At 59.0% G+C, this 57,671-nt stretch carries 51 protein-coding genes and 5 tRNA genes (1 of these 56 only partly in view); 19 read left to right on the top strand and 37 right to left on the bottom strand.

Features of this window, described 5'->3' with window-relative positions:
* Positions 1-242, bottom strand: partial view of a DUF349 domain-containing protein gene (locus tag HMPREF2736_RS05180; protein ID WP_070816260.1) — the 5' end (the start) only. It extends 1,123 nt beyond the left edge of the window; the window shows 242 of its 1,365 coding nt (coding positions 1-242); the start codon lies at positions 240-242; its stop codon lies off the left edge, out of view.
* 130 nt (positions 243-372) lie between these two features.
* Between HMPREF2736_RS05180 and HMPREF2736_RS05175 the strand changes: the two genes are divergently transcribed.
* From HMPREF2736_RS05175 to dapF, 3 genes are read left to right on the top strand one after another with little or no spacing between them, the layout of a single operon-like run.
* Positions 373-939, top strand: coding sequence for a hypothetical protein (locus HMPREF2736_RS05175; protein WP_070829029.1), 567 nt, complete (start codon positions 373-375; stop codon positions 937-939).
* Positions 936-1,835 (top strand): tRNA (adenosine(37)-N6)-dimethylallyltransferase MiaA, encoded by a 900-nt coding sequence (gene miaA, locus HMPREF2736_RS05170; RefSeq protein WP_070829028.1) that lies wholly within the window; start codon positions 936-938, stop codon positions 1,833-1,835. The genes HMPREF2736_RS05175 and miaA overlap by 4 nt, the downstream gene beginning before the upstream one ends.
* Positions 1,778-2,632, top strand: coding sequence for a diaminopimelate epimerase (gene dapF / locus HMPREF2736_RS05165; protein WP_070829027.1), 855 nt, complete (start codon positions 1,778-1,780; stop codon positions 2,630-2,632). The genes miaA and dapF overlap by 58 nt, the downstream gene beginning before the upstream one ends.
* Positions 2,633-2,746: 114 nt before the next feature.
* Here the strand turns inward: dapF and HMPREF2736_RS05160 are convergent, their stop codons facing one another.
* Both HMPREF2736_RS05160 and HMPREF2736_RS05155 read right to left on the bottom strand, forming a co-directional pair.
* Entirely contained in the window at positions 2,747-3,262 is a 516-nt protein-coding gene (locus tag HMPREF2736_RS05160) for a hypothetical protein (protein WP_070614518.1), read from the bottom strand.
* Between the two features lie 17 nt (positions 3,263-3,279).
* A complete protein-coding gene (locus HMPREF2736_RS05155) occupies positions 3,280-4,032 on the bottom strand; it encodes a hypothetical protein (RefSeq protein ID WP_246822056.1) in 753 nt (250 codons plus the stop codon).
* A gap of 106 nt (positions 4,033-4,138) precedes the next feature.
* On the opposite strand from HMPREF2736_RS05155, the gene hflX reads away from it, so the two are divergent.
* Positions 4,139-5,683 (top strand): GTPase HflX, encoded by a 1,545-nt coding sequence (gene hflX, locus HMPREF2736_RS05150; protein ID WP_083308901.1) that lies wholly within the window; start codon positions 4,139-4,141, stop codon positions 5,681-5,683.
* 33 nt (positions 5,684-5,716) lie between these two features.
* Here hflX and nagB read toward each other — a convergent pair whose 3' ends face one another.
* Positions 5,717-6,478 carry a glucosamine-6-phosphate deaminase gene (gene nagB, locus HMPREF2736_RS05145; RefSeq protein WP_070422335.1) on the bottom strand — a complete coding sequence of 254 codons (762 nt, stop codon included), beginning with the start codon at positions 6,476-6,478 and terminating at the stop codon, positions 5,717-5,719.
* 77 nt (positions 6,479-6,555) lie between these two features.
* Between nagB and HMPREF2736_RS05140 the strand changes: the two genes are divergently transcribed.
* Positions 6,556-7,833 (top strand): uracil-xanthine permease family protein, encoded by a 1,278-nt coding sequence (locus tag HMPREF2736_RS05140; RefSeq protein WP_070820304.1) that lies wholly within the window; start codon positions 6,556-6,558, stop codon positions 7,831-7,833.
* Between the two features lie 76 nt (positions 7,834-7,909).
* Here HMPREF2736_RS05140 and HMPREF2736_RS05135 read toward each other — a convergent pair whose 3' ends face one another.
* The 5 genes from HMPREF2736_RS05135 to lexA all read right to left on the bottom strand — a co-directional run bounded on the left by HMPREF2736_RS05135 (position 7,910) and on the right by lexA (position 12,908).
* Positions 7,910-8,179 (bottom strand): HPr family phosphocarrier protein, encoded by a 270-nt coding sequence (locus HMPREF2736_RS05135; protein ID WP_070422337.1) that lies wholly within the window; start codon positions 8,177-8,179, stop codon positions 7,910-7,912.
* A gap of 66 nt (positions 8,180-8,245) precedes the next feature.
* Complete coding sequence (locus HMPREF2736_RS05130; RefSeq protein WP_210399443.1) at positions 8,246-10,297, bottom strand: PTS fructose transporter subunit IIABC; 2,052 nt, start codon at positions 10,295-10,297, stop codon at positions 8,246-8,248.
* 19 nt (positions 10,298-10,316) lie between these two features.
* A complete protein-coding gene (locus HMPREF2736_RS05125; RefSeq protein WP_224212638.1) occupies positions 10,317-11,300 on the bottom strand; it encodes a 1-phosphofructokinase family hexose kinase in 984 nt (327 codons plus the stop codon).
* Between the two features lie 55 nt (positions 11,301-11,355).
* Complete coding sequence (locus HMPREF2736_RS05120; RefSeq protein ID WP_070829025.1) at positions 11,356-12,156, bottom strand: DeoR/GlpR family DNA-binding transcription regulator; 801 nt, start codon at positions 12,154-12,156, stop codon at positions 11,356-11,358.
* Between the two features lie 104 nt (positions 12,157-12,260).
* Positions 12,261-12,908 carry a transcriptional repressor LexA gene (lexA, locus tag HMPREF2736_RS05115; protein WP_070422402.1) on the bottom strand — a complete coding sequence of 216 codons (648 nt, stop codon included), beginning with the start codon at positions 12,906-12,908 and terminating at the stop codon, positions 12,261-12,263.
* A gap of 657 nt (positions 12,909-13,565) precedes the next feature.
* On the opposite strand from lexA, the gene nrdR reads away from it, so the two are divergent.
* Positions 13,566-14,027 carry a transcriptional regulator NrdR gene (nrdR, locus tag HMPREF2736_RS05110; RefSeq protein ID WP_070422341.1) on the top strand — a complete coding sequence of 154 codons (462 nt, stop codon included), beginning with the start codon at positions 13,566-13,568 and terminating at the stop codon, positions 14,025-14,027.
* Here the strand turns inward: nrdR and hrpA are convergent.
* Together hrpA and HMPREF2736_RS05100 are read right to left on the bottom strand one after the other, a co-directional pair.
* Positions 14,024-17,962 carry an ATP-dependent RNA helicase HrpA gene (hrpA, locus tag HMPREF2736_RS05105; protein ID WP_070829024.1) on the bottom strand — a complete coding sequence of 1,313 codons (3,939 nt, stop codon included), beginning with the start codon at positions 17,960-17,962 and terminating at the stop codon, positions 14,024-14,026. The genes nrdR and hrpA overlap by 4 nt on opposite strands.
* A gap of 15 nt (positions 17,963-17,977) precedes the next feature.
* Positions 17,978-18,934, bottom strand: coding sequence for a hydrogen peroxide-inducible genes activator (locus HMPREF2736_RS05100; protein ID WP_070483803.1), 957 nt, complete (start codon positions 18,932-18,934; stop codon positions 17,978-17,980).
* A 115-nt stretch (positions 18,935-19,049) separates the two neighbouring features.
* Here HMPREF2736_RS05100 and HMPREF2736_RS05095 point away from each other — a divergent pair, with 115 nt between their 5' ends.
* Both HMPREF2736_RS05095 and HMPREF2736_RS05090 read left to right on the top strand, forming a co-directional pair.
* On the top strand, positions 19,050-19,646 hold the full coding sequence (locus HMPREF2736_RS05095; protein WP_070422344.1) for a peroxiredoxin: 597 nt from the start codon (positions 19,050-19,052) through the stop codon (positions 19,644-19,646).
* Between the two features lie 86 nt (positions 19,647-19,732).
* The gene (locus tag HMPREF2736_RS05090) at positions 19,733-20,257 is read left to right on the top strand and encodes an alkylhydroperoxidase, AhpD family (RefSeq protein WP_070483800.1); all 525 of its coding nucleotides are present in this window, start codon (positions 19,733-19,735) and stop codon (positions 20,255-20,257) included.
* 88 nt (positions 20,258-20,345) lie between these two features.
* On the opposite strand, the gene HMPREF2736_RS05085 is transcribed toward HMPREF2736_RS05090, so the two are convergent.
* The 6 genes from HMPREF2736_RS05085 to HMPREF2736_RS05060 all read right to left on the bottom strand — a co-directional run bounded on the left by HMPREF2736_RS05085 (position 20,346) and on the right by HMPREF2736_RS05060 (position 31,576).
* Positions 20,346-21,374 carry an ornithine cyclodeaminase gene (locus HMPREF2736_RS05085; protein ID WP_070422346.1) on the bottom strand — a complete coding sequence of 343 codons (1,029 nt, stop codon included), beginning with the start codon at positions 21,372-21,374 and terminating at the stop codon, positions 20,346-20,348.
* Between the two features lie 30 nt (positions 21,375-21,404).
* Positions 21,405-22,916 (bottom strand): amino acid permease, encoded by a 1,512-nt coding sequence (locus HMPREF2736_RS05080; RefSeq protein WP_083279407.1) that lies wholly within the window; start codon positions 22,914-22,916, stop codon positions 21,405-21,407.
* Between the two features lie 35 nt (positions 22,917-22,951).
* Positions 22,952-26,383 carry a bifunctional proline dehydrogenase/L-glutamate gamma-semialdehyde dehydrogenase gene (locus HMPREF2736_RS05075; RefSeq protein ID WP_070829023.1) on the bottom strand — a complete coding sequence of 1,144 codons (3,432 nt, stop codon included), beginning with the start codon at positions 26,381-26,383 and terminating at the stop codon, positions 22,952-22,954.
* Between the two features lie 203 nt (positions 26,384-26,586).
* On the bottom strand, positions 26,587-27,834 hold the full coding sequence (locus HMPREF2736_RS05070; RefSeq protein WP_083279408.1) for an NAD(P)/FAD-dependent oxidoreductase: 1,248 nt from the start codon (positions 27,832-27,834) through the stop codon (positions 26,587-26,589).
* Positions 27,835-27,938: 104 nt separating this feature from the next.
* Entirely contained in the window at positions 27,939-30,467 is a 2,529-nt protein-coding gene (locus HMPREF2736_RS05065; RefSeq protein WP_070829180.1) for a DEAD/DEAH box helicase, read from the bottom strand.
* 56 nt (positions 30,468-30,523) lie between these two features.
* The gene (locus tag HMPREF2736_RS05060) at positions 30,524-31,576 is read right to left on the bottom strand and encodes a PAC2 family protein (protein WP_070422405.1); all 1,053 of its coding nucleotides are present in this window, start codon (positions 31,574-31,576) and stop codon (positions 30,524-30,526) included.
* A 36-nt stretch (positions 31,577-31,612) separates the two neighbouring features.
* On the opposite strand from HMPREF2736_RS05060, the gene HMPREF2736_RS05055 reads away from it, so the two are divergent.
* Entirely contained in the window at positions 31,613-32,860 is a 1,248-nt protein-coding gene (locus HMPREF2736_RS05055; protein ID WP_083323006.1) for a DUF4192 domain-containing protein, read from the top strand.
* Here HMPREF2736_RS05055 and galE read toward each other — a convergent pair.
* The 6 genes from galE to HMPREF2736_RS05025 all read right to left on the bottom strand — a co-directional run bounded on the left by galE (position 32,857) and on the right by HMPREF2736_RS05025 (position 38,325).
* Positions 32,857-33,837 (bottom strand): UDP-glucose 4-epimerase GalE, encoded by a 981-nt coding sequence (gene galE, locus HMPREF2736_RS05050; RefSeq protein WP_070816249.1) that lies wholly within the window; start codon positions 33,835-33,837, stop codon positions 32,857-32,859. The genes HMPREF2736_RS05055 and galE overlap by 4 nt on opposite strands.
* Before the next feature lie 19 nt (positions 33,838-33,856).
* Positions 33,857-34,546: a metal-dependent transcriptional regulator gene (locus HMPREF2736_RS05045; RefSeq protein WP_070422350.1), complete on the bottom strand. Its 690-nt coding sequence runs from the start codon at positions 34,544-34,546 to the stop codon at positions 33,857-33,859.
* A 129-nt stretch (positions 34,547-34,675) separates the two neighbouring features.
* Positions 34,676-35,665, bottom strand: a complete 990-nt coding sequence (locus HMPREF2736_RS05040) for a sigma-70 family RNA polymerase sigma factor (RefSeq protein WP_070422351.1) — start codon at positions 35,663-35,665, stop codon at positions 34,676-34,678.
* A 118-nt stretch (positions 35,666-35,783) separates the two neighbouring features.
* Positions 35,784-36,218 carry a D-aminoacyl-tRNA deacylase gene (dtd, locus tag HMPREF2736_RS05035; protein WP_070422352.1) on the bottom strand — a complete coding sequence of 145 codons (435 nt, stop codon included), beginning with the start codon at positions 36,216-36,218 and terminating at the stop codon, positions 35,784-35,786.
* 21 nt (positions 36,219-36,239) lie between these two features.
* Positions 36,240-37,781, bottom strand: a complete 1,542-nt coding sequence (locus HMPREF2736_RS05030) for a DUF7782 domain-containing protein (RefSeq protein WP_070829021.1) — start codon at positions 37,779-37,781, stop codon at positions 36,240-36,242.
* Complete coding sequence (locus HMPREF2736_RS05025) at positions 37,774-38,325, bottom strand: DUF3099 domain-containing protein (protein WP_083279411.1); 552 nt, start codon at positions 38,323-38,325, stop codon at positions 37,774-37,776. Before HMPREF2736_RS05025 ends, HMPREF2736_RS05030 begins: the two co-directional genes overlap by 8 nt.
* 48 nt (positions 38,326-38,373) lie before the next feature.
* Between HMPREF2736_RS05025 and HMPREF2736_RS05020 the strand changes: the two genes are divergently transcribed.
* Genes HMPREF2736_RS05020 through HMPREF2736_RS05010 form a run of 3 tightly spaced genes read left to right on the top strand, consistent with a single transcriptional unit; the run spans position 38,374 to position 41,001 of the window.
* Entirely contained in the window at positions 38,374-38,631 is a 258-nt protein-coding gene (locus tag HMPREF2736_RS05020; protein ID WP_070422354.1) for a DUF3039 domain-containing protein, read from the top strand.
* A complete protein-coding gene (locus HMPREF2736_RS05015) occupies positions 38,628-40,385 on the top strand; it encodes a DEAD/DEAH box helicase (RefSeq protein WP_070451288.1) in 1,758 nt (585 codons plus the stop codon). The genes HMPREF2736_RS05020 and HMPREF2736_RS05015 overlap by 4 nt, the downstream gene beginning before the upstream one ends.
* 52 nt (positions 40,386-40,437) lie before the next feature.
* Positions 40,438-41,001, top strand: a complete 564-nt coding sequence (locus tag HMPREF2736_RS05010; RefSeq protein ID WP_070451290.1) for a DUF4190 domain-containing protein — start codon at positions 40,438-40,440, stop codon at positions 40,999-41,001.
* A gap of 109 nt (positions 41,002-41,110) precedes the next feature.
* Here HMPREF2736_RS05010 and HMPREF2736_RS05005 read toward each other — a convergent pair whose 3' ends face one another.
* Positions 41,111-42,553, bottom strand: a complete 1,443-nt coding sequence (locus tag HMPREF2736_RS05005; protein WP_070816247.1) for an RNA polymerase sigma factor — start codon at positions 42,551-42,553, stop codon at positions 41,111-41,113.
* A gap of 309 nt (positions 42,554-42,862) precedes the next feature.
* Positions 42,863-43,681, bottom strand: coding sequence for a polyphosphate--glucose phosphotransferase (gene ppgK, locus HMPREF2736_RS05000; RefSeq protein WP_070829179.1), 819 nt, complete (start codon positions 43,679-43,681; stop codon positions 42,863-42,865).
* A 160-nt stretch (positions 43,682-43,841) separates the two neighbouring features.
* Here ppgK and HMPREF2736_RS04995 point away from each other — a divergent pair, with 160 nt between their 5' ends.
* Complete coding sequence (locus HMPREF2736_RS04995; protein ID WP_070422359.1) at positions 43,842-44,135, top strand: DUF4193 domain-containing protein; 294 nt, start codon at positions 43,842-43,844, stop codon at positions 44,133-44,135.
* A 43-nt stretch (positions 44,136-44,178) separates the two neighbouring features.
* Here the strand turns inward: HMPREF2736_RS04995 and HMPREF2736_RS04990 are convergent, their stop codons facing one another.
* Positions 44,179-44,700, bottom strand: coding sequence for a DUF3093 domain-containing protein (locus HMPREF2736_RS04990; RefSeq protein ID WP_070829020.1), 522 nt, complete (start codon positions 44,698-44,700; stop codon positions 44,179-44,181).
* A gap of 56 nt (positions 44,701-44,756) precedes the next feature.
* On the opposite strand from HMPREF2736_RS04990, the gene dut reads away from it, so the two are divergent.
* From dut to dxs, 4 genes are all read left to right on the top strand, one after another.
* Positions 44,757-45,233 (top strand): dUTP diphosphatase, encoded by a 477-nt coding sequence (gene dut / locus HMPREF2736_RS04985; protein ID WP_224212648.1) that lies wholly within the window; start codon positions 44,757-44,759, stop codon positions 45,231-45,233.
* A 71-nt stretch (positions 45,234-45,304) separates the two neighbouring features.
* On the top strand, positions 45,305-46,243 hold the full coding sequence (locus HMPREF2736_RS11935; protein WP_083322981.1) for a DUF3710 domain-containing protein: 939 nt from the start codon (positions 45,305-45,307) through the stop codon (positions 46,241-46,243).
* Positions 46,244-46,245: 2 nt separating this feature from the next.
* Positions 46,246-47,505 carry a class I SAM-dependent RNA methyltransferase gene (locus HMPREF2736_RS04975; protein WP_246822055.1) on the top strand — a complete coding sequence of 420 codons (1,260 nt, stop codon included), beginning with the start codon at positions 46,246-46,248 and terminating at the stop codon, positions 47,503-47,505.
* Between the two features lie 129 nt (positions 47,506-47,634).
* Positions 47,635-49,554: a 1-deoxy-D-xylulose-5-phosphate synthase gene (gene dxs / locus HMPREF2736_RS04970; RefSeq protein ID WP_070829019.1), complete on the top strand. Its 1,920-nt coding sequence runs from the start codon at positions 47,635-47,637 to the stop codon at positions 49,552-49,554.
* Between the two features lie 4 nt (positions 49,555-49,558).
* On the opposite strand, the gene HMPREF2736_RS04965 is transcribed toward dxs, so the two are convergent.
* Entirely contained in the window at positions 49,559-50,836 is a 1,278-nt protein-coding gene (locus HMPREF2736_RS04965) for an HRDC domain-containing protein (RefSeq protein ID WP_070451299.1), read from the bottom strand.
* 16 nt (positions 50,837-50,852) lie between these two features.
* Positions 50,853-51,491 carry a DUF3000 domain-containing protein gene (locus HMPREF2736_RS04960; protein WP_371325696.1) on the bottom strand — a complete coding sequence of 213 codons (639 nt, stop codon included), beginning with the start codon at positions 51,489-51,491 and terminating at the stop codon, positions 50,853-50,855.
* Positions 51,492-51,625: 134 nt separating this feature from the next.
* Here HMPREF2736_RS04960 and hemQ point away from each other — a divergent pair, with 134 nt between their 5' ends.
* Complete coding sequence (gene hemQ, locus HMPREF2736_RS04955; protein WP_180950015.1) at positions 51,626-52,330, top strand: hydrogen peroxide-dependent heme synthase; 705 nt, start codon at positions 51,626-51,628, stop codon at positions 52,328-52,330.
* 13 nt (positions 52,331-52,343) lie between these two features.
* On the opposite strand, the gene msrB is transcribed toward hemQ, so the two are convergent.
* The 4 genes from msrB to HMPREF2736_RS04935 form a co-directional block, all read right to left on the bottom strand.
* Positions 52,344-52,757, bottom strand: coding sequence for a peptide-methionine (R)-S-oxide reductase MsrB (msrB, locus tag HMPREF2736_RS04950; protein WP_070451301.1), 414 nt, complete (start codon positions 52,755-52,757; stop codon positions 52,344-52,346).
* The gene (locus tag HMPREF2736_RS04945; protein WP_070569919.1) at positions 52,754-53,989 is read right to left on the bottom strand and encodes a glycosyltransferase family 87 protein; all 1,236 of its coding nucleotides are present in this window, start codon (positions 53,987-53,989) and stop codon (positions 52,754-52,756) included. The genes msrB and HMPREF2736_RS04945 overlap by 4 nt, the downstream gene beginning before the upstream one ends.
* Before the next feature lie 25 nt (positions 53,990-54,014).
* Positions 54,015-54,785 (bottom strand): pyrimidine reductase family protein, encoded by a 771-nt coding sequence (locus HMPREF2736_RS04940; protein WP_070829018.1) that lies wholly within the window; start codon positions 54,783-54,785, stop codon positions 54,015-54,017.
* Between the two features lie 67 nt (positions 54,786-54,852).
* Entirely contained in the window at positions 54,853-56,031 is a 1,179-nt protein-coding gene (locus HMPREF2736_RS04935) for a multidrug effflux MFS transporter (protein WP_070829017.1), read from the bottom strand.
* A gap of 151 nt (positions 56,032-56,182) precedes the next feature.
* Between HMPREF2736_RS04935 and HMPREF2736_RS04930 the strand changes: the two genes are divergently transcribed.
* Positions 56,183-57,070 carry an SLAC1 family transporter gene (locus tag HMPREF2736_RS04930; RefSeq protein ID WP_070615174.1) on the top strand — a complete coding sequence of 296 codons (888 nt, stop codon included), beginning with the start codon at positions 56,183-56,185 and terminating at the stop codon, positions 57,068-57,070.
* A 50-nt stretch (positions 57,071-57,120) separates the two neighbouring features.
* Here the strand turns inward: HMPREF2736_RS04930 and HMPREF2736_RS04925 are convergent.
* From HMPREF2736_RS04925 to HMPREF2736_RS04905, 5 genes are all read right to left on the bottom strand, one after another.
* A tRNA-Gly gene (locus tag HMPREF2736_RS04925) sits at positions 57,121-57,196 on the bottom strand.
* Between the two features lie 36 nt (positions 57,197-57,232).
* Positions 57,233-57,304 (bottom strand) — tRNA-Val (locus tag HMPREF2736_RS04920).
* Positions 57,305-57,320: 16 nt separating this feature from the next.
* Positions 57,321-57,394 (bottom strand) — tRNA-Cys (locus HMPREF2736_RS04915).
* Positions 57,395-57,434: 40 nt separating this feature from the next.
* Positions 57,435-57,510, bottom strand: a tRNA-Gly gene (locus tag HMPREF2736_RS04910).
* Positions 57,511-57,546: 36 nt separating this feature from the next.
* Positions 57,547-57,618: transfer RNA gene (locus HMPREF2736_RS04905), tRNA-Val, on the bottom strand.
* Positions 57,619-57,671 lie beyond the last annotated feature (53 nt).

Raw genomic sequence — 57,671 nt, 5'->3', positions numbered from 1 at the left:
CCTGCCTGCCAGGACGCGATCTGGCGTTCAGTGCCGCCGCGGGTGAGGAAGACGTTGCCGTCTGCATCAACACGGCCAAACTTCGACGGGTCCGACGGCGTACGCGCCGGAACAGGCGCCGGTGTCACTGACGGGGCGGCAGGCGCCGCGGCCGGGCGTGGCCGAGGCTTCGGACCCTTCTTCGCCATGGCGGCAGGCGAGGGGATCTTGCCAGAGGTGTTGGTGGGGTTCGACTCGGTCATGGTGGTCGTCCTTTCCGCGGCATGGACCGCACTGTGCCGCGCGTCGCGGCTGCCTTTGCGCAATGCAAGCGATCGTACAGCCACACACACCGCTGCGGGGCGAATTGGGGTGCTAGGTAGGGTTGGGCGGGTGCGAGCAAACCTTTGGATCATCCCCGGATCGCCTGCGTTGGCGCTCTCGCCTCACGACGACGCCTCGCAGCGCCTCCTGGCCGTCACCCGTGCGTTGGCGGAAACTGCAGGTAGCCACCCGATCGATATCGTCTGCTGCCTCGATGAGCGGTGGTACACGGCGCACACTGGCTCGTTTCGTGCCTGGGGAGGCCCTGACATCACGGTGCGTGGTGGTAACCACTTAGGTGAGCTGGTTGCCAGGTTTGCGCTGGGTGATCCGGAGGTCCGCGACGTGCGTTCGCGTATCGACGAGCCCGATCCCGACGCCATCACTGTTGTCGTTGTCGACGGACCCGCGGGGTTAACACCGCGCGCCCCGCTCGCGTTAGTTCCCGGCGCGCCGGAGACGCACGAGGCCATTGTGCGGTGGTTGGACGGTGGTGAAGCGGTGCTCGTCGATACGCAGGTGCTCGAACCGGAAATGTGGCGTGAACTCGCATCACTTGAGCGCAAGGATGCGCGGTTGATCGATGCTGATGACACGCTGGGTGTCGGACGGTATGTAGCGGAGTGGAGCGTATGAATCCCATTGCAGTTGTAGGTCCTACCGCCAGCGGCAAGTCCGCGCTTGGCATTGCGCTTGCGCACGAGTTCGGCGGGGAAGTGGTCAACGTGGATTCGATGCAGCTCTACCGGGGTATGGACATCGGCACCGCGAAGTTGCCGGTGGAGGAGCGCGAAGGCATCACGCACCACCTGCTGGATATCTGGGATGTGACCAAGACCGCCTCCGTCGCGGAGTACCAGGCGCTTGCCGTGGCCACGGTTGAGGAGATCATGGCGCGTGGCAAGGTGCCGGTGCTGGTGGGCGGTTCGATGCTGTACGTGCAATCGCTTATCGACGCCTGGTCCTTCCCACCCACCGACCCCACCGTGCGCGCCCGCTACGAGGCGCGTCTGGGGGAGATCGGCGTCGACGCGCTGCACGCCGAACTCGCCGAGGTTGATCCGGAAGCAGCCAGCATCATCGAGGACAAAGACCCGCGACGTACCGTGCGCGCCCTCGAAGTCATCGAATTGACCGGCAAACCGTTCAAGGCTTCCCAACCGCCGAAAAATGCACCTCCACGTTGGGGCACGCGCATCCTTGGCCTGCGCACGAACGCCGAGTGGCTCAACCCCCGCATCGAGCTGCGAACCCGCATGATGTTCGAGCAAGGGCTTATCGACGAAACCCGCGCCCTGGTCACAGACGGCCTCGTCCGCAATTCCACTGCCGGTCGCGCCATCGGCTACGCGCAGGTTCTCGCCATGTTCGACGGGGAACTCACCGAAGAACAAGCACTCGAACAGACCATCACCGGCACCCGCCGCTACGTGCGCCGGCAGCGCTCGTGGTTCAACCGCGACCCGCGCACGGTATGGCTCGATGCCGCCGATTCGAGCGTGGTGGATCTCGCGTTAGACTCGCTGGCGTGAGGTTCCTGAAAGCACATGCCACCGAAAACGATTTCGTCGTCCTGATCGACGTCGACGACCAACTCGACATCACCCCTGAGCAGGTCGCCTTCCTGTGTGACCGCCGCGCCGGCGTCGGCGGCGACGGCCTGCTGCGTGTCGTCCGACGTGACGGTATGTGGTTCATGGACTACCGCAACGCCGACGGTTCCATCGCCGAGATGTGCGGCAACGGCATCCGTGCGTTCTCCCACGTACTCGTCGCTGAAGGGCTCGAAGATGCCCGCGAGTTCGACGTGGACACCCGCGCCGGGGTGAAGCACATCCGCGTGCTTGAAGCTGACGAGGCCAACGCCGTCGTCTCCGTCGGCATGGGGGCGGTTCAGGTCACCGGTGTATCCACCGCATCGATGGGGGACAACCAGTTCGCTGGCATCGGCGTGGACGTGGGCAACCCACACCTCGCCTGCGTGATCCCGAGTCTCACACCTGAAGGGCTTGCGGAGATGAACTTTGTCGCCCCGACCTTCGACCCGGAGTTCTTCCCTGAAGGCGTCAACGTCGAAGTGCTTACCGAACTTCGCGACGGCGAAGCGCACATGCGCGTCTGGGAGCGCGGCGTCGGGGAGACCCGCTCCTGCGGCACCGGCACGGTTGCTGCAGCTCAGGCAGTGCTTGCAGACGCCGGGATTGAAAACGGTGCCGTCACCATCAACGTGCCCGGTGGCGCAGTCAAGGTCGAGCTCAACGACGGCGAAGCCACCATGACCGGCCCGGCCACCATCGTGTTTCGAGGAGAACTGACCAGCGCGCTTTAACGAGGAGTTTTTCAAAACCCAGCGCATGGGTGTGTGTTCCTGCTTACAATGCACCTGTCGTTTGCGCCGCAGCTTGGGATCAAGTTGCCGTTCTAAACCAGCAACTTCAAACCGTTACGCCGGGCCGATCTCCTTTGCGGCCCGGCGTGCGTCGTCCCAGGCCTCCTGAAGCTCGAAGGCACGCTCGTCTGCGACCATCAAGATGCGTTCCAACTGGGTTTTGTCGGTGCCGGGGGATTCGAGATAACCGTCGACGCGCTCAATGAAGCGTCGCGCAGAGGATGCTCGAAGCAGAAACTCGTTGATTTGGGGCACAGAGTTATCTGGGTTTGCCAGGGCGGGGTAGTGCAGCGTGCGGTCTGCGATGTCGGCGGCTGATGCGCCGTTTTGGAGCTTTTCGTACGCGTCGAGAATCTCAAGGATGTCGTCGCGCGCGTACTCCAGCGACGATCGCATTGCAGCTACCTCGGGGTCTGGCTGCAGATGTCGGCTGATGAAGAAGGCGCAAGCGATCAGCAGGACAGACAGGAGCAAACCAGGCCACTTCAGCAACAAGACAAGCACTACTGCGGCAGCGAGTACGAGCGCGCCGAGTAGTGCTCGCGAGAGGTCCTTGTCTGGTGAACTCATGGTTCTGCCCTGCAGGATTAGTGGCCGCCGCAACCGCAGGATCCGCCGCAGCCTCCGCAGCCGCCGCCGGTCGGAGTTGGGATGGAGCCGGCCATGACGGCGGTGCCAGCGATCACGGAGTCGCGGGACGGCAGGTCGCCGTCGGGCAGGCACACGTCGAACGGGAACGCAGCATCGACAGCGACGTGGATGAAGCGCTGGCCGGTCAGTTCGGAGGTGCGGTATTCCGCATCGAGTACGCGGCCGGAAAATTCGGCCTGTGCGTCTGGGGTAGAGGCGGCACCGGATGCGACTGCTTCGGCGCCCGGGGAGGTTACCGTGCCAACCACCGCTCCCGGGTGCAGGGCCAGGTAGGCATCGGTTGAGGTGTAGCACTCCGTTGTCAGCGCGAGTGCGGTGACGGAGAGTTCTTGCCATTGGAGCGTGGGCTCGTCGACAAGCAGCGGCCCCTGGGCAAGATTCACGGTCAGGGATGCCATCGCGTTGCCGCGTGGGTCCACCACATCGGCGAGCGCAACTACGTCGTTGATTGGGGTGACGTGCGCGTAGGTGCGGGTCACGGAATCGAATCCTGCAAAGGTAGCGAACGGCTCAACTGCCAAAATGTTGAGCTGGGCGCCTGAGGGGTCGGCGTATTGGATCAGCTGGCCGCCGCGCACTTCACCAGTTACCGCGAGACGGTCGGTGGCAATGGCGGCTTCCACAGCGTCCTGCCACTTGTCAAAGTTCAGGCCGATTGCGGCGAGGTCGTTGCTGATTGCTGTGCTCATGACGCTCGATCCTAGTCGCAGACGCACTTGGGGAAGAATCTCGGGCCTATTGGCGTTTGATGGGGTAGATATGAATAGGACGTTTCAAGCTCCATTAAAGGATGTAATGACTGAACCCCACCTTGACCGTTTCGGCGGTAACCGTGAGCGCTTTTTGCGTGACGACGACACCACGCCCGAGCAACGCGCCCACGACGAACTTCTCCGTGAGGCTTTTCGGCACAACACCGTTCCCGACGAATCCGCACCGACGGTAGGCGCGCTTGACCTGGAGGAGCGCAACGCGTTTCGTTCCGTGACCGGGTCGACCGAGATCCGCTCGCAGGACCAAAAAGACATCACCGAGGTGGAGTACCGCAAACTCCGCATCGAACAGGTCTTGCTCGTTGGCGCGTGGACCGAAGGCACCCTTGCGGAGATTGAGGCTCGCATGTGGGAGCTTTCAGCACTGGCGGAAACAGCCGGCGCTGAAGTCGTCGACATGCTGTATCAAAAGCGCGACAAACCTGATCCGGGTACTTACATCGGCTCCGGCAAGGTTGCGGAGTTGCGTGAGATTGTGCTGTCTACCGGCGTTGACACGGTGATTTTTGATGGTGAGCTTTCGCCGTCGCAGATGATCGCGCTGGAGGAAGCCCTCAAGATCAAGGTGATCGACCGCACGATGTTAATTCTCGATATCTTCGCCCAGCACGCGAAGAGTAAAGAGGGCAAAGCACAGGTCAGCCTTGCGCAGATGGAGTACCTCTACAGCCGTACCCGCGGTTGGGGTGGCAACCTGTCGCGTCAGGCGGGCGGTCGTGCTGGCTCCAACGGCGGTGTGGGCCTGCGTGGTCCTGGTGAGACGCGTATCGAGGCCGACCGTCGCCGCCTGCGCACCGAGATGGCCAAACTGCGCCACCAGCTGCGCGATATGGAGACTGCCCGAGAGATCAAGCGCGCGCAGCGCCAGCGCTCCACTATCCCGAAGATCGCGATCGCGGGCTACACCAACGCGGGTAAATCCTCGTTGATCAACGCGATGACGGGTGCGGGCGTGCTGGTGGAGGACGCGCTGTTTGCCACTCTCGACCCATCGACGCGCAAGGCCAAGTTGGCAGACGGGCGCAACGTAGTGCTGACCGACACTGTCGGGTTTGTGCGCCACCTGCCTACCCAGCTGGTTGAGGCGTTTAAGTCCACGCTCGAAGAGGTCAGCGGCGCCGACCTTGTCCTGCACGTCGTGGACGGTTCGGATCCGTTCCCACTGAAGCAGATCGAAGCAGTCAATGCGGTCCTTGCAGAGGTCACACGCGACTCGGGCGAGGAGATGCCGCCGGAGATCGTTGTGGTGAACAAGATCGACGACGCTGACCCGATCGTTCTTGCCGAACTTCGCCACGCCTTTGAAAAGACGGGCCGTACGGCGGTGTTCGTCTCTGCGCTGACAGGCGAGGGCATTGACGAGTTGGAGGCGCGCATCGAACAGCACCTCAACTCCATCGATGCGCACGTGACCATGGTCGTGCCCTACACCCGCGGAGATGTGGTCAGCCGCGTGCACGAGGAGGGCACAGTGCGCTCCGAGGAGTACGAGGCAGAGGGCACGCGTATCGACGTCCGCCTGCCACGTGTCCTCGCCGACCAGTATGCGGAGTTCGTCGTCTCCTAAGCCTGGCGGTTCGGGTTGGCGTTGACCCCGGTGTTAGCGCCAGTAAGGGTCGAACGCCTTGTAGGTTTCGGCCCCGGTGAGCATCTCGGCGGCGCTTTCGTCTACGACAACCTTCGCGGCGTTGTGCAGCTGCAGTGCCGATGCCGGGCACGATGCGGACAGAGGCCCCTCGACGAGTGCTTGTACCGCGTTAGCCTTCGCCGGGCCAGTGGCGATAAGCACCAGGTGGCGTGCCTCAAGGATGGTGCCGATGCCCTGTGTCAGGGCTTGGCGCGGGACCTCGTCGGCAGAATCGAAGAAGCGTGCATTGTCCTCGATCGTGCGTGGATGCAGGTCGATGAGACGGGTACGGGAGCGCAGCGAACTCGTCGGCTCGTTGAACGCAATGTGTCCGTTTGCGCCAATGCCGAGAATTTGGATATCTACACCGCCCGCGTGGCGGATGGCGTGGTCGTAGGAGGTAGCTGCTGCCTGGGGGTTGGCGGCCTCGCCGTCGGGAGACGCAACGGACGAATCCGGAATGTCGATAGAGCCGGTGAACTCGCGGCGGATCGTCGAGTAGTAAGACTGCTCGTGGTCACGAGGGATGCCGTAGTACTCGTCCAGCAAGAAGGCCTTGCAGTTGGCGAAGCTCAAGCCTTCTTCGCGGTGTCGGCGGATGAGCTCTTTATAGGTTGGGTTGGGTGAGGATCCGGTCGCAAGACCGATGGTGGCGCCTTGTCGTGCGAACGGCTCGATGCAATCGGCGGCGTATGTGCCGACTTCCTCGGGGGTGCGTCGAATGATGATGTCCATGAGGAGCAACTTACCCGCTCGAACTGCTGCGGCTGCGATTAGCTATGCAAAGCGCGCGAGGGCCATAATGAAGACTCGTGACGAACTCAATTGGTTGGACCCTGCATGGCGACGGACGCCATGTGAAACCCGGGGCGGTTGTCGCTCCCGACGAACGACTGTCGTGGTCGCGCACCATCGGCATCGGCATGCAGCATGTGGTGGCTATGTTTGGCGCAACACTGCTGGTGCCCACGCTCACTGGCTTCCCAGTAAACACCACGTTGCTGTTTTCCGGACTTGGCACGATTATCTTCCTGCTGATCACCCGGAACCAGTTGCCGAGCTACCTTGGCTCTTCTTTTGCCTTCATCGCCCCGCTGACCGCGTCTCAGCAGTATGGCATTGGATCGCAACTCGGTGGTGTGCTGCTGACGGGTGTGGCGCTCATCCTTGTCGGTGTGATCGTGCAAAAAGCCGGCAAACGCGTCATTGACGCCGTAATGCCCCCTGTAGTCACAGGTGCCATTGTGGCGCTAATCGGCTTTAACCTCGCACCGACTGCGGTCAGTAACGTACAAACCCAGCCTGCTGTTGCAGGCGTGACCTTGCTGACCATCGTGCTGGTCACGGTTGCAACGCGCGGGATGCTTTCTCGACTGTCCATCCTGATTGGTGTGCTGGTGGGTTGGCTCTTCGCAGCACTCACCGGCGGTTTGAGCGAGGACGCGCTGGCCACAATCGGTGACGCCGCCTGGGTTGGCCTGCCGCAGTTCCACACTCCGGAGTTCCACCTTTCTGCCGTGCTAGTGACACTTCCGGTGCTTGTTGTGCTCATTGCTGAAAACGTCGGACACGTCAAGGCGGTCGCCGAGATGACCCACCGCAACCTGGACCACATGCAGGGCCGGGCACTGATCGGCGATGGCATCGCCACGACCCTGGCGGGTGGCTTCGGCGGCTCCGGCACCACTACTTACGCCGAAAACATCGGAGTCATGGCCGCGACCAAGGTGTATTCCACCGCTGCGTACTGGGTGGCTGCCACCTTCGCGATCATCCTCGCGTTCATCCCGAAGTTCGGCGCCGTCATCTTCACCATTCCCGCCGGCGTGCTCGGTGGCGCGTGCTTGGTGCTCTACGGCCTGATCGGCATGCTTGGCGTGCGTATCTGGCAGGACAACAAGGTCGACTTCACTGACCCGGCGAACCTCACCGCAGCTGCCGTCGCGCTGATTGTCGGCATCGGCAACCTCACCTTCGAGGTCGGGCAGGTCACCCTGGAAGGCATCGCCCTCGGCTCCGTCGGCATCATCGTTATCTATCCGCTGATGCGGTGGGCTTACGACCATATTGGTGAAGGCCAGTTCCGCTAACCTCACCCATCAAAAAGACTACGCCCGGGCAACCACTGTGGTTGCCCGGGCGTAGTCGTCGCTAAGCAAGAAGCTTTTACTCGTCGTCGAGATTTTTCGCGATCAGTGCGGCGATCTTCTCAACCGCCTCGGCATTATCAGAGGTGACGATGACCTCATCGCCGTGCTCTGCACCCATCGCCATGATCATGAGCGAGGACGCAGCATCAGTCTCATCGTCCTCGTCGCCGCCGACCAGGGTAAGCAGGATCTCGTCATCGTACTCACCAGCAGCGTCCGCAATCACCGTCGCCGGACGAGCGTGCAGACCAACCGTGGAACCGACCTTGACCGTCTTCGAAGCCATAATGCAACTTTCCTTTCACGCGGCTTTTCAAGAATGCGCTTTGCAGTCGAGTGTACGCCCTTGTGCTTAAGCCGACACGAGTTCTTCCTCGCGTTTCGCAGCCTTTCGGATCTCATCGTTAGGCCACCACTGTTTGAGCGCCACAACAGCGAGCGTCGCCACCGCGACACCGGCAGCCAACGCCACGAGCATGCCCCACCACGGGTGGTAGGCGAAGATCACAAACACGCCACCGTGCGGTGCCTGTGCACCCACACCAAGGGCCATCGAGACCGCACCTGCGGTTGCACCGCCAAGCATCATCGAAGGGATCACACGGAACGGATCTGCAGCTGCGAACGGAATTGCGCCTTCTGACACGAACGACAATCCCAACAGCCAGGCGGATTTGCCGTTCTCCTGCTCAGCCGGGGTAAACAGCGAGGAACGCAGGAAGGTGGCGATAGACAGCGCGATCGGCGGCACCATGCCCGAGATCATTACCGCGGCCATGATTTCGTACGCACCCTGGGTACCCGCAGACAAGCCAGCGGTGCCGAACAGGTAAGCAGCCTTGTTCACCGGACCACCCAGGTCGAAGCACATCATCAAGCCGATAGTCACGCCAAGCAGCACGGCAGACGAACCGGACATGGACTCCAGCCACGCGGTGAGTCCTTCCATGACAGCGCCGAGCGGACGGCCCAGCAGCAGGAACATCAGTACGCCGATGATCAGCGATGTCAGCAGCGGGATGATCACCACCGGCATGAGCGAACCCAGCCAGCGCGGAACCTTCCACGTCTGAATCCAGTGGGCGATCACACCTGCGAGCAAACCGGTGATCAGGCCACCGATGAAGCCAGCGCCGACCATCACGGAGATTGCGCCGCCGACGAAGCCAGGTGCGATACCCGGGCGCCCAGCGAGTCCGTAGCCGATGTAGCCGGACAGTGCCGGCACGACGAATTGCATAGCCATCTGCCCAGTGGCGAAGAGCACTGCGCCGAGGTAGAGCAACCAGCCGGAGCGCCTGAACGCAATGAGTTCGCCGTCCACAGTGATCTGATTGCTCGGCAGGTTGGTCGGGGAGTGCTCGGTGACCAGTGCCTGCCAGCCATTCGCCATGTCCGCGCCGCCGAAGAGGAATCCGAGGGCCAACAGCAGGCCACCGGCGGCGACGAACGGCACCATGTAGGAAACGCCGGTCATGATCGCTTGTTGGATGCGCTTGGGCCAGCTCTGTGTCGCGGCAGACGCGGTGTCGTCACTATCTGCCTTCGACGCTGCAGCTACTCGAGGTGCGTTTGGGTCCTTCGATGCGGCGATCGCCTCATCGATCATCGCGTCCGGTTCGTTGACACCACGCTTGACTGGACTGTCGACCACGGGCTTACCCGCGAAGCGACTCTTTCCGCGAACAGCGACATCATGGGCGAAAATCACCACATCAGCGGAATCGATAAACGCCTGGTCGAGCGGATCCCCACCGGAGGAGCCTTGCGGCTCGACACGAAGATCAACATTGTCGCGCTTGCTAGCTGCTTGCGTCAGTGCATCCGCTGCCATGTAGGTGTGCGCAATGCCGGTCGCACACGATGTGACCGCTGCAATACGAATTGGCGCATTGCTTTGCGACGACACCACCGCATCGGCCTTCTTCTTCGGTTCAGCCTTCTTCGGTTCAGCATTGACCACGCCGTGCACAAGATCCACGATCTCCTGCTCGGACGCGGCGGAGCGGAGGTTATCAACGAAATCGCCGCGGACCAGTGCGCGGGCGAGCTTCGAGAGAATCTTTAAGTGTGCCTTGCCGCCGCCTTCAGGTGCTGCAATGAGAAACACCAGCTCGGCGTCACCGTCGGGGCCGTTGAAGTCAACAGGGTTGGACAGCCGGGCAAACGCAAGCGTGGATTCGGTGACAGCGGCACTACGGCAGTGCGGGATAGCGACCCGTCCGTTCACGCCGGTGCCGGCCTTAGCCTCGCGCGCGACGGCTGCCTCAGCCACCGCTGCGGCATCAGTCGCACGGCCAGAATCTGCGATACGTGCAGCGAGCTGGCCAATGACATCGGAGGGAGAAATGCCAAGGTCAGCATCAAGCGTGACAAGTTTTGGCGTGATGAGAGGTTGATTCACGTTGTCTTCTTTCATGCAGTTATACGGGGAACACGTGAGTGTGTTCAAGGTCGATATCGGAAGGAGAGGGGATGCCAGTGCCCGGCAGCGACGCCGCAGCCGAGCCGTACGCCACTGCACGGCGGAGGCACTCGGCTGGTTCATCCCCGGCGATCCGTGCCATCAGGTAGCCAGCCAACGAACTATCACCAGCGCCGACGGTTGAGAGCACCGTGACTGGAGGTGGGGTCGCCGCCCACGCACCAGCGCGAGTAACTAAGCATGCACCGGCGCCGCCTAAGGTGACCAGTACTTCGTTGACCCCGTGGTCAATCAGTTTCTGTGCTGCCGAAACGATGGCGGCGTAGTCGCCCTCGGAAGCGCTGCGCTCCAATGCGCTGCCGTCGCCACCGGTGAGCTGCGCGAGCTCAAACGCGTTTGGCTTCAACACGTCCGGCGCGCTCGTATCGAGTCGCTCACCAATTGCCTGCAGCGGTGCATCGGAAGTATCCACTGCGACCAGCGCGCCAGCATTAACCCGACGGATGCGCTCCACAAGATCTGCGTACCAGTCAGTTGGGACACCAGGGGGAAGCGATCCTGCAAGAACGACGGCTTCAGCGTCTGCGACGACTGAATCTATAGCTGATTCAACGGCCGCCTTTTCGTCGTCGCAAAGCCTCGCTCCTGGTTCGTTGATCTTTGTCGTTGTTGCGTCATCTTCAACGATCGCAGTATTGGTTCGCACCGATGCCGCGATAGCAACGGGGTGAAACTGCACCGGCAGTTCACGGATGACGTCCGCAAACGGATCGGAGGGGGCACAGGGGGCAATCGCGATGGTTCGAATGCCCGCTTTGGCACACGCGTGCGCGACATTGACCCCTTTTCCACCCGCCTCTTTTCGGGTCTGGGAAATCCGCGCAACCTCACCGCGTTTAAGCACGGGGACGTTTACGGTCACATCCATGCTGGGGTTTGGGGTGAGGGTGACTACCCGCACCGTGTTCTTTGTGCTGCTCACACAACCAGTGTGTCCGATTGTATCCGTTTTTGCAACGAATCCCACACAATCGGAATTAGTGTGTGCTGGATGTCACCGGCGCAAGAACGACCTCAATATCATTGCGCTCGAGATCTTCGAGGAAGGTCTCAGGTGCATCACTATCGGTAATGACGATGTCGATGGCATCGAGGGGTGCGAAACTGACAAGGTAATCGTTGCCGATCTTCGATGAATCACACAAGACCACGACCTTCTGGGCATTTGTGACCATGGCCGATTTCACGGCTGCTTCCTGAGAATCGGCGGTAGATAGGCCGTGGTCAATCGTCAGTGCATTGGTACCAATGAATGCGACATCGGCGCGGAGCAATGCCAACGTTCGAAGTGCAGTCGCACCAACTACCGCTTGCGTAATTGCACGAACTGACCCTCCAAGAAGCTGTACGCCATCAAGGCCTGCGGAGGAAAGATCCAGGGCGATTGGCAGCGAATTTGTCACGATAGAGCAGTCTTGAGCGCGGGTGTCCTCGCAAAGCAACTGTGCAAAGTAACTGGTTGTAGAGCCAGAATCCAGAAAAATCGCGGCGTTGTCGTGGCGGGGGAGAAAATCCAGTGCAGCTTTCGCGATCGCGGTCTTCGCATCAGATGCCGCACGAGACCGGGCATCGAGCGGGAGTTCAGAGGTGAGAAACGCTTGGCTTGCAACAGCACCACCATGTACGCGGTGCACAATCCCATCGGCGTGAAGTGCGGTGAGGTCGCGGCGGATCGTTTCGGCAGTGACATCGAACTTCTCCGCGAGTTCAGCGACGCTCACCCTGCCTTCCACAGCAGTAAGTGACGCAATCTGGCGTTTGCGCTCCTCGGCGTACATCGCACTCCTCAAACGTTTTGGTCGGAGTACTCAGTATTTCAGACATTCATGCCCGGATGTCTGCGATTGTGTTTGTTTTGCCCCTAAAGGAGGGCAAATTCCCGCTAAAGAGTGCGGAAAACGGAAATAACACGCCCCATGATCTCTGCGTTATCGCCCTTGATTGGGGCAAAAGCATCATTGTGGGGAAGGAGCCACACACCGGTGGAATCGCGGTGGAACTCTTTGACTGTCGCCTCGCCGTCAAGCAATGCAGCGACGAACTCGCCTTCCTCGGCAACAGGCTGCGAACGTACAACAACCCAGTCGCCGTTGAGGATGCCAGCATCGCGCATGGACTCTCCAACAACCTGAAGCATGAAAACGTCGCCATCGCCGAGTAGGTCACTAGGAAGTGGGTAATACGTGTCGACGTTTTCTTCGGCCAGGATTGGCGCGCCAGCTGCTATCTGTCCCAAAACTGGAACGTAACGCGCGGGAGTGGCGTCCTCGGGTGTGTCCTGCTGGGGGGTCTTGCGCTTCGGTTTGGTTGTCTGTTGCAGGTGGCGCAGATCCACGGCACGCGGCTTATTGGGGTCGCGGCGCAGGAATCCCTTCTTCTCCAGTTCCTTGAGCTGGTATGCCACGGATGAGGTTGATTGCAGCCCGGTAGCGTCGCCGATCTCACGGATGCTTGGCGGGTAGCCGCGGAGTACAACGGCGTCTTGGATGACCTGAAGGATTCGACGTTGCCTGTCTGAAAGTGTGCTCATGTCGAGATTGCCTGCGTCAGATTTTTTCTTTGCCACTGCTTTTCCTCTTTCCGCGTGTCTCTGTTTCTAGGTCTGTAGGCATAGAACCTACCAGATAGGGCAAGTTTGTTCGATATTTTCCACTTTGGGCTAGACAGTATTTGCTCGCTTTGCTATAAATCGAACATGTAAGCGGAATCGAACATACAAACGATTACATATTCGAACATGTCGAGTGCATTCGTACAGTGGTGCACGAGATTGAAGGAGAGTGAAATGTCGGTAACGATTAATCCAGCAGTGAACAGTGGGTATGGGAGCGATTGCGGTGTATCTCGGACGCCTCGGTTAGCGCAGCCGGTCGAGGTGTGGGACCTTAATCCAGGACGAGATCGTAGCGGTGTTTATAGCGGTGTTCGAACGCTTGACGTTATTGATCGAAAGGGTGAGCGTACAGAGAACCTAGGTCATGGACGTCGGGAATATGTATCTGAGGCATTCGAATCTCACCGCGAGGGCAAGGAAGGTTTCGTCTTAGCAGCGTTGCTGACTGGAGCGCTTTTAGCCGGCTCTGCGTTTGGTGGAGTGTTTAGTGATGCAGGCCAGGTGCCGGGGTCGTCCCAGCCGGTTTTCATCGCAGACTCTGAGGTGGTCCGCTAGAGGGGTAGTCTGAGCCCTATGTATTGCCCCTTCTGTCATAACGAACAGACCAGAGTCGCTGACTCCAGACTTGTCGAAGCAGGCTCTGCAATTCGCCGTCGCCGTGAATGTACAGAATGCGGTGGTCGATTCACCACTGTTGAAAACGCGGTACTCACCGTCGTCAAACGTAATGGAGTAAGTGAGCCGTTCGACCGCGACAAGCTCATCGTTGGTGTGCGGCGTGCATGTCAAGGTCGGGACGTTTCCGACGATGCACTGAAGCGCCTCGCACAAGAAGTCGAAGAAATCGTGCGTGCGCAGGGCAGCTCGCAGGTTCCTGCTCACGAGATTGGTTTGGCAGTACTCGAGCCACTTCGTGCGCTTGACGAGGTTGCATACCTGCGCTTCGCATCTGTGTATAAGTCGTTTGAAAGTGCCGACGATTTCGAGTCGGAAATCAGGCTTATGCGTCGGCGCGACCGCGAAGAATATCGCTAGCGCAGCGCATCAATTTTCTTCTCAATCCGGCGCTGGCTGACCGGTCGGGGAGTGCCAAGTCGCTGCGCGAACAAACTGACCCGCAACTCCTCAATGAGCCAAAGAATATCCTTGTAGGCCCGCGTCTTCGACCGTTGTGCGGGAAGTCGCTTCATATGATCAGCAAGGTAGCGTTTCACCCCATCGACAACTGCCTGGCGGTCAGCATCTCGGTCCGGGTCCAGACGCATATCCTCCAGCCGGATCCGCATCGCATCGATATAGCGCGGCAAATGCTGTAAGTGCTGCACCCCATGAACCGTTATCGCGTGACGGGGGAGATAGAAGGCGAGCTGCGAACGCATGTCATCAATCGCAGGCCCCTCCCACTGATCGAGCTCCACCGAAATGTCGGCGTACGCGGCAAGCGCTGGAGCAGTGTTGACCACAGCACGCCTTACACCACCCGAGACCTGTGGCTTAATCTCGGCGAGAAGGGCGTCGAACTCCTCCGGAGTGCGCACCGGGCCTCCGTGCGACATCATCAGATCACGAATCACCGATACACGAGCATCCTCGACCAGGCCATTTGCTCCGCCATGGGGATAGCGGTCAACAGCGACCTTATGGCGCAACGGTAGGCCCTTGGTCATCTGCTGCGCATTAACGCTGATTTCGCGCAACAGCAACGTCAGTGTCGCAGTGACCATCGACGCGTCGGCAGCAGCCTTCGTCGGGTGCACCGTGACCTTGACACCGTCTTTTGTAGCTTCGAGTGCTGGGTAAGCATCAACCTCGTTACCGTCGATTGTTGTGGTCACAGTCTCCGGTACAGCGCCGAGCGAGTCCGACGTCCACTTTTTTACAGACTCAGACTCCGATTGGCGTCCAGCTTTGGATACAGACGACTTAATCTTGCCCGCCTGACGGCGTTTTAACGCTGCGAGATCCTTGTCGTGGTCGACGATCTTGCCGCGGCGGTCGATTGCCGCATAGGTAACCTGCAAGTGCGGTGGCAACGCCTGGGGGTTGAAATCCGTGGCGTTAATACCGCGGCCACCAACGCTTCGAAGCGCATCGGCGAGCGCTTCAGTAAACGGGATGTCCGTGTTGACGTCCTCGGGCATTACCTCGAGTGCACGCTGCGCAAAGTCGGGGGCGGGGACGACGGTTTTACGTAACGCCTTCGGTAGGGTGCGGATCATCTCGGCAGCGAGTTCAGAGCGCAAGCCTGGGACGAGCCAATCGAAGCCGTCAGGGTCAAGGTTTGCCAGGAGTGGCACGGGTACCTCGACAGTGACTCCATCAAACGGGTCGCCCGGTTCGAACTTGTAGCGCAGTGCGTATTCCACGGAGCCCTGGCGCTTGGCCTCGGGAAAGGCGGTCGCAGAGGCGTCAACGTTGTCGTCGTCAAGCAATGCGTTCGGATCGAAGTCCAAATAATGCTTGTCTTTCGCACGCTGTTTCTTCCACCACGAATCAAAGTGGCGAGCGGTGGTGACATTGTCGGGCAGGCGAGCGTCGTAAAAGTCGAACAACGTATCTTCGTCGACGACAAGGCCGCGGCGGCGAACCTTTTCCTCGACCTCGGCTGCTTCCGCAAGCAACGCTTCATTGTGGTCGATGAACTTATGGTGACGGTTCCAATCGCCCTCCAGCAGCGCGTGGCGGATGAACATTGTGCGCGCAGCGGCAGGATCCACCCGGTGGTAGGGAACAAGCCGATCACGCACGATGGTCACGCCGTAAAGCATGGATTTTTCGTGGACCATCGCTGCGGAACGCTTACGCGACCACACAGGTTCCGAATAGGAGTGTTTGAGCAGGTCGCCGGCGGCACGCTCAACCCAAGCAGGTTCGATCTTGGCTACGTCACGAGCCCAGAGCCGTGACGTTTCGACGAGTTCAGCGGCCATGAGAAACTCCGGAGGCCGCTTAGCCAGCGACGAGCCGGGAAAGACCATAAACCGTGTCCCGCGCGCTCCCTGAAACTCTTTGGAATTGCCGTCACGCGCGCCGATATTGGAGAGCAAACCAGTCAAGAGCGACTGGTGGACTGCAGCTGCATCGCGCTCACCCGCGACACTATCGGCGGGAGACCAGCCGAGCTGTCGCTCCACGTCGCGCAATTGGCGGACAAGATCGCGCCACTCACGGATGCGCATGTAGTGGAGGAACTCGCGCTTCATACGCTTACGGAATGCGTTGCCGGACAGCTCGTCGCGGGAATCGCCGATGTAATCCCACAGTTTCAGCGATGACAGGAAGTCGGACTCTTTGTCCTTGAAGCGGGCGTGTGCTTGGTCGGCCTGGGCCTGGTACTCCAAGGGGCGTTCTCGAACATCCTGGATGGTCATGGCTGCGACGATGACAGTGACGTCATCGAGCACGCCGAGGCGATTGGCCTCCACCAGCATGCGGGCCATCTTGGGGTCCACAGGAATGCGGGAAATATCGCGGCCAACGTTGGTGAGGGTCGGTGCGCCACCACGTTCTTTTTGCGAGATCGCCCCCAATTCGTGCAGCAGCATAAGTCCGTCGCGGACCGCCTTATGGTCAGGCGCCTGGATGAAGGGGAACTCATTGATATCCCCAAGCCGCAGCGAGATCATCTGCAAGATGACTGACGCCAAGTTTGTGCGCAGAATCTCCGGGGCAGTGAACTCTGGGCGCGCTTCGAAGTTCTCCTCCGAATACAGGCGGATGGCAATGCCGTCGGCGGTACGGCCCGATCGGCCCGAACGCTGGTTCGCGGAAGCCTGGGAGATTTCCTCGATAGGCAGACGTTGGACCTTGGTGCGTGTCGAATACCTCGAGATACGCGCCAGGCCAGTGTCCACCACATAGTGGATGCCCGGCACGGTCAGAGACGTTTCGGCGATGTTTGTCGACAACACAATGCGACGACCCGAGTGTGGGGAGAACACACGGTGCTGCTCCGCGTTGGAGAGGCGACCGAACAGCGGAACAACCTCAACGCCACGCCAGTGCTGCTTCTCAATCGCCTCCATGCAGTCACGGATGTCGCGCTCTGAAGAGAAGAAACACAGAATGTCGCCGTTGCCCTCACCCATAAGTTCTTTGCAGGCGGCGACGACACCGTCGATCATGTCGGTGTCAATCTCCTTGATGGAGCCGTCTTTTTTCTGAATCTGCTCAACCAGTGGTCGGTAGCGGATTTCGACTGGGTAAGTACGCCCGGAGACCTCGATAATCGGAGCTGGGTTGCCCTCGGCGTCGGCGAAGTGGCTGGCAAATGCCTCCGGGTCAATGGTCGCAGATGTGACAATCACCTTGAGGTCCGGCCGCTTGGGCAGCAGTCGCTTGAGGTAGCCCAGCAGGAAGTCGATGTTGAGTGAGCGCTCGTGGGCCTCGTCGATAATGATCGTGTCGTACGCGTTGAGGAAGCGATCGCGCTGCATCTCTGTGAGCAAGATGCCGTCCGTCATCAGCTTGACCGCAGTAGACGGGGATACTTTGTCGTCGAAACGAATGGCGTAGCCGACAGATTCACCGATGTCCTGGCCGAGCTCGTCGGCGATGCGCTCCGCAACGGTGCGAGCGGCGAGTCTGCGCGGCTGCGTGTGTCCAATCAGTCCACGCCGGCCACGCCCCATCTCCAGCAGCATCTTTGGAATCTGGGTGGTCTTGCCCGATCCCGTCTCGCCGGCGATAACAACGACCTGGTTGTCGCGCACCAGTTCCATGATGTCGTCGCGGCGCGCAGACACCGGCAGGTTTTCCGGGTAAGTAATTTCAGGGATCAGAGCATCGCGCTTCTCGACGACACCCCGTGCCCTCTCAATATCCTTCCCAATCGCCCGCAGCGCATCCGGCGCGCTCGCATTTTTGAGTCGCCTACGGAACCGTCGAACATCCGCAATCGGTATAGCATCGAGCGCATCGTAGAGCTGCGGCTTCGGCGGGGCGGGGGAGGAGGAAGAATGATCAGTCATAGCCAGAGGCAGAGCTTAGCGCGGAAGCAGGGATTTACCTGATTCCAGGGCCCGCTCATACGAAGCCTTCACGAGTTGCCCTAACTGCTCGAACTCCGCAACACGCTGCGAGGACGCGCGGTAGACCAAGCTCACCGTGCGTTGCGCCTGTACGCCGTTTGCAAACGTTGCGGAAGCGACTCCGGGGCGAGAGCACTCAGTGCCTACCGCGGAGGCCGGAATCAACGTTGACCCCAGCCCTGCCACGACCAACTGGACGATCGTGGTCAGTGACGATGCGCGTGTCACAGCATGCTTGCGCGCGCCGGGAGTTGCCTCAGCGATCTTGCACAGCTCCACAATCTGATCCCGGAGACAGTGGCCGTCATCCAGTAGTAAAAGGTTGAGGTCCTTCAGGCTGTCCAGCCCCAGATCGGTGCGGCCGGCAAGTGGATCGTCCGGATTGGTCACTGCCACAAACGGCTCGTCGTAAAGCGGCAATTGCTCCAAACCTGGTGCGTGCGTCGGAGTGGCAAGCACTGCCAGATCGAGTTGCCCGTCGCGCAACATTTTTAACAGTTGATCCGTTTGGTTTTCTACGATGCGCGGTTCCAAATCCGGGTAGTTTTCCTCGATCCCAATAAGCACTCCCGGAAGGAGATACGGCGCAATTGTAGGGATGATGCCAATGTTCAGTGGGCCGGCGAGCTCGCCGAGCGCTCCGCGCGACTGGGCAAGAAAAGCATCGGCAGCGTCGAGGGTTGCCTTCGCATATGGCAACAGCGCTTCACCGGTGGGGGTGACGATCACGCGCCGGGTGGAACGCTCGATAAGTTGCAGGCCAAGACCATTTTCAAGCGACGCCAAAGCCTGTGACAGGGAAGGCTGGGAGATGCCAAGTTTCGCTGCTGCGCTCACAAAGTGTTTCTGTTCTGCAACCGTGACAAAGGTACGGATCTGTGCGAGTGTCGGTTTATACTCTCGATTGCTCATACTTATGAATCCTACACCGGCTAATAGGTTTTTGGTTGCAACCTTCTGCGAACTGTGTCATACTGTTTTACGTCCGAAACACATTCGTTTGACCAGATTCTTTTGGAGGATCATCATGCCGATCATGACCGTTGGAGAGCGTTTTCCGGAGTTCGACCTTCTCGCACTGAAGGGTGGCAACCTGAAGGAAGCTAACGCTGCTTCCCCGGACGACTACTTCGAGCGCGTCTCCCTGGATAAGTACGAGGGCAAGTGGAAGGTCATCTTCTTCTACCCGAAGGACTTCACCTTCGTTTGCCCGACTGAGATCGCCGCATTCGGCAAGCTCAACGAGGAGTTCGAGGACCGCGACACCCAGGTGCTCGGCGGCTCCATCGATAACGAGTTCTCGCACTTCAACTGGCGTGCAACCCACGAGGAACTGCTGGACATCCCGTTCCCGATGTTCTCGGACATCCGCCACGACCTGATCCGCGCCCTCGGTGTTGAGAACGCTGACGGTGTCGCAGACCGTGCAACCTTCATCATCGACCCGGACGGCATCATCCAGTTCGTGTCCGTCACCCCGGACGCTGTTGGCCGTAACGTCGACGAGGTCCTGCGTGTCCTCGACGCTCTGCAGTCTGAAGAGGTCTGCGCCTGCGATTGGCAGAAGAACGACCCGACCAAGAACATCGACAAGATGGCTGTGGTCCAGGAGTCCCTGAAGTAGCACCCGAACTTTAGTTTCCGTGCCGCCCCGCGCTCCTTAACGCTGGAGTGGCGGGGCGTTCCCATACCAACCGAAAGGATCAACGTATGTCTATCGATAACCTGCGCAACGCACTTCCCGAGTACGCCAAGGACCAGAAGCTCAACCTCGGCTCGCTGACCCGCTCGACCGAGCTGAATGAGCAGCAACTGTGGGGCACGCTCGTCGCCTCCGCGGCCGCGACCCGCAACGCAACCGTCATCTCCGAGATCACCGACGAGGCCAAGGAGCACCTCTCCGAGGAGGCCATCGACGCAGCCTTCGGTGCGGCCACTGTCATGGCGATGAACAACGTCGCGTACCGCGCTAAGGGCTGGCTTGGTGACGACTACGCCAACGTGAAGTTTGGCCTTCGCATGAACATCATTTCCAAGCCGGGAGTGGAAAAGGCTGACTTCGAGCTGTGGTCGCTCGCCGTTTCCACCATCAATGGTTGCGAGCACTGCGCCGTCGCCCACGCCAACACCGTCCGCGAGGAAGGCCTGACCAAGGAGCAGGTCTGGGAGTCCATCAAGGTTGCCGGTGTTGTCCAGGCTGTTGCCCAGACGATCACTATCGAAGACGCACGCTAAGCCACTAGCGCGTATCGACGATTAAACGCCGCTGGCCCCGAACCTTTCTGTTCGGGGCCAGCGGCGTTTCGTCGTTAGGCAGAGCGCTCTACATGGGGCTGAGCACCTTGGTGGTCAGGGAGAACAGGTCCTTCGGATCATCCGGATCGGCGACCAACTCAATATAGGTCTGGAAGTCGGTGCCAGCAGTCGAGTCGCGCAGGTAGCGCAGGGCGGAGAAGTCCTCGATTGCGAAGCCGACCGAGTCGAACAGTGTGATCTCCTCATCGCTAGAGCGGCCCGGGACCTTGCCTGCGATGACCTTCCACAGTTCGACGACCTCGAAGTCCTCGCCCTTGTTTTGGATCTCGCCCTCGATGCGGGTCTGGGGAGGGAATTCGACGAACACGGTGGCGTCGTCAAGAATGCGCGGATCAAGCTCCGTCTTGCCCGGGCAGTCACCACCCACACCATTGATGTGCACACCAGGGCGAACCAGGGAGTAATCCAGGATGGTGTTTTGCGCCTTGTCGGCGGTGCAGGTCGTAATGATGTCTGCGCCTTCGAGCGCATCCTCAACGCTGTCGGCGATGTAGACCTCGATGCCGAGCGGCTCGATATTGCGGCGGAACTTCTCCATCGCGTCCGGGTCGATGTCGAAGATGCGGACCTTCTCGATACCCAATGCCGCACGGAACCCGAGCGCCTGGAACTCTGACTGGGAACCGGAGCCAATCATCGCCATGACTTCAGAGTCCTTGCGCGCGAGGTACTTTGCCGCCATTGCGGAGGTTGCAGCAGTACGAAGTGCGGTGAGCAAGGTCATCTCGGCTTCAAACGTAGGGTAGCCGTTGTCTACGTCAGCCAGGAAACCGAAAGCGGTCACAGTCTGGAAGCCACGAGCCGGGTTCGACGGGTGGCCGTTGACGTACTTGAATCCGTATTCGATTGAGTCGGAGGTGGGCATCAGTTCAATGACACCGATAGGGGTGTGGCTGGCCACGCGCGGAATCTTGTCAAATTCCTCCCAGCGGACGAAGTCCTTTTCGATGTATTCGAGGATGCCGGCGATGATCTTCTCCACACCGTGGTGGTCGATCCAGCGGCACATGTTGGTGACGTCGACAAGTTGAGTCATACGGAAACTTCCTTTCAAAGTAAGAGGGGATTAATGGGTAACGATTGGGGGATCAATGTCGGGTGCTTGTTCACCAGTGACGTGCTCGTAGTTCACGTGCGAACGCGAGATGAATTCAACGCGATCGCGGACCTTGAACCAGCCGAACGCAAGCGCCGGCCACATCAGCAGCGACACAATCAGTGTCCAGGTGCCAATTGGGTAGTCGAAGGCCATGAGCACGACAACCAGCCCAAGGAACAGCAGCGAGACAATATCGGTGAACGGCGAGAATGGTGCGCGGTAATCCGGACGGGTGTACTTGCCCTGCCGGGCCAGCCGCACAAAGCGCATGTGCGACAGGGAAATTGCCGCCCAGGACGCCATCGTGCCAAGTGCCGCGATATTCAACACAACCTCGAACGCTGCCTCCGGCACGAAGTAGTTGAGCACAACGCCGAACAGGGCGACGCCGGTGGTCATCAGAATGCCACCGTAGGGCACACCACCCTTGGTGACCTTGCCTGCCCACTGCGGTGCGGAACCGGCCTTGGACAGCGAGTACATGATGCGGCCCGTGGAGTAGAGGCCGGCGTTCAGGGAGGACAACGCAGCGGTGATGACCACCAACTGAGTGATAGGACCGGCGTACGGCACGCCGATGGAGTTGAAGAAAGTCACAAACGGTGACTCGTCACCGGAGTACTGGGTGTACGGCAGCAGCATGCACAGCAGGAGCACGGAGCCGAAGTAGAACACCAGCAGGCGGAAGACAACAGCATTAATCGCCTTCGGGATGTCCTTACGGGGGTTCTTTGCCTCACCAGAGGTCGTGCCCAGCAGCTCGATACCTGCGTAAGCGAACACGACGCCTTGGATCACGATCAGTGCCGGCAGTACGCCGTTCGGGAACCAGCCACCGTGATCGGAGATGAGCGTCAGGCCAGTCAGATCACCACTCGGATTGCCGAAGATGACCATGAAGATGCCGACCGCGAGGAACGTGAGCAGGAACGCCACCTTGATCAGGGAGAACCAGAACTCCATCTCGCCAAAGAACTTCACCGAGACGAGATTCATCCCCGTCACAAGAGCGATGATCGCAAGTGCGATGACCCACTGCGGAATGTCGTTAATCCAACCGTAGAACTGGCCGAACCAGCGGATGTAGATCGCAAGCGCTGTCGCGTCAGCAACGGCGGTCGCTGCCCAGTTGAACCAGTACAACCAGCCCGAGACGTATGCGGCCTTCTCGCCAAAGAATTCGCGAGTGTAGGACACGAACGAACCCGAGGTTGGACGGTGGACAATGAGCTCACCCAGACTCCGCAGGATGAGGTATCCGATGAAACCGCAGAGCAGGTACATCAGGGCTAGCGACGGTCCGGCGGCCTCAAGGCGCGAACCTGCGCCAAGGAACAGACCGGTACCGATCGCCGAGCCAATTGCGATCATGTTGATCTGACGGGTGGACAGCCCTTTCTGCAAGCCGGCATCTTCGTCAGGAATGACGCCAGCTTTAGGACGAGTTGATGCTTCCGATGGTGGTGGTTTCGTAGTCATCGGGTTCTCCCAGGGTTGTGTCGGTTAGTGGGGGACTAGTTCCTGATGCCGGCCGGGTCGTGGATGACGCCGAAACGGTGCAGGGTTGCGGAGATGGCCTGCTCCAGTAGGTACGGGAGCAACTCACGTCGACCGTCGATGAGCGCCGGGCTATCGAAAACTGCAGTAGTGATGTCGCCGTAGATGTCTGCCGGGGCATCGCCGATAACGCGGATGCGAGAAGGAGTGCCCTCAACGCGATTCGCATCCACAGTGATGGAGGCAGCTTCAAGGTCCGCGACGAACTCTGCAGGTGCGACAATGCGGATCTCGGAGCCGGTGATCGCTGCTGCGAGCAGCTGGCGGTAGACATCGCGCAAGCGGTAGTTCTCACCGACGTAGATCACGACCGGCTCGAGCGTGTTGCGGTAACGGAAGATGTTCGCCTCCGAGCGAAGACCAGAGTGGTCGTGACCACGACCGAACTCGCGGTCCCATGCGCGCTGGTCGTACTCAGCAGCACGGGAGAGCCAGCCGTAGTCCTCCGCATCGACGTTCGGGCGGAACGCCTCCAGCAGCTCCTGGATATCGGCGGAGATGCTCACGCCCGGCGACGGAGCCACACCATCGCGGTCACGCCACGTGCCCATCTGTGCCACATAGTTCGGGCCACCAGCCTTCGCGCCTGGGCCGACCGAAGACTTCTTCCAGCCACCGAACGGCTGACGCTGCACGATCGCACCGGTGATACCGCGATTGACGTAGACGTTGCCAGCTTCCACACGGTCGAGCCAGGTATTGATCTCGTCGCCGTCAAGGGTGTGAATACCCGCAGTCAAGCCGTAGCCGGTGGAGTTCTGCCACTCAATAGCCTCATCGAGGTCCTTGGCGTGCATGATGCCCAGGACCGGTCCGAAGCACTCGTTCTGGTGGTACCAGGAGCCAGGCTTAACGTTGTCGCGGATACCGGGGCTCCAGAACTTGCCTTCATCATCGAGCTTCTTCGGCTGGAGCAACCACTTCTCGCCCGGTTCGAGCTTGGTCAAACCGCGCTGCAACTTCTCTCCCGGAGCTTCAATCAAGCCGTTCATCGTGGTGGAGAGCTCGGTGCCTGGGCCGACCACGAGGGTGGATGCAGCGTCAAGGAGCTGGCCACGAATACGCTCAGACTCGGCCGCGGAGCCGACGAGAATTGCCAACGACGCAGCGGAGCATTTCTGGCCCGAGTGGCCGAACGCCGACAGGTACAGGTCGTTGATCGCCAGATCCGGGTCGGCGGACGGCGTGATGATGATGGCGTTCTTGCCCGAGGTCTCAGCCATGACGTTAAGTTGCGGGTTCCACGACTTAAACAGCTGGGCTGTCTCAGATGCGCCGGTGAGGATGATGGCGTCCACGGCGTCGTCGGTAAGCAGTGCCTTGCCCGCCTCACCTTCGTCAGCGCGAACGTACTGCACCGTATCCGGGTCGATGCCCTTCTCTGCGAAGACTGCCTGGATACAATCCGCGATCAGCTTGGCACACTGCGTTACCTGCGGTGCCGGCTTCAGGACCACAGCGGAGCCTGCCGCCAACGCCGCCATGACACCACCGGTCGGAATAGCGACCGGGAAGTTCCACGGCGGAACAACCACCGTGAGCTTGTTCGGTTCGAACTCTGCCTCAATGTCGTCGAGGTGACGGGCGCTATCTGCGTAGTAATCGCAGAAGTCAATAGCCTCGGAGATCTCCGGGTCGGACTGGTCGACAGTCTTGCCAGCCTCGTGCGCAGCAACGGAGATGAACTCGCCACGACGGCGCGCGATCTCGTCACCAATCGCCTCGAGCACTTCTGCACGCTCGTTCGCGGACAGCGCGCCCCACGCCTTCTGCGCCTCGAGTGCGCGCGCGATGTTGTCGCGGATAGCAACCGGATCGGTGATCTCCTCACCGGTGTCGATCGATGGCGGAGTGCTCAGGTGCTTGATCGCCCAAGCACGGTTGGCCTCAAGGGCAGGATCCGTATCCGGCTCGTTGAAGAAGCGGCCGGTCGTTGCGGAAGCATGTGCGACGTGGCGCTCAGTTTCCGTATTACGGTCTTGCGTGCGGTTCGGGCCATTGTGCACGCCCCAACGGTTGCCGACAGCCCAGCGGAAGACGTTCTCTTGCTCCTTAATCGGATCGCGGTCCTCAGTCTTCGGAGCGAACAGGGCATGCAGGAAGTTCTGCGGGGCAGCGTTCTCTTCGAGACGACGCACCAGGTAGCTCACCGCCACGTCGAAGTCTTCGCGGCCGACAACCGGGGTGTAGAGGATCTGGTCGCCGTACACCTCGCGCACGATTTCCTGCTGCGCAGGGGACATGCCCTGCAGCATCTCAGAGTCGATCATCGCGGTGACACCGCGGCGCTGTGCCAGCTCGTATGCCAACGCAGACGTGAACAGGTTGTGCGAAGCGATACCGATAGAAACCGCATCTGCAAACTCAGGGCGCAGGATGAAATCCAGCAGGCGGTAGTAGTTTGCGTCCACCTCATCCTTGGTCAGGTACGGAGCCTGCTCCCAACCCTTGACTTCAGCGTGGTGGCGTTCCATGGACAGGTTCGCACCCTTGACCAGACGGATCTTGATCTTGGAGCCACCGTCGGCCACACGCTTCTGGGCGAAGTCGGCCAGGTACTCGAGTGCACCAAGCGTGTCCGGCAAGTACGCCTGAAGCACAATGCCGCCCTGGTAGTCCTTGAACTCCTCCTCGCTGAGCAGCTGCGTGAACACGTCCAGCGTGAGATGCAGGTCGTGGTACTCCTCCATGTCCATGTTGATGAACACCTGAGGGCTACGGTCGCGCGCAGCGCGGTACAGCGGGCGGATGCGGTCCTTGACCAATCGAACGCATTCGTCGTAACCCCAGTGGTTGAGCTGCGACACCATCGACGATGCCTTGACGGACACATAGGTAACGCGTGGGTTCTTGATCAAATTGAGGGTGCGTTCTGCACGATCTGTTGCTTCCTTCTCGCCGAGGACGGCCTCACCGAGCAGGTTCAAGTTGAGCTGCTCGCCGCGCTGCTGCGCGTTGTCGAGCAGCTTGTTCAGTGCGTCACTTTCGGCATCGAGAACCAGGTGGCCAACGAGCTGGCGGAGACGGGCACGTGCCGCAGGAACAACTACGTTTGGCAGGAATGGGCCGACGAAAGCACCAATTCCGACGAGTAGGGAGTTGATCTGGCCGAGGAATCGGGCGTCGACACCGCGCGTGATCGCCCGCAGTGCGTGTGCTGCGACACGGTTGCTTTCCGGGCGCATGACGCGGTCAACGAAGTCCATGGTGAAGCGGACACCGTTTTCGTCGCGAAGCAACTCAGCGAGCTGCTGGGTGGAGGCGTCGTCGGCGTCTGCTTCGGCGGTAGCTTCCATCCAGTGGTAGGCGCGAGCAACAGCTGCCTCGATTACTGCCTCGAGGTCATCGCTATTCGACGGCGCGATCTGGTTGGTGCTCAGTTGTGGCATTTGTGTTCCTTATCACTCATAACTGACCAATGTGACAGGAATTAAGATAAGGCACAACTGCGATTTTCAATGGAATTAGATGCCGTCGCACGAGTCGTGCGAGGAAACCTGCAGCGCACAGCGTTGACGGGTGGGGAAAACGGGGGATAAAAATAACCCCGCCACATGCATAGTGCAGTGACGGGGTTTGAAACGTTGGTGCGTTACAGGCCACCGAACGGGCCGCGCAGCGGGTCGAATGGCTTGATCGTCTCGTCGATCTCGCCGGTCACAATCTGCTTTGCCAGCATCTTGCCGGACAGCGGGCCCAGGATGATGCCCCACATGCCGTGACCACCGTTGGTGTACACGTTTGGCACCTTCGTCGCGCCAACCAGTGGGAGACCGTCCGGAGTGACCGGGCGGGAACCGACCCACTCGTCCTGGCGATCTTCCCAGTCGATGCCACGGAAGAACGGCTTCGTCGAGTGAATCATCGAGGCAATACGGCCTGGCTGGAACGGCTCATCCGGGCCGCGGAACTCCATCGTGCCTGCGATGCGGAAGCGACCCTGGTACGGGGTGCAGGCGATCTTTGGATCCGGCAGATACACCGGGCAGGTAGCAGGCTCAGCTGTCTCAACCGAGAAGGAGTAGCCGCGACCAGCCTGAATCATCGTGTTCACACCAAGCTGTTTAGCCAAGGACGGAAGCCACGCACCGGTTGCCAAAACAACGTTGTCGGCCTGCAGCCACTCCCCGGTGGAAAGCTTCACGGCTGGCTTGCGGGTGGAGGTGACCTCTACGACCTCAACACCCGTCGTGATCTTGCCACCGCGCTCGATAATCGAATCTGCAATGGCCCGGCAGTACGGACCCGGCTCGATGAAGCGCTGACCGCCCATGCGGTAGGTTGCGCCGACCTTCTCGGTCAGCATCGGGGCGTCAGTGCGGGCGTCGTCAAGCGTGATCTGCTCGAAAGGAATATCTTGGCCGTGACGCTGAGCGCCTTCGACTTCCTTGAGGAAGCCGGCGGCTTTGCCCTCGTTTTCGAAACCGATGATGAACGGACCCTCATGTGTGGAGGCCTTCACACCACCTGCTTCGAGCTCGTCGAAAGCAGCGAGGGAAGCAATATCTGCCTTAGTGAGGCGAGCCATGGTCTTGTCCCATGCGCGTCCCGTCGCGTGTGCCATGAAGTTGGCGCAGAAGCGCCACAGCTTCGGGTCGAAACGCACCGGCACATCCAAAGCAGCGTGCTTATCAAACAGTGCGGTCGGGCCGTATGCCCACAGGCTCGAGTTGGACAGCGGGATCGTCTTTCCCGGTGCCAACCAGCCGGCGTTGCCCCAGGAAGAACCGGCCGCAACATCGATGCGTTCGAGAACTTCCACCTCATGGCCATATTCCTGCAGATGCCATGCGGTTGACAGACCGGTCATGCCGGCGCCGACAACAATTGTGCGCGTCACGTTGTGCTCCTTGTCACGCTAGAACCAAAGTTTGCCCCACACAATCTAGCCGGGGTGGATGTGTTTTGGGGCAAATTAGAACTTTCCGTTTCATGCGAGCACTTCTACTGCCCCCGAACCTCCAACGAGGAGACCCGAACCTCACCCGCTTCATCGGATGCGTCGAGATCCACCACACCGTGAATCTGGAACGCGTTGTCGCCTTCGGGGTCGTTAATAATCTGGGTGACCTGCCAGGATCTGCCGGATTGATCACCGATGTGGAAGAATTTAGGACCGCGTGCGTCTGGGCCAAGATCGACATCGTCGTACTCGTCGAAGTAGTCGTCCATCGCCCCCGGCCAATCCACCCGCTCGTCTGTTTCTAGGTAGTCGAGCATCTCGGCCAACTCATCTTCTTTCTCATAAGCGAACAGTTCGACCATTCGGAAGAAGTAGTTGCGGACCATGATTGTGAACGCACGACGGTTGGCGGTCAGTGCGGATGGGTCTTGTACACCAAACGCCAGCTCTCGGTCGATGGTTTCCTGGCTGACAGGTTCGTCTTCTCCGGTCATGTGCGCCCATTCGTCGATGAGCGACGAGTCCACCTGACGAATCATCTCGCCGAGCCATACGACGATGTCCTCGAGCTCGTCGTTCATGTAGGCATCGGGGATGGAGTAGGAGAGCGTGCGCCAAGCATCGGTGAGGTAGCGAAGCACCACACCCTCGGAGCGCGCCAGCCCATATGTGGAAATGAGATCGGAGAACGTCATTGCGTGCTCGATCATGTCCCGCACCACAGACTTCGGCGACGGCTCGAACTCCTTCGCCCATGGGTTGCCTTGGGTGAAGGTATCGAACGCTTCGTCCAACTCGTCGGTCAATGGCTTCGGATAGGTGACATCCTCAATAATCGCCATGCGCTCGGTGTAGTCAACACCTTCAGCCTTTAGCGCAGCAATTTCTTCTCCACGAGCGGCTTTCTCTTGCGCTTGGAGGAGTTGCCTCGGGTCGTCGAGGATCGCTTCAAATGCTGAGATGACATCAAGGGTGTATGTATCCGATTCCGGATCCAGCAGGGTAAGAAACGCCAGTGCGAACGGAGCGAGAGGTTGATTTAGCGCAAAGTCGCGGTCGAGCTCCTGCGTCAGCGTGTATGGGCGAAACGCGGGAGAGTCCGGAGTACGTTCCACCACTCCAGCGTTAATCAGCCCACGGAATAGCTCCACTGCGGTGAGGATGTCCCTGTTCTGCTTCGCACGGTTGTCGTGGTTGTCGCGCAGTAACTTGCGCATGTGCTCGTAGCCGTCACCAGGGCGTGCCACCACGTTGAGCAGCATCGAGTTGCTCACCTTGAACTGGCTTGTCAGCTCTTCGGGTTCAGCGACCTTCAGACGTTCAAAAGTGTTCTCAGACCAGGAAACTTCACCGTCGCGGGCAGACTTCTTTCGTATCTTCTTGAGTTTCTTCGGATCATCACCCGCCTTGCGGCGCAGCTTTACGTTTTCTATCTCGTGTTCGGGTGCTTCCACCACTACAGTGCCTTCGGTGTCGTAGCCTGCGCGACCTGCGCGGCCTGCGATTTGGTGGAATTCACGCGACTTCAAGATGCGCTGGCGAGTTCCGTCGTATTTGGCCAACCCAGTGATGAGCACTGTACGAATCGGCACGTTAATCCCCACACCGAGCGTGTCTGTACCGCAGATGACCTTCAGTAAGCCGGTTTGGGAAAGCCGTTCGACAAGGCGACGGTACTTCGGCAACATGCCTGCGTGGTGGATTCCGATGCCACGACGCACAAGTTTGGACAGCGTCTTGCCAAACGTGGTGGTAAAGCGGAAATTGCCAATCTCTTCAGCGATCCGCTGCTTTTCCTCATCCGTAATGATTTTCATGCTGGTCAGCGCCTGCGCTCGTTCAGTGGCTTCGCGCTGAGAGAAATGCACAACGTAGATCGGTGCCTTGCCGTCGGCGAGCAGCTCCTCAATCGTCTCGTGCACCGGCGTGAACACATAGTGGAAATCCAGCGGAACGGGACGCTCAGCGCCGCCCACATAAGTGGTGGTGCGCCCGGTGCGTTTCGTCAGGTCCTCCTCGAGCCACGCAGTATCGCCTAGTGTCGCCGACATCAGCAGAAACTGTGCCTTTGGCAACTCGAGGAGCGGAACCTGCCAGGCCCATCCGCGCTCCGGCTCGGAATAGTAATGGAACTCGTCCATGACGACCTGGTCGATCCGTGCATGCTCGCCCTCTCGTAGCGCGATATTTGCGACGATCTCCGCTGTGGCTGCAATGATTGGCGCATTGGAGTTCACCGTTGCGTCACCGGTCATCATGCCGACGTTTTCAGCGCCGAAAATCTCGCACAGCGCGAAAAACTTCTCGCTTACCAGTGCCTTAATCGGCGCCGTATAAAACGATCGTTGTCCACGGGCGAGGGCAATGAAATGCGCCGCGTTGGCCACCATGGACTTCCCGGAACCAGTCGGGGTGGCCAAGATAACGTTGTCGCCAGCGAGCAACGCTAGCGAAGCTTCCTCTTGAGCAGGGTAGAGGCTGATACCGCGGGACTCGGTCCACGAGGTAAACGAGTCCCACACCACGTCCTCGAAGAGGGACTCAGGTGCTTCGGCAATGTCGGAGAGCATATCAGTGAGCGTCACGCTCACCACCGTAGCTGACCGCCCCGACATCCCATCAGCATTTAGGATGTTGCGCCGGTGTCACCTTCGCTGTCGTCGTCACTGTCGCCGTCACCTTCTTCAGCGTCGGGGTCGATGAAGAAGTAGTCACGCAAGCGCCGATCAGTGTTCTCATCGTGAGGCAGGCTGCGCTGTTGACCACGGTTGCGGTCACGGTCCTCTATGGCGGTGAGGTAGTTCTCAAAAGCCTCGCTAATTTCCTCACCAGACGGCATCTGCGCCTCGCCAGGCATCATGGCCTGCGGATGGTGGCGACGGTATTCCTCCATCTCCTGGTCATAGTGTTCCTCCAAGGCCTGGACCACATGGGTGATCTCAGCGGAGTTCGTCGTTTGTTCTGCAAGTTGCTGGGAGACCCGCTTCATGTCGCCTTCCAACGAACCAAGCGGGAAGGTCAACGTGGTGGAATCCTCTACCGACTGCAAGAGCTGGAAAGTTGCGTGCGGGTACGGAGAAGCAGCGACATAGTGCGGGACGTGCGCTGTGTAGCCTGCGACATTTCGCCCACGCTTGTGGAGTTCGCGCTCAATGAGAATTGCGGCGGAGCCAGGAACGCTCACCATACCGTCGAAGGTGTACATCGAGCCGACGAGGTCGGTGTCGTTGCCGTGTGCTGATACCACAAGGGGGCGAGTGTGTGGCGCGCCCATAGGGGCAGCGTAGAGGCAGATCGTTTTATCCACGTTGAAACGCTCGACGAGGTCGGCGACTGCATTGCTAAACGCTTCCCAGCGAAGATCCGGTTCAGGCCCGGACAGGAGCAAGAAAGACTTGCCCTTGCTGTCGCGCAGGACCCGCATATCGAGTTGCAGGTCTGCAACGTCTGCGATTTCAGCATGGGCGAGTGTCACCGTTGGGCGTCGTGAGCGGTAGTCGATGAGCTCGTCGTTGCTAAACGTCGCCACCGTATGGGTCTCTAGCGCGGCCTTAAGATGGTCGGCTGCAGACTCAACTGCGTGACCTGCGTCGGCGTAGCCGTGCATGGCAATAATCAGCGCCGGGCCCGATTGGGAGGTGCTGTCCACGGTGGGCGAGGGGTACTCAAGCTCGTACATCTGCTGATCGTAAGTCACGGTTGTAGATCTCCTGAAATGGTATCGCTGATTCCCCCACCACAACGAAGGAAGCGAGCAAAACATTCCCCGTTATGTTTTTGGATGGAACCGAACACTGTTTCAGTGCGTCTGATATTTATGACAGACACTCAACCACAAGGAACTCATTCATCGGATGGTGCTGGCGCGGCGCACCACGACACCTACACATTGCAATCGCCCGCGCACTTGATTGCATCACTTCCTGGAACTCTCGGGTACTTTCCAACTGAAACTGTTTCGCTGATCACCTTGCAAGCGCGTCCGGGGGAACCTGACATCTTGGATGTTGGACCGTATTTGTGCTCGGATTTGGGCAGCACAGAGCAGCTTCGCAACATGCTTGAGCAACTGCCAATAACGCAACGTGTGGCGACGTTTGGCGTGATCATTAGCCGAGTCCCTGATTCGGAGATGGTCAAACAGGCCGTTAAGGAGTTGCGAGACAGTTATCAGGGGATTGTGCCACTGGTCGACGCGTGCTGGTTAGTTTCGGAAGTCGCTGATGGCACCCCGTACCGCCTCGCGTTCTCCAACGAGACGGAGAACGCACAGATCTGGGGGTGGGAGGACACATTCACTTCGGGTACGGTCGCTTCAGTGATCGCGTCGCCGGCGATGCGGCCGTACATCGATAACGGCTTGCTGCCGGAACTCGATCGCGCGGATACGTTCGAGCACTTCGACCCGCTATTGCTCAGCGATGCTGTGCGTTGCGACGAGGTCGCGCCCGCTGCGTATCGACGAGGCCTTGACCTAATGGATCTGGTCTCAGTGGCACCTGCCCTTGCGCGCCGGGACGTCGAGCGGGCCTGCGAGCTCTTCGTCTCAACGCCAGCGGATTCGATCATTGACGGGGATGGATACGTTGAACTGAGCGATGTGTTTCAGTCGGATGACGAAGTTGAACTTATCGCCGCGATGCTGAGCAGAAGCCGGTTGCGTGACTGCTTGATCGTCGACGCGCTTGCGTACCCGTTCGGGGCATCCGCGGTGATGTTGTGTATCGCGAGGAACTTCACCGGAGCCATTCGGGCCAACGCGTTGTGTCTTTGGGCGATGGTTGCCCTTTCCCAACGCTTGTACGCATGGGCGGGCACCGCGTTGCGGTGCGCAGACGAGGAAGTTCCAGGTCATGCGCTGTCGAATCTGCTGCTGCAAGTGATGCTGGCGGGCAAGGCAGAAGAGATTCTTGAAGTGAGCAGTCGAGCATGCAGAGACACGTGGCTCGAATTCGGAGGTTAACGCGCCGAGTGCGAACGGCTTCCCAGTTCGCGGGTGAACGCCCATGCGTCCTCGACGATTCGGCGTAGATCTGTGCGGGTGGGGTTCCAACCAAGCTCACTTTTGATCTTTTCGGACGACGCGATGAGCACAGCCGGGTCGCCTGCACGGCGAGGAGCTACCTCAGCTGGGATGGGATGGCCGGTGACTTCGCGACACATCTCCACAACTTCTCGCACCGAATAGCCAGCACCGGAACCAAGGTTATAGATCTTGTGTTGGCCAGGCGTGTTGTTTTCCAAAGCGAGCATGTGGGCGTCGGCGAGGTCGCGGATGTGAATGTAGTCGCGCACGCAAGTACCGTCGTTTGTTGGCCAGTCATCGCCGTACATCATGATCTTGTCGCGGTAGCCCATGGCAACCTGCAACACAATGGGGATGAGGTGGGTTTCAGTGATGTGGTTTTCACCAACACCGTTGTGTGCGCCGGCGACGTTGAAGTAGCGCAGACTCGTTGCGCCGAGGCCGTACGCATTGGCGTAGGACGTGATTGCGTGGTCAATCGCTAGCTTGGAGGCGCCGTAGGGATTCGTTGGACGTGTTGGCGCATCTTCGGTAATCGGCACGGTGTCTGGTTCACCGTAGGTGGCAGCGGTCGAGGAAAACACCAGGGATTTCACGTCGTGCTTGCGCATTGCGTCGAGCAACGCGAGTGATACTCCGACATTGCCATGCCAGTACTTGGCGGGATCCTCCATCGACTCGCCGACAAGCGAGCGTGCAGCGAAATGCAGTACGCCATCGATGTCACCGTCAGCCAGTACGTCGTCGATAACATCGACAATGTTTCCCTCAACGAGCACAGCCTGCTCAGGGACAGCGTAGCGGTTTCCGGTGCTGAAATCGTCGATAATGGTGACGTCGTGGCCTGCTTCAAGCAGTGCTTGCGCGCACACACTTCCGACGTATCCTGCGCCGCCTGTGACTACAAGTTTCATGGGGTTTCTCCTCGAAGCGTTAGTTGAGCGGTTCGACGCGCAGCGCGTGTGCCAGCTCAGATGGAAGTACAACAGTTTCTCCGTTGGCGGTCTTGACTTCCAGCGCGCCGTCTTCAAATGGAGTCAACGTCACTTCTTGGCCGACGAAGTGACCGATGCCTGCAAGGGAGACACCGTCTGTCAACGGAACCTGAAGAATTTCCGAAATCTGCACAACACGCGCTCTGGTCGGCTCCTGGATTCGAAGATCGGTCGCTCGAGTTCCGCGTGTCTCGGGCACCCCCTGTGGTGCTCCCAGCTCTTCCAGTGCGGGGATCGGGTTACCAAATGGGGAGTGGGTGGGATTATCCAACACTGCGACAAGGCGACGTTCGACCTCTTCGCTCATGACGTGTTCCCAGCGACATGCCTCGTCGTGCACTTTCTCAATATCAAGGCGCAGCACGTCGGTCAGAAGACGTTCCGCGAGACGGTGTTTGCGCATCACCGCGGTTGCGAGTGCGCGCCCTTCCTCAGTGAGGGAGAGGGAACGGTCTTGCTCAACAACGATAAGTCCGTCGCGCTCCATGCGTGCCACAGTTTGCGACACGGTGGGGCCAGACTGCTCAAGCCGTTCAGCGATGCGAGCGCGAAGGGGAGTGATGCCCTCTTCTTCCAGCTCGTAGACCGTTCGCAAGTACATTTCTGTGGTGTCGACGAGGTCACGCACGGTTGTTGGTTCCTTCCACTCGACGAGGCAGCAGCTGTTGCTGCTATAACGAACGTTCGACAAATACTGTAGCCCAGCGATAGTGACCTAAGTCCCATCACTGGGCGTAGTTGTTGTTTTTCCTAATGGCTACATTGCGTAATCGCGAAGACGGTCTGCACGTTCGCCCACACGAAGCTTCGCCATGACTTCGCGTTCGATCTGACGTACGCGTTCCCGGGATAGTCCGTACTGTCGGCCAATCTGGTCCAAGGTGCGCGGCACACCGTCAGTCAGTCCATAGCGCATGCGGATGACATCCTGTTCGCGCTGCTCAAGGCCGTTAATGATGTCTTGAATGTCGTCATGGCGCAGCGTAGTCACGACGGCGTCTTCGGCGTCGGTGGCTTCCGCGTCCTCGATGAAGTCACCCAAAGGCGCCTCTTCATCTGCACCGACCGGCATATCCAAGCTGACGGGGTCGCGGGATTGGCGCAGCAGCATTTCGATCTTGGACTCTTCGATGCCGGACTCTTCGGACAGTTCCTCGTTCGTCGGCTCACGGCCGAGAGATTGATACATTTCGCGACGAATACGTGAGAGCTTGTTGACCTGTTCGACAAGGTGCACAGGGAGGCGGATTGTGCGGGACTGGTCAGCCATACCTCGCGTGATTGCTTGGCGGATCCACCAGGTGGCGTAGGTGGAAAACTTAAAGCCCTTGGCGTAGTCAAACTTTTCCATCGCACGAATAAGGCCGAGGTTGCCTTCTTGGATGAGGTCCAACAGTGGCATTCCGCGGCCGGTGTAGCGCTTCGCAAGCGATACGACCAGGCGCAGGTTCGCCTCGAGGAGGTGCGCGCGCGCCTTGCGGCCTTGCTTAGCGAGGATTGTCAGGTCGCGCTTTTTTGCCCGGGTGAGTTTCACCTCCGGATCGTCGAGAAGATGCTGAGCGTAGAGGCCAACTTCGATCTGTTGGGCAAGCTCGACCTCTTCTTCAGCGTTGAGTAGGGCGGTTTTGCCGATGCCGTTGAGATAAACGCGTACAAGGTCTGCGGATGGGTTGTCGTTGGTCTGATTACGTCGGCTACCGCGGTCGACGTTCTCTTCTTTTTCTGTGGCACGATCCGGCTGGGTCATGTGACAACGCCTCCTCGGACTGGGGTGAAACACTTCATGTTGCATCGGTGCAATCTGATAGACCAACGGTCCGAGGTGAAGAGGTGTTCCCGCGGGCACCATTTATATTCACTGAGCGTTACGTTTCTACCAACACGGTGAACGGCCCTTCGTTGACACTCTGGACTTGCATGTTGGCGCCGAATCGCCCTTCTTCGACATGAATTCCGCGTTCACGCAGTGCCGACGCGATCTTTGCGATGATTGGCTCCGCAACTTCGCCAGGGGCAGCGTCTCCCCACGATGGGCGGCGACCCTTGGCAGTGCGGCCTAAAAGCGTGAACTGGCTGACTAAAAGCACCGGAGCATTGACGTCTTCAACGGACTTTTCCCCGTCGAGAATGCGCAGTTCTGCAATTTTGCGGGCCATCTTTTGCCAGGCTTCTTCGTCGTCTTCGCGGCCAACGCCGACAAGGGCGAGGATTCCGCCTGTCTCAGCGCAATTGATAGCGCCGACAACGTCGCCGTCGACGGTGACGGAAGCCTCGGAAACGCGGGTCAGGACGGCTTTCACAGGATATTCCTCTGTTTCTGATCAGATAGCGGCGATTTCTGCGGGTAGGACAACGCCATGACGGACAAGATCAACTATGGCTGCCGAGCTGGATTGCTCAAGTTCATGTAGTGCAGCTTCGTCGTTAATACCGTTGGCAGCAGCGTAGAGCCCAGTGACGTCGCGAAGCGCAAGGCCTTGCGGGTGCAGCCCACGAATAACGGAGAGCACCCCAGCATCCACGGTATGGGTAAACCGTGGCCCGTCCGTGCGAGTCACACGGATGACCTCGGGTGCGAAGCCGATACCGGTTTCTGTGTCGGCCAAACTGACCTCCTCAAGCGCGACCCCTGGGCGCAGCATGTATTGGGCATCAAGAACTTCGGCGAAGGATTTTCCACGCAGCCAATCGCTACGCAGGAAGTATTCTTCAACCTCCGGTGCTAAGCAGTCAGTGAAATGCTGGGATAGTTCCTCAGCGGTGACCTCAGTTGCGGCATCGCCGATATCTTCCAAGACGATCCACCCGAACCCGATTCCAGTGACGTTAGTTTGCGCAAAGTGCTCCAGCCACCGTTCGGTGCGTTCGATGCCTTCAGTAGAGCGGGGGTCGATGGATTCGTCGCGAAGCCACGTGGAGACGTACATCCCCGGATCCACAACATCGCGCTGCAGCACCCAGGCGTTCACTCCTGTGCTGGGCAACCACGACGCCACCCGAGACTGCCAGGACGCATCCTTGCTGTGCACCCAGGAACCCAGGATGAAAGCACGGCCACCTTCGGCAAGATGTTCCACTGCGCCGGAGACAACGAGCTCGGAGGCCGCATCAAGATCCAAGCCTGAATCGCGGTAGACATGGCCCACCTCGGGCAGTCCGACAACAAATGGGGGGTTGGCCACAATGCGGTCGAACCGTTCGCCCGCAACAGGTTCAAACCAACTTCCTTGCCTCAGTTCCACATTGTCTACACCGTTGGCAGCAAACGTCGCTCGAGCTAAGTCCAGCGCTCGACCGTGAACATCTGTCGCGACAACTCTCTTAGCAACGTGGGCCTGTGCAAGTGCCTGCACCCCCGAACCCGTTCCCAAATCCAAAACAGACGACACCGGTGTCTGAGGCGCAGCCGAAAGCAGTGATAAGGAAGCGGCGCCAACGCCGAGAACATGATCGTGTCCTGGGACGATGTCGGTCATCGACGCGTCGAGATCGGAAAAGACAAAGCGCTCCTTATCTGCGATCGCATGCGGGCGCACATCGAGTGCGATGTGAAGTTCGGCATTGTCGGTTGCAGGGGCGACCACGCAGTCGTCGATAAGCAGCTGCACAAGCTCTTGCGACAGCACATCACTGAGTTCCGCTGCGGTGCATGGCTCGCGCAAGATAAAAAACCGGATCAACCGCGACAAACGGGACCCATCCTGGCACGCGTGGCGCACTACTCCAGGCTCACCGCGAAACATCGCCTGCGTCGCGGCTGGCCCAAGGTGCTCAGCAATCCCTGCGGACGTAAAACCGGCCTTTGCCAATGCTTGGGCAAGAGTTTTCGCTGTCTCCGGGCTTACCGTTACTGAATCACTCATCGTTGTCTCCTGTTGCATCATCCCCACCGTCGTCGTGATCGATGATATCGGGCACGTTTGCCGTGCTTGACGACGAACTCTCGAGCGCCGTACGACGAGAATTCTCCAACCGAATCTCCTCACGCACTACCGCAGGCTTGTACACGTTTTTTGAGCGTGCATCCCGCTTCTCGCCCTGTGCGTTGCCCAACACCACCGCAATCCAAGGCAGCGGTACCGAGACGACGAACAATATTGCCGCCAGCACCCACCAGCTCATCCACGCAGCCCAGATCGCGGCGAGGATGAACGGTAGGCGAAGCCCCTGCAAAATGGCGTACTGCTTCTCACGAGACTGCCGGTTTTGTTCAGGACTCGTCACCGCGTCTGTGATCAAAGCGCGGGCCATGCGACGACGGCGACGCGAGTGAGGCACAGAGGAGTCGACGACATCCTCGGCTTGAGCGTCAACCGTCTGGTCGTCCTGGCTCAAACTAGAGAACAACCCGTCACGGGCTCGGTCCCGCGGATCAGAATCGGGGGAAACGTTCTCATTGGTGCTCATATGCGTCGAGGTTAGCCCTCCGGCTTAACCTCTCGCTCAATTTGGGGCATGATAGAGCGCGTGAACACGACGACGAAGACACTTGAACGCCCGGATTTGCGGGAAGATACCTCGTCGACAACCGACGACGGAACCCCGAAGTTTTTCCACTACGTCAAAAAAGACCAAATTGTCGACTCTGCGATTTCCGGCAAAATGGTCGTCGCCCTGTGTGGCGAAACCTTCCCGGTGAAAAAACAAGCAAAGCCCGGCTCTCCGGTGTGCCCGGACTGCGAGCGGATCTATAAGGGGCTGCGCCGCAAGTGACAGCCGCGTCTTCTGGGCCTTCGCTGCGCAAATGGCAGCAGGAGGCCCTCGATTCGTTTCTGAGTACCAAGCCACGCGACTTCATGGCTGTGGCAACGCCCGGCGCAGGTAAGACCACCTTCGCGCTCACGCTTGCCTCGACCCTGCTTGCTGACCGCACCGTTCAGCGCATTATCGTTGTCGTACCGACCGAACACCTCAAGCACCAGTGGTCGGACGCCGCCAAGCGGTTCGGAATGTCGTTGGACCCAAACTTCACCAACTCTTCGGCAGTCAACGCCGCCTACGACGGCATCGTCGTCACGTATGCGCAAGTAGGTATGCACCCCTTCAAACACCATGCTGTCGCTTCAGCACGACGCACGCTGGTGATTCTCGACGAGATTCACCACGCAGGTGACTCCAAGAGCTGGGGTGATGGTGTCTACGAGGCATACAATGACGTCGAACACCGACTCGCTCTGACCGGTACACCGTTTCGCTCCGACGACTCCCAGATCCCTTTCGTGCGCTACGTCGAAGACGGCGCCGGCCACCTCGTCTCAGAATCGGACTACACCTACGGCTATTCCCACGCACTTGCCGATGGCGTCGTCCGACCCGTGGTGTTCCTTGCATACTCCGGCGAAGCACAATGGAAGGACTCAGCAGGGGAGGAGTACTCAGCTCGCCTCGGCGAACCACTGAACGCCGAACAAACCGCACGTGCATGGAAGACCGCACTGGACCCGAAAGGTGACTGGGTCGCAGCCGTCCTTAATGCCGCACACACCCGCCTGATGAAAGTCCGCGCAAACATGCCAGACGCTGGCGGACTAGTCATCGCCACCAACAAAACCACCGCCCGCGCGTACGCGAAAATCCTGGAAAAACTTTCCAACACCCCAGTCACGCTCGTTCTTTCCGACGAACCAGGCGCCTCCGACCGCATTGATGAATTCTCGGCATCCCGCGACGAATGGATGGTCGCTGTCCGCATGGTGTCCGAAGGCGTCGACGTGCCACGCCTATCCGTCGGCGTCTACGCAACCTCAGCATCCACACCATTGTTCTTCGCCCAGGCCATCGGACGCTTCGTCCGTTCCCGCATGCCCGGCGAATCGGCCTCCGTCTTCCTACCCTCCGTCCCAGTGCTGCTGCGCCTGGCTGAGGAAATGGAGGTTTCACGCGACCACGTCCTAGGCAAACCTCACCGCGAATCCGGCTGGTCCGACGAACTGCTCGAGCAGGCCAACCGCACCCAAAACGAACCCGACGAAACCTCCGGATACGAAACCATCGGAGCATCGGCGGAGCTCGACTCGCTGATCTTCGACGGATCCACCTACGGCACCCCAACAGTCGCCGGCTCTGCAGAGGAACAAGACTTCCTCGGACTGCCCGGCCTCCTCGACGCCGAGCAAGTACGCACCCTGCTGGCCAAACGCCAGGCCGACCAACTCGACGCACGCGATGCTGAAGAAAAAGCGCGCCGGGCAGAGGAACGACGCGCTCGTGAACGAGCAGAGATCCTCGGGGAGCCGCAGAAGGTAACACAGCCGGTGGAGGAGACTCCCCAAAGTGCAACTGCAGCTGACGAACTCCCTCAGCTACGCAGCGAACTCAACGCGCGCGTATCCATCGTCGCCAGCAAAACTGGTCGCCCACACGGTGCGATCCACACCGAGGTACGAAAGGCCTGCGGAGGTCCACCGACTGCACTGTGTAGCGCGGAACAGCTCCGAGAACGCATCGCATACCTTCGTGACTGGTGACACCGAAGTCGGTACAGTGGGCGGGCACATTACGTAAAACGAGGAGAAACGAATGACTGACCGCTACAACCCCAACGGTTACCCGAACGACCCGAACGGCCACCCTGAGGGAGTCTCGCCCTATAACCAGCCGCAGCCGGAAGGCTACGACACAGCGAACAACTACGCCGGCTATGAGGCACCAGCGGGCTATGACACGGCCCAGAGCCCCTCCGCTTACGGCGCGCCCTACGGCACAGCGCCGGTAGGGGAGCAGAAACCTAATGGCGTTGCAATGGCAGCCCTGATTTTCGGCATTCTCTCGATCCCTGCCATGTTCACGTTGTTCGGTGCCATCATTCTTGGTGTCATCGCGGTGATCCTCGGCATCGTTGGTATCCGTAAATCGAAGAACATCGTGGGGCCGGGTTCCCGCAAAGGCATGGCGGTGACCGGCCTGGTCCTAGGCGCTTTTGCAATGATCGCAACTGCGGTGATGATCTTCTGGGGTGTGTACTTTGCCAAGGACATCATCGGCGATTGTGAACAGTACCAATCGGACAACGCTGCATACCAGAAGTGCATCGAAGATGGCTTCAATGAAAAGATAAATGAAATGGAAGGGTCCTCGAACTAAAGACCGCGGTGATACTCGCCGTAAACGAGTAGCACCGAGTAAAGCGCAAGCTCAGCGCCCCGGCAGATACATGATCTGGCCGGGGCGCTGAGCTTTGTCGCGTGAAAATTTAGTCCAGGTAGTCGCGCAACACCTGGGAGCGCGACGGGTGACGCAACTTCGACATCGTCTTCGACTCGATCTGGCGGATACGTTCACGCGTGACGCCGTAGACCTGACCAATCTCATCTAAGGTGCGCGGCATGCCATCGCTCAAGCCGAAGCGCAGGCGAACGACGCCAGCCTCACGTTCGGTGAGCGTGTGCAGAACGTCTTGCAGCTGATCCTGTAGAAGCGTGAAGGACACGGCATCCACGGCAACGACTGCCTCGGAGTCTTCGATGAAGTCGCCGAGCTGGCTATCGCCCTCGTCACCAATCGTCTGGTCGAGCGAAATCGGCTCACGAGCGTACTGCTGGATCTCGAGGACCTTCTCCTCGGTGATATCCATTTCCTTTGCCAGTTCGAGCGGCGTTGGCTCGCGACCGAGGTCCTGCAGCAGCTCACGCTGAATGCGGCCAAGCTTGTTGATGACCTCGACCATGTGCACCGGAATACGAATGGTGCGGGCCTGGTCTGCCATAGCACGCGTAATTGCCTGGCGGATCCACCACGTGGCATAGGTGGAGAACTTGTAGCCCTTGGAATAGTCGAACTTCTCAACGGCACGGATGAGGCCAAGGTTTCCTTCCTGAATCAGATCCAGGAATGCCATCCCGCGACCGGTGTAACGCTTGGCCAGCGACACGACGAGACGCAAGTTCGCCTCGAGCAGATGGTTCTTTGCCTTACGGCCATCACGAGCAACCGCGCGGAGATCACGCTTTACCGCAGGCGTGAGCTTTGCATCCTTGTCGCCTTCTGCAGCAGCACGTGCCATCTCGTCGAGACGGTGCTGTGCGTAGAGTCCTGCCTCGATGCGCTTCGCAAGAGAGACCTCTTGCTCTGCATCAAGAAGTGCAACCTTGCCGATTTGCTTGAGGTAGGCACGAACAGAGTCCGCGGATGCGGTCAGCTGAGCATCCTTGCGTGCTTGGCGTAGAGCGGCGGATTCTTCAATGTCCCAGACAGAAGAACCGTCGTCCTCTTCTTCCTCGTCATCTTCGTCTTCGGTCTCGTCGGCGTCGTCCATGGCACCGTCGAGATCTTCGTCGAACGCGTCGTCCTCATCGTCGCCCATGTCCGGGTCGTAATCCTCGGCATCTGTCGGATCCAAGGACTCGTCGTCCGCGCTTGTTGCCTCGAGATCCTCGGTCTCGGCTTCGTCCGCCGTCGCTGCAGCGGTTTGAGCAGCCTTTGTGGTGCGCTTCGCCGCAGACTTACGGACAGTTTTCTTCGCGGACTTCTTTACCGTCTTCTTGGCTGTCTTTTTCGCGGTTTTCTTCGCAGTCTTTTTAGCAGTCTTTTTCGCGGTTTTCTTCACTGCTTTTTTGGCTGCTTTCTTCACCGTCTTCTTGGCAGGCTTCGAGTCGGTACCGGAACCGTTGCTCTCGCCACCGTTTGACGGATCCACAGGCTCGCCATGAACGGTGTTGTTGCTTGAAGCTTCGCTGGCTACCACGTACGCCCTTTCGACTCATCAGACTATCTCGGGGCCGGGACCTCGCAAGAGGTTCGGCCCACAACCACTGCGATGTGCACTTCATCGTTGTGAAGTGCAGTTGGTGCAGTGTTTGCTACCACTGGAAAACCAGGGTACGCAAGCACATAAAAATTTTCAGAACGCCCATCCTAGCAAGCAGGTGAACGTTCCATTTTTATGTGCCTACTGCACGTATGGGCGCGTAGCCCGAATATGCAGAATGTCAACACCCTACAGGATTTACCTATGAGGTGAGCCAGCGACATGACCGGCACCGGCCTTGGCAGCGCCCACGATGCCTGCTCGATTCAGTAACTTGGCCACAACTACTGGAGTGTTGACGTTCAGCAGTGGAACCCACTGGTCACTGTTTTCCGAAACACCGCCGCCAACGATGATGACATCCGGGTTGAGGAGTCGTTCGTATTCGCAAAGAACAGTTTCCACGCGCTTGGCCCAATCGTCGTAAGAAAGGCCTTCCCTCGTGCGCACGGCGGATGAAGCAAGGTGTTCGGCCTCCGTGTCGTCGATAAGCAGATGCCCGAGCTCGCTATTGGCAAAGAGCTGACCGTTAGCTAGAAGCGCTGAGCCGATACCCGTGCCAAACGTCAGAAACAAGGCAGAGCCGCGCTGTGCTTCGGGGCATCCGAAAGACACCTCCGCAAGCCCGGCTGCGTCGGCATCGTTGAGCACAGTGACATCGTGGTGCCCCAACACATCGGAGAAAAGCTCAACCACATCCGTGCCCACCCAGGTCGGGTCAATATTCGCCGCAGTGCGAGCAATGTTGCGGACAATCACGCTCGGAAGTGCAATCCCAACAGGGCCGGTCCATGCTGCTTGACGCGTTAACTGCGCGACCGCCTCTGCAATAGCGTTAGGGGTCGCCGATTGTGGCGTAGGAACCTCAAGTCTTTCACCGTGTAATTCGCCACTGTGAAGGTCGACAACCGCAGCCTTCAGGGAGGAGCCTCCAACGTCAACTCCAAAGCCGAACCGGGGAGAGGACTGGATCGTGCGTGGTGCGTGTGACTCGGCTTGTGGATGAGGTGAGGTCATGAGCGCAGTGTACAAAGTTGCACCCTTGTGCGGATGGTGTGGAAAAAATTGTTTTCTACCAGCAAAGATGACAGAAGCATGGACGTGCTTTAGTATTCCGCTCAAATATCGCGTGTAGAGGCGCGATCAAGCACGACGTTGAGCTGGAGGAACATCAAGCATGGCCACCGATTACGATGCGCCGCGCCGCCGCATGGACGACGACATCGAAACCGACTCCCTCGAAGGCCTGAAGGCAGCAGAGGTTGCAGGCAGCAGCATGGACGATGATGGGGAAATCGTCGAGCCTGTCGAGCCCCCGACGCAGGACCTCTCGGGTGAGGAACTCAATGTTGAGGTCAAGCCACGCCAGGAAGACGAATTCACCTGCGCGTCCTGCTTCTTGGTGCAAAAGAACAAGCGCCTCGCCTATGTCGAGGACGACGGCTCCAAGATCTGCCTCGACTGCGAGTAATTAGTGTCAGGCGGCGCAAGCCGTTATCCGCTCCTCGTGGGGATTAGGAGCGGTCCTTAAGGCCCGGAACGAATGCATCAAGCACGGCTTCCGGGTCTTTTGCTGAAATAAGCCAATACGGCGTCGGATCCTCAGGGTCATCGAGCACGAGAAGAACATGCTCGGGCACCCACGACCGCGTGATGAGGAACGCTGCCGGATCGAGTTGCCTACCCAAAGCATTCTGGCGGGCGGAAGCCGGCACAACCGTCGCGCGGTCCACGACCGTACTGGGCAAGTTCGCATCCCCGGCGAGCAACCAGCGGGTCCCGTCAGGGTCCTGCTCAACGGTTAGGGTGTAGCGCGACAGCCATACTAAAAACCAGACCGCCAACGCGCCTGCGACAACAAAGCCGCCGACAAACCACCACATGTTGCGGTTCAGTGCGAGCTCGCCTGCGAAGAGCAGCGTCAGGCCTGCAACTGCAGCCCACCAGTACCAAGGCACCCATTGGCGTTCGGTATACAGCACTTTCGCTGCATCCGGAGCGGAAGTGTCGGAAGGATTCACTGGGTTCGTAGTCACCCCTCATACCTTAGGCATTGATATCGGAGGAACCCAGCTGCCGTATGGTTGGCAGCGTGGAAGAGCAACAATCAATCGCGCGTATCGACGACACCATCGGCCCAATCGCAGTCAAGCGACTTGACCCTGATTTGCCCTTGCCTCACCGGGCTCACCCGGAAGATGCCGGAGCTGACCTTTACTCCGCAGAGGATGTGACGCTCCAGCCAGGTGAGCGAGCGCTTATTGGCACAGGAATTGCGATTGCGCTTCCTGTAGGCACAGTGGGATTGATTCACCCGCGTTCCGGGCTCGCAGCAAAGCAGGGCTTGAGCATTGTAAATACTCCCGGAACCGTCGATGCAGGGTACCGGGGCGAGCTCAAGGTGTGCCTCATTAACACCGACCGGTCTGAGCCGATTGTCATCACACGTGGAATGCGTATCGCACAACTCGTCGTGCAACGTGTGGAACTGGCAAGCTTCCAAGAAGTAGACGAGCTCGATGAGACGGTCCGAGGCGCTGGCGGCTACGGATCGACTGGCACGAACTAACTCTGTGTCGCTCTGGGGGCTACAGTCTTTAGCGACGAAAACGTACTGAGAATTTAGAGGAGGTACCTGCAATGGCAATCTGGCCGTTCAGGAGGAAGAAGAAAGCCGAAACAACCCCGGAACCGCAGAAGGTTGTAGAGGAGTCAACCGCGGCACCGGCAGCGTCCGAGGCTGAGGCGCCCGAACCGGTTGCCGATACCCAATCGGCAGATGCACAGGTAGAGGCGCCGGAGCTTCGTGTGGCAGAAGGCGTACAGGTCCTTACAGATTATGACCCGATCAATGGCTCCACGGGTCCGTTCGACGGCGATAACGTCAACATTGATGACTTTGACTTTTCGGACTTCTCCCAGGCCACGCTGAACCTCGGATCCATCCGGATTCCACTGCCGAAGGAATCTCAGGTCCAGGTGGAGATGGGCGAGCAGGGCCCCAAGATGGTTCACATCGTCACCCGCTTCGGCCGCCTGACCCCGGTGGCGTTCGCTGCTCCGCGAACCGGTGGTTTGTGGGAGGAATCTTCCGAAGAGATCATCGAAGGTATGCGTTCTGAGGGTATGCCCGTCGAAGTTGAGCAGGGACCCTGGGGTCAAGAGATCGTCGGAACCGGTACTAACGGCGTCATTCGAATCATCGGTGTGGAGGGGCCGCGCTGGCTCTACCGCGTGACACTTGCTGCTCCGTCCGGTTCGGAAGACCAGCTTGCGCAACTTGGTCGTGAAACGGTCGCGCGCTCGTTTGTTTACCGTGGCGACGACCCGATTCTTGCTGGAAACTCTCTCCCCGTTGTGCTTCCTGAGCAGCTGGCAAAGCAGGTGCAAGAGGCTGTGGAGGCGCGTGCTCAGCAGGCTCAGGGCGCTCAGGAAGCCCCCGCGGAGGGCAACCCGAACGTGCTGAGCGACGCGTTGCAGAAGATCATCGCTCAAAATGTCGAAGGCCAAAAGCAGCTCCGCGAATTCCGTGAGGCGCAGCGCGCTCAGCGTGCAGCCGGACGCGGTAAGTCCGAGTAGCTGTGACTGACGAGATTACTGCCGGCCTCGTGCTGAAGTTGTCTGTGAGGGCAATGGCGCACGGGGGAGAAGGCATCGCCGACGCCCCAGACGGGCGCGTCGTTTTCATCGCGGGCGCAATTCCCGGCGACACGGTTGAAGCGCGACTGACCCGTGTGAAAAAACGCTGGGCACGTGCAGAGCTTGTCAAAGTAGTGGATCCATCGCCTCACCGGGTCAGATCGGCTTGTCCTGCGGCAGCAGCAGGTGCGGGGTGCTGCGACTTCGCGCACATTGACCCGGCGGTACAGGTATCGCTCAAACGCGACGTTCTTCTTGGCCAACTCGGTGCGCTTGCGAGCAAGAGTGGTGTTGTCGAGGCGGATGTCGTCGAGAAGCAATTGCGGGTTGTGGAGCTTGAACCCAGAACTGGTTGGCGCACCCGTGTCCGCATGGGCGTTGACCCGCAAGGACGAGCCGGAATGCGTGCACTGAAATCGACAGACGTTGTCGGTGGTGTCGTGTGTAGTCAGGTCGCGCCGCAAGTGCTCGACGGCATCATTGGCGACGACGCGGCTCGATACACGCCCGGCAGTGAGATTGTGGCGGTCGTGGATTTCCGCGGGAAACGTCACGTTGTGGAAACACAGTCGGCGCAGCGTGGCCGACGCGTTGAGCGTATTCACAACGTGCTTGAAGGCCCGGGGTTGGTCACCGAGGTGGTAGACGGTCACGAGTTTTCCTTTCCCCCTACAGCATTTTGGCAAGCGCACCTCAACGCGGCGCAAACCTATAGCGACCTCATTAAAGAATGGGGAAGCGACAACTACACGCACCGTAACGGATGGGATCTGTATGGAGGCGTCGGTGCATTTGTGCCTGCGATCAATGAGGCAATCGGCGGCGGCAGGATCGACAGCGTTGATTACTCCGCGTCGGCGACGGCGAACCCACAGCCAGTGGAAGACGAGTTTGATGTGCATCGCCACAATGCGAAGGTGGAAGTTGGAATCAGCGAGCTTCCGGCTCCGGGACTTGTTGTCTTAGATCCTCCCCGGTCAGGGGCAGGGCGTGATGTCGTCGACAAGATTGCGCAAGCGGCTCCAGAACGCATCATTCACATCGGTTGTGATCCAGCAACCTTTGCGCGCGACCTCGCAGGCTTTGGCGCGCACGGATTTAGAGTCGAGCACATCGCTCTTATCGATGCTTTTCCCAATACTCACCATTTTGAGGTCATGGCATCACTTGTGCCTGACCACAATGGTGGTGCGGAGGAATAGGGCCAACTAATTTCAGAGTGTAAGCTGACCAGAACCGATTCCGCACTACGCAACGTGCGGAAACCATACGGGAACACTGCAGATGCGGACCGCATCGCGGCGAAAAACCTGAAGGAGAGCGACAGGATAGTGGGACTGCTCGAGCATATTGAGACACCGGCAGACGTGCAGAAGCTCGCGCCGAGCCAGCTCAACGCGCTCGCGGACGAGATCCGGCAGCTGCTCATCCAGAAAGTGTCAGCAACCGGAGGACACCTCGGACCGAACCTCGGCGTTGTTGAGCTGACACTGGCGCTGCATTACGTTTTCGATTCCCCGAACGACCCAATCATCTTTGACACGTCGCATCAGTCGTATGTGCACAAGATTTTGACTGGACGTGCGAACCAGTTCGATTCCTTGCGCAAGAAGGGCGGTCTTTCTGGGTACACGTCGCGATCTGAATCAGAACACGACTGGACCGAATCTTCCCACGCCAGTGCCTCGCTGTCCTATGCTGACGGTCTTGCCAAAGCGAAGGAACTCACCGGTAATTCGGACGATCACGTCATCGCAGTTGTCGGTGACGGAGCGCTCACAGGTGGCATGTGTTGGGAAGCACTCAACAACATCGCGGCCGGAAACCGCAACGTTGTCATCGTGGTTAACGACAACGGCCGTTCGTACTCTCCGACGATTGGCGGGCTGGCCAATAATCTGACCAAGCTCCGTGACCAGCTTGCCGCTATTCGGATCCAGCCTGGCTACGACGAGGTCATGGAGTCTGGGAAAAAGACCCTCAAATCTATGGGGTGGGTCGGAGAGAAGACCTTTGATGCGTTGCATGCGCTCAAGGAGGGCGTGAAGTATCAGGTTCTTCCAACCGAAATGTTCCCGGACCTTGGTATGAAATATGTCGGTCCAGTCGAGGGGCATGATCTCAAGGCACTGCTCAACGCCTTTAAGTATGCCAAGCGCTACGAGGGGCCGTTGATCGTGCATGTTGTCACTGAGAAAGGCCACGGTTTCGCCCCGGCAGTCAATGACGTAGCCGACCAGATGCACTCTACCGGCGTGATCGACCCTGTAACAGGAAAAGCACTGGCCACCTCTAAGCCAGGTTGGACCGCCGCTTTCACCGAAGAGCTGCTTCGCGCAGGCCACGAACGCGATGACATCGTTGCGATCACTGCGGCAATGGCGGGGCCAACCGGTCTGCAGCCATTTGGTGAGCAGTTCCCAGACAGGTTCTTCGATGTGGGGATTGCGGAACAGCACGCAGTGACGTCTGCCGCTGGTATGGCACTCGGTGGATTGCACCCGGTTGTGGCGATTTACTCGACCTTCCTCAATCGTGCTTTTGACCAGTTGCTTATGGATGCAGGTTTGCTCCACCAGCCGGTTACGTTAGTGCTGGACCGTGCAGGCGTAACTGGTTCCGACGGCGCAAGCCATAACGGTGTTTGGGATATGGCGATCGCATCGATCGTCCCGGGTGTCCGTATCGCCGCACCTCGAGACACTCAGTCGTTGCGCGAAGAGTTCAGGGAGGCCCTTCTTGTCGACGACGCCCCGACGATCGTACGGTTCCCGAAGGGCTCTGCCGGCCCGACGATCCCGGCACTGCGAAACGTCGGCGGTGTAGATATCCTCGCCGAACCCACAGGTGATAGCAGCGATTCAGAAATCGACGTGCTACTCGTTGCCGTCGGCGCATTTGGTCAGGCCGCGCTCGAGATTGCAGATGCGCTTGTCGACGACGGTATCCGCGTAACTGTTGTCGATCCCCGTTGGATCATTCCGGTCAACGCCGCGCTGTGTGACCTGGCTGTCGAAGCTGACATGGTTGTGGTCTATGAAGACGGCATCATTCGAGGCGGCGTCGGATCTGCTATCGCTGAGGCGTTTTCGGCAGCAGAGGTGGACACACCGCTACGCCAACTCGCGTTTCCGGATGTGTTCCCCCTGCACGGGTCCCGCGACGAAATCCTCGAGGAGTATGGACTCGATGCGGAGTCTGCCGCCCTGCAGATTAAAGAGTGGGCACAGCGACTCGCTGACAGCGAGTAAGGCGCTATTGAGCGCGCTTCCTGCGACGTCGACGTGCTGCAGCTCGCCCAGATGACGGGGTTTTGCCCTGCGGGATTCTTGCTGCTTTCGCTTCAGCTTGGGCCCGCGCGAGCAGCGGTGCTGTAAGGGCGATCTGCCATGGGCGTGCCCCAGCACGCTTCAGTTGCATAGCAGCAGCGTCAGTACTCCATACGGCGTCGGAGTCTGGGGCAGTCCACATAACTTGTCGCAGCACTGCAGAAGAGAGCAGCATATCTGGACGGATGTTTTGTTGCGTCGCCACTTCAGAGACGTACTTTCGCGCCGACTGCAATGCGTGCCAGGAACGTGGGTAGTCGCGTTCCCACACAATTTTTGCGGGAGGGTCAGTCGGTGCAGGCTGCGCGGGGGTTGGCCATTGTTCGGGGTTCTCAGCGAGCGCCTGTTCGACGAGACTAAACCAGAATTTGGCTTTCGTTGTGTTGAGCGAGCGGTAGCGCAGGCAGTTTCGCAGTTCCCATGGGGAAGATGGCACAGTACGAGCGATGGTGACGATTGATTCGCTCGAGAGCATGTGACCGGGAGAGATGTCTTCTTTTCGGCAATGTTCGTCGCGGGCAGTCCACAGCGTTTTAGCGAGCTGCAGGCTCCTGGCGGAGCGTAGCCCTGACACTCCCTTCATGTCACGCCATGTCTCATTAAAGGGTGCGTTGTCCGGTCCGAGCTCGTTGACAATCCGCTCAAACTCCTGCTCGGCGAACGAAAGCTTGCCTTCGTTGTCCAATTGCTCGGCGAGAGCCTCTGCGAGATCGTGGAGGTGTGCCACATCTAGCGCTGCGTATTCTTGCCACGTCGGTGGCAGAGGTGTGGTGGACCAGTCTTCGTGGCCGTGACCTTTCTTAAGTTCTACTCCTACGAAGTGCTGCACCATCGCCGCCAAATTTGGCCTATTAAACCCTGCGAAGCGGGATGCGAGTTCTGTATCAAAGATTGTGCCTGGGTAGAGACCGAGCATTGCGAGCGACTTAAGATCATCGACGGCTGCATGGATAATCCAGTCCTCACCGTTGATGACGGGAGCGAGGGCATCATGAAGCGCGTCTCGGTTGCCTTCCGGGGCGAACAGGTACGTATCGGTATCTCGTCGATAAATCTGCACGAGAAACGCTCGGTCGTCATAACGAAATGACGCTGCGCGCTCGGTATCGATGGCGTAAGCGCCTCGACCTTCTGCCAATGCCGCCGCTGCGCGAGAGAATTGCTCGGGAGTTTCTACGAGGTGGTACTGCACCTGGGATGTCATGTTGCGTAAGTATGCCCTAGCGTGCGTTGAGCTGTGTCACACCCTCTGGTGGAAGCCCGGCAACATGGGCCAAAACCTTGGAAAAAGCCTCGACGTGGCTCTTCAAGTCGATCCCCTCAGCAGTCCAGGAGGCGCGCATCTCCAACTGGTATGCGCGGGGAGGTCCGCCGATCTCACCGAAGCGTACTGATGCGGTCGACGTAACCGTGCCGCCAAGATTAGTGAACCCAGCACTGGTCTCCGCGAGCGATTCATTGAGCCACTGCCAAGCGACGTCAGGTAGCAATGGGTCTGACGCCACAGCATCATCCATGTCCGCTTGGATATAGGCCACCAGCCGCATGGTGCCCTCCCAGGCCTCCTCGGCGGCAGGGGAGTGTAGGAGGATTAGTCGGCCGAAAGCATCGCCTTCTGAATCGACCGGGATGTTGTCACCGTCCTCGTTCGGGTGGACTACTTCGAGCCCCACAGCATGGCTAAACGGTGCTGGTCGCTGCGGCGGTCGGATAGTCCCGAGGGAAATCTCAGGACGCAGCTGGGCTGCATGCATTGACTCGACGGCCTTAGAAAAATCCGCCGGCCAGTTCTCGTTTGCGCCTTCCCCGAGCGTATCCGCACTATGTGTGGAGGTCTGGGGGGTGGTGTCCGGATTCATCACACGCATAAAGGTATCGACCCGTTGCGTGTGGTGGGGGAGGCGCGCCGACATATCGTCGAGACGCAATGTGCGACAGCGTAGACTCATTACGACTTTAGTTTGATCTGCCGTATCGGCAGGGAAGGAGCGTCATCATGGCCAAGCTTGACTTTGCGAAACTCAACGCCACGCAGCGTTATCTGCAGTTTGCAGTGTTCCGTGCAATTCCCGGTGCTCTTGGGACGGAACGTACTCGTATCATCGAAGAAGCGCAGGCTTTCTTCCGCAAGCTTGAAGAAGAGGGCGTCGTTGTTGTTCGTGGCATCTACGACAACACCGGCATTCGTGCTGATGCAGACTTCATGATCTGGTGGCACGCAGAAGAGTTTTCCGACCTACAAAAGGCACTGGCTGATTTCCGACGTGAGACTGCGTTCGGTCAGCTCGTTGAGGTGAGCTGGCTTGGCAACGGTTTGCACCGTCCTGCAGAGTTCAACAAGTCCCACCTGCCGAGTTTCATTATGGGGGAGGAACCGGGTGACTGGATCACGGTCTACCCCTTCGTTCGCTCGTATGACTGGTACATCATGGACCCCCAGAAGCGTCGCCGAATTCTTTCTGAACACGGCCAAGCCGCCCGCGACTTTGCGGACGTGCGCGCGAACACCGTCGAGGCGTTTACGCTCGGCGACTACGAGTGGATGCTGGCATTTGAGGCGCCAACGCTCGAGCGCATTGAGGCCCTGATGAAGACGATGCGCTACACCGAGGCCCGCCTGCACGTGCGCGAGGAGGTTCCGTTCCAGACCGGACGTCGCGTCAGCGACATCGCGGAGATCATCAACATCCTGCCGTAGGCCGGATGAGGCCCTAGGCCTCTTTCAGCGTCAGGCTAATGGAGTTGATGCAGTAACGCAGGTCGGTGGGGGTGTCAAAACCCTCGCCGGCAAACACGTGGCCGAGATGAGAGCCACAGTTCGCGCAGAGTACTTCCGTACGGATCATTCCGTGAGAGCGGTCTTCGCGCTCAATAATCCGATCGCCCGCCAGTGGGGAAAAGAATGCTGGCCACCCGCAGTGTGCGTCGAACTTTTCTGAGGACCGAAACAGTTCCTCACCACATGCTCTACAGCGGTAGACACCTTCAGTGGTGGTGTTGGTGTATTCGCCCACACCGGGTGCCTCGGTGCCGGCCTCCCGCAGGACCCGAAACTCTTCAGGGCTAAGTTTTTCTCGCCACTGTGCTTCGGTGAAGTCCTTGTAATTTGGTTTGGATTCGCTCATTGTCGCGTCCTCTCCTTTTGTGGCGCCGATGTGATTTGAGTAGACCATACCCACGATGCCACCGCGACAATAAACACGGCCCATCCAAATGTGGGAAGAAAAGTGTTCAGCCACCGTCCAAGCAGTATCGCGTCAGGCGTAACCCAACTCAGTGGCGCGAGACATAAAACGGCGCCCAGCCACGTTGGCCAAGTGTGCAGGGGGCTGGCGCGGTGAAACACAGTAAACAGGGCGGGGAAGAGCATCATCGAGTAGTACGCCTGTCCGAGTGAGGACAGTAGGCATACGCCTGCGAGCAGGACGCCGGTGCTCAGGGTCAGCCAAAGCCATTCGTCGCTATAACGCCAGCGGGCTAAACCAATGATCGCCGCCGCAACAGCAGATGCAGCGACGACAAAGAGGATGGTGTGCGCCCAGGCAGGCATACCGAAATAGACGGCAAAACCTGCGAGCGAAGAGTTGGCATAGTCGCGTGTGATGCCTAGATACGGCACAACAACGTCGATGTAGTCGCGAGCACCTGGAGTCAGCGGCCAGGCAATGACGTTGAGGAATACAGGTACGGCGACACCGCTAGCAACTACCTTCCACCGCATTTTCATCAGTGGCAGTACGAGAAGCGGAGCGAACATTGGCTTGACGACGACCGCCAGCCCGAGCACGATACCCGCACCGACATCACGCCTAGCGAGAAACAACGCGATAAACGCAGTCAGGGCGAGAAGCAGTACGCCGTTGATGTTCGAAAACACCAAGGTATTTGTCACGGCTTCCGTCATAAATGCAAGGGCTAATGCGATTGGAAGCACCGGGTGAGACATGCGGAAGCCCGCTAGCCGCGTAAGCCATGTGACTGCAGCAATAATGCAAAGCGCGTTGAACAGGATGAAAAATGGCCTCGCGCTTTCCATACTTGGAAGCATCCCAAGAGGAGAAAGTAGCAGCGTAGCACCCGGGTTATAGAGGTAGTGCGGGTCAACGTGCTCGTAAATCTCGTTGTACACAGGTACTCGGTCGACGAAGCGGCGTGCCGCCGACCAGACCGTAGTGAAGTCGTCGGTCACCGATCCGGTGCGTGCGAGGACAAAAAGCCTGTGCACGATCAAGATGACTGCCAGTGGCCAAGCCAAAGCACCTGCGCCTCGAAGCGTGGAGGTTGGTACCTCCGCGTGGGAACGCGTCGCGACGGGCGCTGGGGCGACCCAAAAATCATGGAGGCGAGTTTGCAACATCACGGGTGATACCGTACCGGCTCGATTAGCCTTTTCGGTCCCGCACCCTTCGGTAACGGCAAAACAGCAGGGAATCGCTTGTTGCTTTAACCGACTCGAGAACAAAGGGGATGTTGCGATCGTCGTCACTGTGCCCGAACAACCTCACTTCAGAAGGCTGCAGCACTGCGTGAGGGCTGATGGTGTAATGAAATACGTCTACCGCGTCTTCATTCAGCATCTGGGTGTTGAGCTGTGGACCTCCCTCGCAAACGATGCGGGACATACCGTGCATGTGCAGCGCTTCAATTGCTGTTCGCATGGAGTCATCTACGAGCGGGAGGATGCTGCCACCAGCCTCGGTGATGTCATGTACGCGAGCAGCAACCTCAGGGGTATCGAGCATATCCTGGGGGACGGCGAATATCGGCGCTGCGAGACTATTGGAGAAGAGCTGCGAGGACGTATCAAAACCGAGGCTGCGGCTTAACACCACAATCGGAGGCGCGACAGACTGCCCGTTTTCCTTCCGTTGTTGCTGTTTCTCTGGCGAGACTCGCGCACCGAAGTAGTTTTCCTTCCGTACCGTCTCCGCGCCAACGAGCACTGCATCGGACCACACGCGAAGGGCGTTGAGCAATGCGAAATCGGTCGCATTTCCCAAGCCGGCAGATGCTCCCTCGATTGCGGCAACCCCGGTGAGCGAAGCAATACCAATCAAGCGCGTCTCGCAGTCCCCAGGTGGAAGAACCGGCCCAATCAATACCTGCGGGTCGATTGAGTCGGGAAGCTGGCCTGAGGTGTTGGTGGTAAGCATCGTCGTTAATTGTAAAGAGGTTTTGTTTCTGGCCTCGTGGTTTTGGAACGTGGTGGGTTGAAGCTGATCAGCTTCGGTGAAAGCGTGAGCTGATACGTGCTCCCGTAAGCGCCAAACCAGCGCAGGTGAGCACGCCGAGCGCCATCGCAGTGGCCGGGTTTGGACCGAGCGCAACAAGTGGTGGAACGAGTCCCCCGATAATGAATTGGAAGAACCCCATGACACCGGTTCCGGCCCCGGTGCCGATATCTCGCACTTCCTCGATAGCGAGAGCGGAAGCATTCGCCATGATGAATCCCGCCATCGCGGAGAGGATTGCGATAAAAGGAATCATTGCGTTGCTTGGACCCAAAATGGAAAATGCGAGGAGTATCGCACCTACTGTGAGATCAACTCCGAGTGCGACGGTAAGGAGCGTGCGCGGCTGGTGCCGCTTGAGCAGCCGCATGTTGAGCGTGTTGCTCAGTGGAATGAGCAACGCGATGCTCCCGAAGACGAGAGAGAATGTGGTTGGGCTCAGACCGAGCTGTAATTGGAGGACTAGGGGAGAAGCCGCGATGTAGGAAAAGAGCGTGCCAAAGCCCAAACCTGCAGCCACCATGTATCCAGTGAACGCGGGACGTTGTAGACAGCGCCCCATCCGCGGAAACATCTGGCGCAAGGTGCCACTTGTCCGCTTGTGGGAGGGCAGCGTCTCGGGAACGAGCCACAAAGCGACAACGAGCTGCGCAAGATTGACTGCAGCGATTGTCCAAAAAACGCCGCGCCAGGTGAATGCGGGAATGATGAGGCCACCAAGCACCGGGGCGATTGCAGGCATAAACCCGGAGATCGCCATGAGCGCTGAAAGCCCGCGCGCGGCTTGTTTTCCGTGAGCAATGTCGGGGACGACAGCACGAGCAACAACGATCGCGCATCCACCTGCGAGGCCTTGGAAGAAGCGGGCGCAAATGAGGAATGCGATGGAATCGGCTAGCGCGCAAGCCACCGAGGCAACAAGGGCAACGGCGGAAGCCACAATAATGACAGGCTTTCGTCCGGTCCCGTCGGAAATCGCCCCAAACAAGAGATTGCCAAGGGCCATACCGAGCATGAACCCGGTAATGGTCATCTGGGCAAATGAGTGTGACGTCGACAAACTCGTCGCAAGCTCTGGCATGCCCGGGAGGTACATGTCGATGCCCAGGGGGCCAGAGGCGGTAAACAAAGCCAGCGCGGCGAGGAGGCCACCAGAAAGTTTCTGCACGCCGGTAGGATAGCCGCTCCGGATTCTGGTGAAGCGATGCCTATTGAAGTCTCATGACCATTGCAGTGAGCGAGAACAGCAGAGGCAACAATCGGGGGAGCTGCACACACAGATTCGCTAATAGGTTGGGAACAGGCATAGCGTGGTTATCATGCAGTTGCCAAAGTACGGTCCGGCGTGGGCCGGTGCCTTGATGGGCACTTCAATTGCCTCCACCTTGTCTGGTTTGCATGGCTTTCGTCTCTGCCAGATCGCGTTCGCCCTGTGTGCCGCTGTGTTGCTTGCGGTTTTTACGGTGGGCGCTCGACATGAGCCTCCTCGCCACCAAAATATGGCGGCGTGGGGCATGTACACGATGGGGCTACTGTCTTGCGGCTCAGCGTGGACCGCGCTGACCGGTAACGATGGATTCCAGTTGGCCAGTTGGTGGATCGGTGCACCGCTTTCCGCACTAGTGTGTTTGTGGCAGCTTTGGGCGTTTTGGAAGCGACCGAGCCTCTATGGAAAACCTGCGTTTCCCTGGGGCCTTGCGTTGGTCACGCCAATGGTGGCCGCAACGTCTGGAGGGCAGCTATCCGATGAGCATGGAGCGCTCTACCACTATGTCGGTGTGGTGTGTTTCTGGCTCACGTTGACAACGGCAATTCCGCTGTTTGCCTATTGCTTTTGGTCATTCATGCGCCACCGTTACCACCCAAGTGGCGCAGCCGCAGGTACAGCCTGGATCCCACTAGGCGTCGTCGGGCAATCGACGGCCGCATCTACAGTGCTTTTCGACGCCCACCTCTACGGCATTGTCATGTTCGTGATCGGAGTGCCGTGTTCCTTGTTCGCAATGTATTGCTTCTACCAGGCGGTAGTGACAATTGCGCCCTACGGTCCGGGGTGGTGGGGTGCCACATTCCCGGTGGGAACGCTGTGCTTAGGGGCTTGGTACCAGGGGTGGTCCCAATTATCCTTTGTGCTGTTGATTCTGCTTCTTGTGCACTGGAGCATTTGCGCGGTACGTTTCGGGGCTTGGCAATTGCAGCGCCTATAGAAAAGGGGATAAAAGAAAGACTGCCTACCGAAACGATAGACAGTCTTTTGTGGAGCGGATGACGAGACTCGAACTCGCGACCCTCACCTTGGCAAGGTGATGCGCTACCAACTGCGCTACATCCGCATCTTGTATTCAGTTGACGAGGGGGGAGACCCTCTGTGCGCGATACTGGGATCGAACCAGTGACCCCTACCGTGTCGAGGTAGTGCTCTACCGCTGAGCTAATCGCGCTTGGCTGGTGACAGCTTGGAGGTGGATACGGGAATCGAACCCGTGTACACGGTTTTGCAGACCGTTGCCTAACCACTCGACCAATCCACCGTGGAGTTACCTCCAAAGTATTCGGGAACTCCGAAGTACTTGGAGCGGATGACGAGACTCGAACTCGCGACCCTCACCTTGGCAAGGTGATGCGCTACCAACTGCGCTACATCCGCATCTTGTATTCAGTTGACGAGGGGGGAGACCCTCTGTGCGCGATACTGGGATCGAACCAGTGACCCCTACCGTGTCGAGGTAGTGCTCTACCGCTGAGCTAATCGCGCCCACGTTCCTTGATGGAACTGGAGCGGATGACGAGACTCGAACTCGCGACCCT

The sequence above is a fragment of the Corynebacterium sp. HMSC036E10 genome (genome assembly GCF_001836265.1).
Taxonomy (GTDB): domain Bacteria; phylum Actinomycetota; class Actinomycetes; order Mycobacteriales; family Mycobacteriaceae; genus Corynebacterium; species Corynebacterium coyleae.
Note: the sequence above shows the minus strand (reverse complement) of the source record. Positions and strands in the feature narration are given on the sequence as shown.

Bases quoted from the DNA above. Each gene is read 5' to 3' on its own strand.
- HMPREF2736_RS05135 (WP_070422337.1), bottom strand. From the start codon at position 8,179: ATGGCTTCGAAGACGGTCAAGGTCGGTTCCACGGTTGGTCTGCACGCT.
- HMPREF2736_RS04995 (WP_070422359.1), top strand. From the start codon at position 43,842: ATGGCCACCGATTACGATGCGCCGCGCCGCCGCATGGACGACGACATC.
- hflX (WP_083308901.1), top strand. From the start codon at position 4,139: ATGACTGAACCCCACCTTGACCGTTTCGGCGGTAACCGTGAGCGCTTT.
- HMPREF2736_RS05060 (WP_070422405.1), bottom strand. From the start codon at position 31,576: ATGTACGAGCTTGAGTACCCCTCGCCCACCGTGGACAGCACCTCCCAA.
- HMPREF2736_RS05095 (WP_070422344.1), top strand. From the start codon at position 19,050: ATGCCGATCATGACCGTTGGAGAGCGTTTTCCGGAGTTCGACCTTCTC.
- HMPREF2736_RS05155 (WP_246822056.1), bottom strand. From the start codon at position 4,032: ATGAGCACAGCAATCAGCAACGACCTCGCCGCAATCGGCCTGAACTTT.
- msrB (WP_070451301.1), bottom strand. From the start codon at position 52,757: ATGAGCGAATCCAAACCAAATTACAAGGACTTCACCGAAGCACAGTGG.
- HMPREF2736_RS05080 (WP_083279407.1), bottom strand. From the start codon at position 22,916: ATGACTACGAAACCACCACCATCGGAAGCATCAACTCGTCCTAAAGCT.
- HMPREF2736_RS05100 (WP_070483803.1), bottom strand. From the start codon at position 18,934: ATGAGCAATCGAGAGTATAAACCGACACTCGCACAGATCCGTACCTTT.
- ppgK (WP_070829179.1), bottom strand. From the start codon at position 43,681: ATGACCTCACCTCATCCACAAGCCGAGTCACACGCACCACGCACGATC.
- HMPREF2736_RS04930 (WP_070615174.1), top strand. From the start codon at position 56,183: ATGCAGTTGCCAAAGTACGGTCCGGCGTGGGCCGGTGCCTTGATGGGC.
- galE (WP_070816249.1), bottom strand. From the start codon at position 33,837: ATGAAACTTGTAGTCACAGGCGGCGCAGGATACGTCGGAAGTGTGTGC.
- HMPREF2736_RS05010 (WP_070451290.1), top strand. From the start codon at position 40,438: ATGACTGACCGCTACAACCCCAACGGTTACCCGAACGACCCGAACGGC.
- hrpA (WP_070829024.1), bottom strand. From the start codon at position 17,962: ATGACTGATCATTCTTCCTCCTCCCCCGCCCCGCCGAAGCCGCAGCTC.
- HMPREF2736_RS05090 (WP_070483800.1), top strand. From the start codon at position 19,733: ATGTCTATCGATAACCTGCGCAACGCACTTCCCGAGTACGCCAAGGAC.
- lexA (WP_070422402.1), bottom strand. From the start codon at position 12,908: ATGAGCACACTTTCAGACAGGCAACGTCGAATCCTTCAGGTCATCCAA.
- nagB (WP_070422335.1), bottom strand. From the start codon at position 6,478: ATGGACATCATCATTCGACGCACCCCCGAGGAAGTCGGCACATACGCC.
- HMPREF2736_RS05030 (WP_070829021.1), bottom strand. From the start codon at position 37,781: ATGAGTGATTCAGTAACGGTAAGCCCGGAGACAGCGAAAACTCTTGCC.
- HMPREF2736_RS04940 (WP_070829018.1), bottom strand. From the start codon at position 54,785: ATGCTTACCACCAACACCTCAGGCCAGCTTCCCGACTCAATCGACCCG.
- HMPREF2736_RS05065 (WP_070829180.1), bottom strand. From the start codon at position 30,467: ATGCTCTCCGACATTGCCGAAGCACCTGAGTCCCTCTTCGAGGACGTG.
- HMPREF2736_RS05055 (WP_083323006.1), top strand. From the start codon at position 31,613: ATGGTATCGCTGATTCCCCCACCACAACGAAGGAAGCGAGCAAAACAT.
- HMPREF2736_RS05075 (WP_070829023.1), bottom strand. From the start codon at position 26,383: ATGCCACAACTGAGCACCAACCAGATCGCGCCGTCGAATAGCGATGAC.
- HMPREF2736_RS04945 (WP_070569919.1), bottom strand. From the start codon at position 53,989: ATGTTGCAAACTCGCCTCCATGATTTTTGGGTCGCCCCAGCGCCCGTC.
- HMPREF2736_RS04960 (WP_371325696.1), bottom strand. From the start codon at position 51,491: ATGAATCCGGACACCACCCCCCAGACCTCCACACATAGTGCGGATACG.
- dapF (WP_070829027.1), top strand. From the start codon at position 1,778: ATGGCTCGATGCCGCCGATTCGAGCGTGGTGGATCTCGCGTTAGACTC.
- HMPREF2736_RS05025 (WP_083279411.1), bottom strand. From the start codon at position 38,325: ATGAGCACCAATGAGAACGTTTCCCCCGATTCTGATCCGCGGGACCGA.
- HMPREF2736_RS05120 (WP_070829025.1), bottom strand. From the start codon at position 12,156: ATGTACGCCGAGGAGCGCAAACGCCAGATTGCGTCACTTACTGCTGTG.
- nrdR (WP_070422341.1), top strand. From the start codon at position 13,566: ATGTATTGCCCCTTCTGTCATAACGAACAGACCAGAGTCGCTGACTCC.
- HMPREF2736_RS04965 (WP_070451299.1), bottom strand. From the start codon at position 50,836: ATGACATCCCAGGTGCAGTACCACCTCGTAGAAACTCCCGAGCAATTC.
- HMPREF2736_RS05040 (WP_070422351.1), bottom strand. From the start codon at position 35,665: ATGACCCAGCCGGATCGTGCCACAGAAAAAGAAGAGAACGTCGACCGC.
- miaA (WP_070829028.1), top strand. From the start codon at position 936: ATGAATCCCATTGCAGTTGTAGGTCCTACCGCCAGCGGCAAGTCCGCG.
- HMPREF2736_RS11935 (WP_083322981.1), top strand. From the start codon at position 45,305: ATGGCAATCTGGCCGTTCAGGAGGAAGAAGAAAGCCGAAACAACCCCG.
- HMPREF2736_RS05020 (WP_070422354.1), top strand. From the start codon at position 38,374: ATGATAGAGCGCGTGAACACGACGACGAAGACACTTGAACGCCCGGAT.
- HMPREF2736_RS05160 (WP_070614518.1), bottom strand. From the start codon at position 3,262: ATGAGTTCACCAGACAAGGACCTCTCGCGAGCACTACTCGGCGCGCTC.
- HMPREF2736_RS05085 (WP_070422346.1), bottom strand. From the start codon at position 21,374: ATGACTCAACTTGTCGACGTCACCAACATGTGCCGCTGGATCGACCAC.